The organism is Pseudomonas sp. EMN2, from assembly GCF_009650555.1.
GTDB lineage: Bacteria > Pseudomonadota > Gammaproteobacteria > Pseudomonadales > Pseudomonadaceae > Aquipseudomonas > Aquipseudomonas sichuanensis.
In genome coordinates, this window is record NZ_VZZR01000010.1 from 56,494 (window position 1) to 112,435 (window position 55,942).

Below are 55,942 nucleotides of genomic sequence, written 5' to 3' on the forward strand. Positions count from 1 at the left end.
GGCAGCCTTGAGGGTATCCACCGCATTCTGGTGGACGCCTTCAAGAAGAAGGAACCTGATCTTGCTCTTGTCGAGAGAAGTCTTGCTCATCTGCGTAAACCTGTATCCCGGAGAAAAATGGCGAGGGGGGGTGAAGCGGCGCGGTGTCGGCCTTAGCACGAACAACGGGAGGGCTATGCTAGCATACGCGACTCAATCTGAGCTTATCCCGACAGGTGAAGAGTACTCAGGGTGACTATGAATAAGTCGAGGGTTCCAGCGATGACCCAGCCTGCATTGATTGAAGAGCTGATGACCCTGGTCGACCCAGGCAAGGTGCTTACCGACCCGGCCTCGCTCGACGCCTATGGCAAGGACTGGACCAAGCATTACCCGCCCGCGCCGAGCGCCATCGTTTTTCCCAAGACCATCGAGCAAGTGCAGGCCATCGTCGCCTGGGCCAACCGGCACAAGGTTGCCCTGGTGCCGTCCGGCGGCCGCACTGGCCTGTCGGGTGCCGCGGTCGCTGCCAACGGCGAAGTGGTGGTGGCCTTCGACAACATGAACCAGATCCTCGCCTTCAATGAGTTCGACCGCACCGTGGTCTGCCAGCCAGGCGTTATTACCCGCCAGCTGCAGCAGTTCGCCGAGGACCAGGGCCTGTATTACCCGGTGGACTTCGCTTCCAGTGGCTCCAGCCAGATCGGCGGCAATATCGGCACCAACGCCGGCGGCATCAAGGTCATTCGCTACGGCATGACCCGCAACTGGGTCGCCGGGCTGAAGGTGGTCACGGGCAAGGGCGAACTGCTCGAGCTCAATAAGGACCTGATCAAGAACGCTACCGGCTACGACCTGCGCCAACTGTTCATCGGCGCCGAAGGCACGCTGGGCTTTGTGGTCGAGGCAACCATGCGCCTGGACCGCGCGCCGCGCAATCTGACGGCGATGGTGCTGGGCACGCCGGATTTCGACGCGATCATGCCGGTACTGCACGCCTTCCAGGGCAAGCTGGACCTCACCGCGTTCGAGTTTTTCTCCGATAAGGGCCTGGCCAAGATCATGGCCCGTGGTGACGTGCCCGCGCCCTTCGCGACGGACTGCCCGTTCTATGCCTTGCTGGAGTTCGAAGCCAGCACCGAGCAGGTAGCCAACGAAGCGCTCGCCACCTTCGAGCACTGCGTCGAGCAGGGCTGGGTACTGGACGGGGTGATGAGCCAGAGCGAGACGCAGCTGAAGAACTTGTGGAAGCTGCGCGAATACCTGTCCGAGACCATCTCCCACTGGACCCCGTACAAGAACGACATCTCGGTCACCGTGTCGAAGGTGCCGGCGTTCCTGCGCGATATCGATGCCATCGTCGCCGAGCACTACCCGGATTACGAGGTGGTCTGGTATGGCCACATCGGCGACGGCAACCTGCACCTGAACATCCTCAAGCCTGACCACATGAGCAAGGACGACTTCTTCGCCTCGTGCACCAAGGTCAACAAGTGGGTGTTCGAGATCGTCCAGCGCTACCACGGCTCGATCTCCGCCGAGCACGGCGTGGGCATGACCAAGCGCGATTACCTGGGCTACAGCCGCTCACCGGATGAAATTGCCTGCATGAAGGCAATCAAGGCGGTGTTCGACCCTAACGGCATCATGAATCCGGGTAAGATCTTCGCTCCCGAATAAAAAGCAGTGTTCACAGGAGTCGGCCATGAGTTACCAGCACCAGTACGTAGACGGCACGCGCATCCACTTCCCGCTGGGCAAGGTGGTGTGCATCGGCCGCAACTACGCCGAGCATGCCAAGGAACTGGACAACCCAATCCCCAGCGAGCCGCTACTGTTCATCAAGCCGGGCAGTTGCGTGGTGCCGCTCGAGGGTGGTTTCAAGATCCCGACCGAGCGCGGCTCGGTGCACTACGAGGCGGAAATCGCCGTGTTGCTGGGCAAGTCGCTGTCGCCCCATCCAACCGAAGAAGAAGTGCTCGACGCCATTTCCGGCTTTGCCCCGGCGCTGGACCTGACCCTGCGCGACCTGCAGGCCAAGTTGAAGGAAAAGGGCCTGCCGTGGGAGCTGTGCAAGAGTTTTGACGGCGCTTGCGTACTGCCGCCGTTCGTGTCGGCGGGTACCTTCGAGGACCTCACCGACATCGGCATCCGTCTGACCATCAATGGCGAAGTGCGCCAGGACGGCAACAGCGCGATGATGCTCAACCCGATCGTGCCGATGATCCAGCACATGGCGGCGAACTTCTCGCTGCAGGCGGGCGACGTGATTCTCACCGGCACCCCGGCGGGCGTGGGGCCGTTCAATGTCGGTGACGAACTGGTGCTGGAACTTCCGGGCGTCAGCCGGTTCGAAGGCCGCGTGCTCTGACTCCGTAGAAGCGACGGCAGCCCTGCTGCCGTCGTGTGGCCATCACCTGATGGCATTTGTCGTTTTTTTCACAAACGATCCGGATAATGCGCAGTTTCATGTTCATTTGCCGACGTTAAGGAAGACATTACGGCCAACCATCAGGACCTCGCCAATGGCTATCCCGTCCACCGCTCCTGTTCCGCCCACCCGTAAACGTCATGCGCTGCTGCGTTGGCCGGCCTGGCTCGCTGCACTGGCACTGATCGGCTATGGCCTGGCCGTGGCCATGCACTGGGATGACCGAGGGCTGCTGTGGATAAAGGAGCGCTTCGAGACCCAGGCCGAACGCCAGGAAAGCATCTGGCTGCCGGACTATGTGGTGGACATCGATGCCAAACCGCTACCGGGCATGGAGCGGGACGAGGCCTCTGACCTGGCCTACAGCCCGCACACTCGCACCCTGTTCGCGGTGATGGGCAAGCACCCCTTCCTGGTCGAGCTGACGCTTGATGGTGATGTGCTGCGCAAGATGCCGCTGGTAGGTTGGTCGAACCCGGAGGGCGTAGCGGTGCTGGAGGATGGCCAGATCGCCATCGTCGACGAGCGCAACCATGACCTGACCCTGGTCAAGGTGGACGCCGGCACCACGACGCTGAACCGCGCCGACTTCCACAGCTACAACCTGGGTGATGAAAGCAATGGCAACAAGGGCTTCGAAGCGGTGGTCTGGGACCCGATGCGCCAGCGCCTGGTGATTGGCGAAGAACGGCCGCCGCAGCTTTACGTCTGGAGCACCGATGGGCGCAGCCCGCTGAAGGGCGAGAAGCAGCCGCTGGCCAGTGACGAACTCGACCTGCGCAACCTCTCTGCGCTGGGCGTTGACCCCCGCACCGGCCACCTGCTGGTGCTGTCGGCGGACTCCAACATGCTGCTCGAGCTCGATGAAAAGGGTGAGCAGGTCAGCTTCATGACCCTGCTCGGCGGTTTCAATGGCCTCAAGGAGCGCATCCCTCGGGCAGAGGGCGTGGCCATGGACGAGCAGGGCAACCTCTATTTTGTCAGCGAGCCCAACCTGTTCTATCGCTTCAAGAAGCACTGACGGGCGCTCAGAAAAGTCCTACGCTGGCATTAAGCTTTGCTTCAGTTGGTAGTGGTTAGATTCGTGCTCATTTTGCCGAGTTTGCCCCCATGCGCCCTAGTCGCCGTCTGATTTGTGCTGTCATCGCCCTTGCTCTGCTGCTTTTCGCCGGCGTGGCAGGGCACCACTTCCGCCTGTTCGAGCGCGGCTGGTTCAACCTCAAGACCTGGTGGCAGCCCGCGCAACAGAGCATGGGCCTGGACCGTTACCAGGTGGTGCTCGAGGCCCAGCCTGTCGTCGGCCTGGACGACGACGTCTCGGCGCTGACCTACGATCCCGACCGCAAGAGCCTGTTCACCGTCACCAATGCCAAGTCCGAGCTGATCGAGTTGTCGCTGGACGGGCGCATCCTGCGGCGGATTCCCCTGACCGGCTTCGGTGACCCCGAAGCGGTGGAGTATGTGGGCCCCAGCACCTATGTGATCACCGATGAGCGCCAGCAGCGCCTGATTCGTGTGCGCCTGGACGACGACACCCTGTTCCTCGACGCCAACGATGCCGAGCAGCTCAGTCTGGGTATCGGCCTCAATGGCAACAAGGGGTTCGAGGGGCTGGCCTATGACTCGGCAGGCAAGCGCCTGTTCGTGGCCAAGGAGCGCGACCCGATGGTGATCTACGAGGTGCATGGCTTTCCCCATGACAACCCCGACAAACCCTACGCCGTGCATGTGGTACAGGACCGCAAGCGTGACCGGCGGTTGTTCGTGAGGGACCTGTCGAGCCTGCAGTACGACGAGCGCAGCGGGCATCTGCTGGCGCTGTCGGACGAGTCGCGGCTGGTGCTGGAGCTGGACGTGAAGGGCAGGCCGCTGAGCACGATGTCATTGCGCAAAGGGTTCCAGGGCTTGCAGCAGACCGTGCCGCAGGCAGAGGGGATTGCGATGGACGACGCCGGGACCCTTTATATGGTCAGTGAGCCGAACCTGTTCTATGTGTTCAAGCAGCCGGCTGGCTGAATGGGCTGAACAGATCGCGGGGCAAGCCCGCTCCCACGTTTCATCTGTGGGAGCGGGCTTGCCCCGCGATGGCGGCTGACCTGCTTACTCGGCCTTCAGGGTTTTCACGCCTTCAGCGGTCCCCAGCAACAGCACATCCGCCGGGCGCGCCGCGAACAGACCGTTGGTGACCACACCGACAATGGCGTTGATCTGGCTTTCCAGTGCCACCGGGTCGGTGATCTGCAGGTTGTGCACATCGAGGATGACGTTGCCGTTGTCGGTCACCACGCCCTCGCGGTACACCGGGTCGCCGCCCAGTTTGACCAGTTGGCGCGCCACATGGCTGCGGGCCATGGGGATGACTTCGACCGGCAGCGGGAAGGCGCCCAGCACCGGTACCAGCTTGCTGGCGTCAGCGATGCAGATGAAGGTCTTGGCCACGGCCGCAACGATCTTCTCGCGGGTCAGGGCCGCGCCGCCGCCCTTGATCAGGTTGAGGTGGGCGTCGCTTTCGTCGGCGCCATCCACGTAGAACTCCAGCTCGCTCACGCTGTTCAGCTCATAGACCGGGATGCCATGGCCCTTCAGGCGCTGCGCGGTGGCCTCGGAGCTGGCGACGGCGCCGTCGAAGGCGGTCTTGTGCTGGGCCAGGGCATCGATGAAGAAGTTGGCGGTAGAGCCGGTGCCGACACCGACGACGCTCTTTTCATCCAGTTTCGGCAGGATGAGGTCGACGGCGGCCTGGGCAACGGCCTGTTTGAGTTGGTCCTGGGTCATGCGGGCTCCGGGAGGGGCTGGGCGGAATTCGAAAGGGGCCTAGTATAACGGCTCGCGCGGCTTTGCTGTGGTCGCCCGACGTAGCGCTGCGGTAGACTCCCAGGCCTTGTCCCGCGGCCCAGTGATGCTTTCCCGATGCTCGAACAGTACGTCAAGAAGATCCTCACCTCGCGCGTCTACGACGTTGCCGTCGAAACCCCGTTGCACAGCGCCGGCCAGCTGAGCAAGCGCCTGGGCAACACGGTGCTGCTCAAGCGCGAAGACCTGCAGCCGGTGTTCTCGTTCAAGATCCGCGGGGCGTACAACAAACTGGCGCAGCTGAGCGCAGAGGAACTGGCCCGCGGCGTGGTCACCGCGTCGGCCGGCAACCACGCCCAGGGCGTGGCCCTGGCCGCCCGCGAGCTGGGCATCAAGGCCACCATCGTGATGCCCAAGACCACTCCGGAGATCAAGATCGAGGGCGTGCGCTCGCGTGGCGGCAAAGTGGTGCTGCATGGCGACTCCTTCCCCGAGGCACTGGCCTATTCGCTGAAGCTGGTCGACGAGAAGGGCTTCGTCTATATCCACCCCTATGACGACCCGCACACCATCGCCGGCCAGGGCACGGTGGCCATGGAAATCCTGCGCCAGCATCCGGGCCAGCTTGACGCGATCTTCGTGCCGGTCGGCGGCGGCGGCCTGATCGCCGGCATCGCCGCCTACGTGAAGTACCTGCGCCCGGACATCAAGGTGATCGGCGTCGAGCCGGACGATTCCAACTGCCTGCAGGCCGCCATGGCTGCCGGCGAGCGCGTGGTGCTGCCGCAGGTCGGGCTGTTCGCCGACGGTGTGGCGGTGGCGCAGATCGGTCAGCACACCTTCGACATCTGCCGGCACCATGTGGATGAAGTGATTACCGTCAGCACCGACGAGATCTGTGCGGCGATCAAGGATATCTACGACGATACCCGCTCGATCACCGAACCTGCCGGCGCACTGGGTGTGGCCGGGATCAAGAAGTACGTCGAGCTCAAGGGCGTGACCGGGCAGACCCTGGTGGCCATCGACTCCGGCGCCAACGTCAATTTCGACCGCCTGCGCCATGTCGCCGAGCGCGCCGAGCTGGGCGAGAAGCGCGAGGCGATCATTGCCGTGACCATCCCCGAGCGCCCGGGCAGCTTCAAGGCCTTCTGCGAGGCCATCGGCAAACGCCAGATCACAGAGTTCAACTACCGCAAGCACACCTCGGACGAGGCGCACATCTTCGTTGGCGTGCAGACCCACCCGGACACCGACCCGCGTGCGGCTTTGGTGCAGCAGTTGACCGAGCAAGGCTTCCCGGTCACCGACCTGACCGACAACGAACTGGCCAAGCTGCACATTCGCCACATGGTCGGCGGCCACTCGGCCGGGGCCAGCGACGAGATCGTGCTGCGTTTCGAATTCCCCGAGCGGCCGGGTGCACTGTTCAACTTCCTCAACAAGCTGGGCGGGCGCTGGAACATCTCGATGTTTCACTACCGTAACCACGGCGCCGCCGATGGCCGCGTGGTGGCGGGGCTGCAGGTGCCGGAAGACGAGCGTCACCTGGTGCCGGCGGCGCTGGCCAAGATCGGCTACCCCTACTGGGACGAGACCGAGAACCCGGCTTACCGGCTATTCTTGGGCTGAATACGTCATCGCGGGGCAAGCCCGCTCCCACAGATCATCGTGGGAGCGGGCTTGCCCCGCGATGAGGCCGCCAGCAAGAAGGACGATCACGAAATGGAACACCTGACCACCCTCAAGACCCTGCACATCCTCGCCACCGCGCTGCTGTTGCTCGGTGCCCTGGGCCTGGCGATCTGGACCGGCTACGCCCGTCGCAAAGGTGATGCCGAGGCCTACGCCAAATTGCTGCGCCGGCCGCTGGTGTTCGTCTGGTTGTTGATGGGCCTTTGCCTGGTGAGCATGCCGTTCACCGGCTGGTGGCTGGTGCACCTGGTGGGTTGGCCGCTGGGACAGACCTGGGTGCTGGCGTCCAGCGTCATCTATACCGTTGGCGCGTTTGCCGTGTGGTGGCTGCTGGTGCGCCTGAACCGGCTGCGCAAGGCCGAGGTGGCGGGGTTGAAGTTCACCCTGGCGCTGGCAGTGTTCAGCGGTGTCTGTTTCCTGTCCATCGCCGGGCTGATGGGCGCCAAGCCGGTCTAGAGCTTTGGGAGGGCTTTGCCCTCCATCGCGGCACAAGGCCGCTCCTACAAGGGAGCGCATCCCCCTGTAGGAGCGGCCTTGTGCCGCGAAAGGGCCGCAAAGCGGCCCCGGCATTCTCAATCCCTCAACGAAATCACCGGCCACCCGCGCCGCTCTGCCTCCACACGCAGCTTCGCATCCGGGTCCACCGCCACTGCATGGGTTACCTGTTCCAACAGCGGCAAATCGTTCATCGAATCGCTATAGAAACAGCTGTCCTCCAGGTTGAAACCGTTCTCCAGCATCCAGCGCTTCAGCCGCGTCACCTTGCCTTCACGGAAACAGGGTATATCGGTACTGCGCCCGGTATAGCGCCCGTCCTGCGTTTCGCATTCGGTCGCCAGCAGCACGCGCACGCCCAGGCGGCGGGCGATGGGCGCGGTGACGAAGCGGTTGGTGGCGGTGATGATCACCAGCTGGTCGCCGGCCTCGCGGTGCTGCTGCAGCAAAGCCAGGGCCTTGGGCAGGATCATCGGTTCGATGCAGTCGCGCATGAACTCGCGGTGCCACTGCTCGAGCTGTGCAGGTTCGCTGGCGGCAAGGATCTCCATGGAGAAGGCCAGGTAGGCCTGCAAGTCCAGGCTGCCGCTGAGGTAGTCCTGGTAGAAGGCATCGTTGCGCGCCTTGTACGCGACCGGGTCGAGGATGCCTCGTTCGCACAGGTAGTCACCCCAGGCGTGGTCGCTGTCGCCACCGAGGAGGGTATTGTCCAGATCGAATAAAGCCAGGCGCATGGGAATGTCTCGCAGAAGCCCTCGGGAAGCCCCGCACAATACGGAGTTTTCACCTCGCTGCACATAAGCTTGGCGGGCGCGTTGCTGCGCTCGCAAGCTTTGTGGAACAATGCCGCGACATGCGTTTGCGAGGTTGCTGCCGTGATCGACCCCGATGGTTTTCGCCCCAATGTCGGGATCATTCTTACGAATGATGCCGGGCAGGTGCTATGGGCTCGGCGGATCAACCAGGATGCCTGGCAGTTTCCCCAGGGCGGAATCAACCCTGACGAGACGCCGGAAGACGCCCTGTACCGCGAGCTGAATGAAGAAGTCGGCCTTGAGCGCGACGATGTGGAAATTCTTGCCTGCACCCGTGGCTGGTTGCGTTATCGTTTACCCCAGCGCCTGGTGCGCACCCACAGCCAGCCGCTGTGCATCGGCCAGAAGCAAAAGTGGTTCCTGCTGCGCCTTGTGAGCAATGAGCAACGGGTGCGCATGGACCTGACTGGCAAACCGGAATTCGACGGCTGGCGTTGGGTCAGCTACTGGTATCCGCTGGGCCAGGTGGTGACATTCAAGCGCGAGGTCTACCGACGCGCCCTGAAAGAGCTAGCCCCGCGCCTGCTGACGCGCGACTGACGACGGAGTCCGACCCCGAGCCATGCTCAATACGCTGCGCAAGATCGTCCAGGAAGTGAACTCCGCCAAAGATCTCAAGACGGCGTTGGGTATCATTGTCTTGCGCGTCAAGGAAGCCATGGGCAGCCAGGTCTGCTCGGTCTACCTGCTCGATCCCGAGACCAACCGCTTCGTGCTGATGGCCAGCGAAGGCCTCAACAAGCGCTCCATCGGCAAGGTCAGCATGGCCCCCAACGAGGGCCTGGTCGGTCTGGTCGGCACCCGGGAAGAGCCGCTGAACCTGGAAAACGCCGCCGACCACCCCCGCTACCGCTACTTCGCCGAGACCGGCGAAGAAAAATTCGCCTCCTTCCTCGGTGCACCGATCATCCACCACCGCCGCGTGGTCGGGGTGTTGGTCATCCAGCAGAAAGAGCGCCGCCAGTTCGATGAAGGCGAGGAAGCCTTCCTGGTCACCATGAGCGCCCAGCTCGCCGGGGTTATCGCCCATGCCGAGGCCACCGGCTCGATCCGCGGCCTGGGCCGCCAGGGCAAAGGCATCCAGGAGGCGCGCTTCGTCGGTGTGCCGGGCTCGCCAGGGGCTGCGGTCGGCCGTGCCGTGGTGATGCTGCCGCCGGCTGATCTGGAAGTGGTGCCGGACAAGACCGTCGAAGACATCGACAACGAACTCAAGCTGTTCAACAACGCCCTCGAAGGCGTGCGCGAAGACATGCGCAAGCTGTCGGCCAAACTGGCCACCCAGCTGCGCCCGGAAGAGCGCGCGTTGTTCGACGTTTACCTGATGATGCTCGAGGACGCCGCCCTCGGTGGCGAGGTGACCGAGGTCATCAAGACCGGCCAGTGGGCACAGGGTGCCCTGCGCCAGGTGGTTGGCGAGCACGTCAACCGCTTCGAACTGATGGACGACGACTACCTGCGCGAGCGCGCCTCCGACGTCAAGGACCTCGGCCGCCGCTTGCTCGCCTACCTGCAGGAAGCCCGTTCGCAGTCGCTGGTGTACCAGGACAACACCATCCTGGTCAGCGAAGAGCTGACCCCTGCCATGCTCGGCGAGGTGCCGGAAGGCAAGCTGGTCGGCCTGGTCTCGGTACTCGGTTCGGGTAACTCCCACGTGGCGATTCTCGCCCGGGCCATGGGCATCCCCACGGTCATGGGCCTGGTCGACCTGCCGTATTCGAAAGTCGATGGCATCGAGCTGATCGTCGACGGCTACAAGGGCGAGGTCTACACCAACCCCGGCGAAGTGCTGCGCAAGCAGTACCGCGACGTGGTCGAGGAGGAGCGCCAGCTGGCCCAGGGGCTCGATGCCCTGCGCGAGCTGCCGTGCATCACCCCGGACGGCCACCGCATGCCGCTGTGGGTCAACACCGGGCTGCTCGCCGACGTGGCGCGCGCCCAGCAGCGTGGCGCCGAGGGTGTCGGCCTGTACCGCACCGAAGTGCCGTTCATGATCAACCAGCGCTTCCCCAGCGAGAAAGAGCAGCTGGCGATCTACCGTGAGCAGCTGCAGGCGTTCCACCCGCTGCCGGTGACCATGCGCACCCTCGACATCGGTGGCGACAAGGCACTGTCGTACTTCCCGATCAAGGAAGAGAACCCGTTCCTCGGCTGGCGCGGCATCCGCGTCACCCTCGACCACCCGGAAATCTTCCTGGTCCAGACCCGCGCCATGCTCAAGGCCAGCGAGGGCCTGAACAACCTGCGCATCCTGTTGCCGATGATTTCCGGCATCCACGAGCTGGAAGAGGCGTTGCACCTCATTCACCGTGCCTGGGGCGAAGTCCGCGACGAGGGCACCGACGTGCCGATGCCGCCGGTGGGCGTGATGGTGGAAATCCCCGCAGCGGTGTACCAGACCAAGGAGCTGGCGCGGCAGGTGGACTTCCTGTCGGTCGGTTCCAACGACCTTACCCAGTACCTGCTGGCGGTCGACCGCAACAACCCGCGGGTCGCCGACCTCTATGACTACCTGCACCCGGCCGTACTGCAAGCGCTTAACACCGTGGTGCGCGACGCCCATGGCGAAGGCAAGCCGGTGAGCATCTGTGGCGAGATGGCGGGCGACCCGGCAGCGGCGATCCTGTTGATGGCCATGGGCTTCGATAGCCTGTCGATGAACGCCACCAACTTGCCGAAAGTGAAATGGATGCTGCGCCAGATCAACATGAGCAAGGCCAAGGAGCTGCTGGTCGATGCCATGAGCCATGACAACCCGCAGGTTATCCACAGTTCGCTGCAGCTGGCGCTGAAGAATCTGGGGCTGGCGCGGATGATCGGGCCTGGGGCCAACAAGACCCTCTGAGCATGAGGCTTCCTGTACCGGCCTCTTCGCGGGTAAACCCGCTCCCACAGGGCTTGCACATAACCTGTGGGAGCGGGTTTACCCGCGAAGAGGCCCGCACAGGCGATCAGAAACATCAAACCAGCACTTCAACCTCCCCCAGATGCCCCCCAAACGGCCCGAAACTGCGCTCCACCATGCGCCGCCGCCCCCGCTCATCCACGATCAGCACCGTACTCGCCCGCGTCCCGTAGTTCTGGCTGGCGATGAACACGCTCGACAGCAGCCGCTCGGTGGCCAGCCCCACGCCGGTCTCGGGCAGTTCGCTGTCCGCGGCCGGCTCACCGTCGGCCAGCAAACTCAGCAGTTGTTCGGGCTCAGCTGATTCGAGCAGCTTCTCAAGCCCGCTGCGCGCCTTGACCAGCTTGGGCCACGGCGTGTCCAGCCCGGCATTCGACAACCCGTAGACCCCCGGCTCCAGCAGGCGCGGCGCCGCGTCCCGGGCATGCAGATAGCCCAGCTGCCCGGCATCCCCGACCAGCAGGTTGAACCCGGAGTACTGCCCACTGCGGCTGGCGACCGAATCCAGATACGCCTCAACCCCCAGTTCACCCTGCAGAAACGCCGCCACCAACTCGCCCCGCGAGCGTGGCCCCAACGCCTGGCGCGGGTCGCGGATATTGGTCAGCGCGGCGAAGCGCCCTTGCGGCCCTACGCCAAGCCAGGTGCCGCCGGCCTCCAGGTCACGCCCGGCGTACACCCCCGGAGCATCCTCCCAGGCCCCCAGGGCCTGGGTCGGGCGGGCATGGAACTCGTCGCGGTTGGCCGCGACGATCAGTGGCCGGGCGGTACCCGGCCGCCAGGCGAATACGATCAGGCACATAGGTTGTCCCCTGTGTTTTCGGCCACTCTACCCGCGCCGGAGGAGCCGATCCATCACCTGACACAGACTTCACTAGAGCGCCGGGCTTGGCTTCCGTTACCATGCCGGATTGTTTTCCACAGGGGCCACGAATGGAATTCGTACTCTATCTGCTGTTGGGTGCCTGCGCCGGCGTGCTGGCCGGGCTGTTCGGCGTGGGGGGCGGCATCATCATCGTGCCGGTGCTGGTGTTCAGCTTCACCTTGCAAGGCTTCGACCCTGCGGTCCTCACCCACCTGGCGGTCGGTACCTCGCTGGCCACCATCGTGTTCACCTCGATCAACGCCGTGCTCGAGCACCAGCGCAAAGGCGCGGTGCAGTGGCCGATCTTCACCTGGATGGCCGTGGGCATCCTGCTCGGCGCGCTGGTGGGGGCCAAGACGGCCTCGCTGATCCAGGGCCCGATGCTGCAGAAGATCATCGGCGTGTTCGCCCTGGTGATCGCCGTGCAGATGGCCCTGGACCTCAAGCCCAAGGCCAGCCGTGGCATTCCTGGCAAGCCTGGCCTGATCGGCGCCGGCGGCGTGATCGGCTGGGCCTCGGCGATCTTCGGCATCGGCGGTGGCTCGCTGACCGTGCCGTTTCTGACCTGGCGCAGCCTGCCCATGCAGAAGGCCGTGGCCACCTCGTCGGCCTGCGGCCTGCCGATCGCCCTGGCCAGTGCGCTGAGTTTCATGTGGCTCGGCTGGCACGAAGAACACCTGCCGGCCCACAGCGTGGGTTACGTCTACCTGCCCGCGCTGGTCGGTATCGCCGTGACCAGCATGTTCTTTGCCCGCTATGGCGCGCGCCTGGCGCACAAGCTGTCGCCGCGCCTGCTCAAACGTCTGTTCGCCGCGCTGCTGTTCTGCGTCGGCTTAAGTTTTCTGATTTGAACCAAGAGGAAAATCCATGCTGCCTTACCCGCAGATAGATCCCGTGGCCGTGGCCCTCGGGCCGCTGAAAATCCACTGGTACGGCCTGATGTACCTGATCGGCATCGGCGGCGCCTGGCTGCTGGCCTCGCGCCGGCTCAACCGTTTCGACCCCACCTGGTCCCGCGAGAAGCTGTCCGACCTGGTGTTCTGGCTGTCGATGGGTGTGATCGTTGGCGGACGCCTGGGCTACGTGCTGTTCTACGACCTGCACCAGTACCTGGCCAACCCGACGCTGATCTTCGAAGTGTGGAAGGGCGGCATGTCGTTCCACGGCGGCTTCATCGGCGTGATGCTGGCGGCGCTGTGGTTCGGCAAGCGCAACAACAAGTCGTTCTTCGAGCTGATGGACTTCGTCGCACCGCTGGTGCCGATCGGCCTGGGCGCCGGGCGCATCGGCAACTTCATCAACGCCGAACTGTGGGGCAAGGCCACCGACGTGCCGTGGGCCATGGTCTTCCCTCCGTTCAGCGACCCGGCGCAACTGCCGCGTCACCCGTCGCAGCTGTACCAGTTCGCCCTGGAAGGTGTGGCATTATTCGTCATCCTCTGGCTCTACTCGCGCAAGCCGCGCCCGACCATGGCCGTTTCCGGCATGTTCGCGCTGTTCTACGGCATCTTCCGCTTCATCGTGGAATTCGTGCGGGTGCCGGACGCCCAGCTGGGCTACATTGCCTTTGGCTGGCTGACCATGGGTCAGTTGCTCTGCGTGCCGATGATCGTCGGCGGCATCTTCCTGATCTGGTGGGCCTACAACCGTAAACCTACGGCCAAGGCCGCCGTCTGATTCCCACGGCAGGGGCGATCCCCCTGCCGTTCTTGTTACAGGTATGCGATGAAACAGTATCTAGATCTGGTCCGTGACGTCATCGACAACGGCACGCTGCAGGAAAACCGCACCGGCACCCGCACCATCAGCCTGCCGGGCGCCATGCTGCGTTTCGACCTGCAAAAAGGCTTCCCGGCCATCACCACGCGCAAGCTGGCCTTCAAGTCGGCGATCGGCGAGATGGTGGGCTTTCTGCGTGGCGTGAAGAACGCCGGCGAGTTCCGCGAACTGGGCTGCAAGGTCTGGGACCAGAACGCCAACGAAAACGCCCAGTGGCTGGCCAACCCGTTCCGCCTGGGGCATGACGACCTTGGCGAAATCTACGGTGTGCAATGGCGCCAGTGGCCGGGCTACAAGCGCATCGCGCTGAGCAACCCGGCCGCCATCGAAATGGCCGAAAAGGCCGGTTTCCGCCAGATCGCCCAGGACGAGGAAGACGGCCAGGCGTTCGTCATCCTGTACAAGGCCATCGACCAGGTGCGCCAGTGCCTGGACACCATCGCCAACGACCCGGGCAGCCGCCGCATCCTGTTCCACGGCTGGAACTGCGCCCAGCTCGACGAGATGGCCCTGCCGCCGTGCCACCTGCTGTACCAGTTCCACCCGAATGTCGAGACCAGGGAAATCTCTCTGACCCTCTACATCCGCTCCAACGACCTGGGCCTGGGCACGCCGTTCAACCTCACCGAAGGCGCCGCGCTGCTGTCGCTGTTCGGCCGCCTGACCGGCTACACCCCGCGCTGGTTCACCTACTTCATTGGCGATGCCCATGTGTACGAGAACCACCTGGACATGCTCAACGAACAGATGAAGCGTGAGCCGCTGGCGGCGCCGAAGCTGGTGATCAGTGACCGGGTGCCGGCGTTTGCCGAGACCGGCAAGTACGAGCCGGAGTGGCTGGAGAAGATCGAACCGAGTGATTTCTGGCTGGAAGGCTATGAGCACCATGCACCGATGACGGCGCCGATGGCGGTCTGACAGATCCTCATCGCCTGAGCAGACGCTATCGCGGGGCAAGCCCGCTCCCACGCATACTCAGTCTGCGTGGGAGCGGGCTTGCCCCGCGATGCTTTTGGCCTCAATGCCCATGGCTACGCCCCACATGGGAATGCTCGGTCTCCGGTACAGACACCGCCCCATTGGTCTCCAGCTGCTGCAGAATCGCGCACTCCGCCCCCTGCGCATTGCACTGCTGCCTCAGCTCCACCAGCTGCGTCTGCAGCGCCAGCAACCCATCGATCCTCGCCTGCACATGCTCGATATGCTCGTCGATCAGCGCATTGACGCTGCCGCACGAGCCTTCCGGGCTGTCGCGCAGGCGTAGCAGGCTGCGGATCTCGTCGAGGGTCATGTCCAGGGTGCGGCAGTTGCGGATGAACGTCAGCCGCTCCACGTGGGCCTGGGTATACAGCCGGTAGTTGCCATCGGTGCGGGCGGGCTCGGGCAGCAACTGCTCACGCTCGTAGTAGCGAATGGTCTCCACGGCGCAATCAGTGGCCTTGGCCAGTTCTCCGATTTTCATGGCAATTCTCCTGCAGAGGGCTTGACCCTATAGTGGCTACAGGGTGTTCACTTGGCAACAGGCTCCCTTTAAGGACAAACCCATGAACCAGCCTGTCAGCCCCGAACACAAGCATGACCACGCCCATGACCACGCGCATGGCGACCAAGGCCATCGCCATGAAGCCCACGCCCACAGCTGCTGCGGGGCCAGTGCCGCGCCGGCCCTGGTGCAACTGACCGAAAAGGCCAGCGCCGGGGCGCAGCTCAGCCGCTTCCGCATCCAGGCCATGGACTGCCCGACCGAGCAGACCCTGATCCAGGACAAGCTGGGCAAGATGGCCGGCATCGAACAGCTGGAATTCAACCTGATCAACCGCGTGCTGGGCGTGCGCCACACCCTCGACGGCACTGCCGAGATCGAGCGCGCCATCGACAGCCTGGGCATGCAGGCCGAGCCGCTGAGCGGTGATGACGAGGCCAGCGCCGCGCCTGCCGCCAAGACCCGTTGGTGGCCGCTGGCATTGTCCGGTGTGGCCGCGATCGCCGCCGAGCTCGTGCACTTCTCTGGCAAGGCGCCGGAATGGGTGGTCGCAGCATTGGCCCTGGTCGCCATCCTCGGCTGCGGCCTGGGCACCTACAAGAAGGGCTGGATCGCCCTGAAGAACCGCAACCTCAACATCAACGCGCTGATGAGCATCGCCGTGACTGGCGCGGTGCTGATCGGCCAGTGGCCGGAAGCGGCCATGGTGATGGTGCTGTTCACCGTGGCTGAACTGATCGAGGCCCGCTCGCTGGACCGTGCGCGCAACGCGATCGGAGGCCTGATGCAACTGGCGCCGGACATGGCGACCGTGCAGCAGGCTGACGGGCAGTGGCGCGAAGTCGAGGTGCGCCAGGTGACGCTAGGCGCCCTGGTGCGGGTACGCCCGGGTGAGCGAATCGGCCTGGACGGCGAGGTGGTCAGTGGGCAATCCAGCGTCGATCAGGCACCGATCACCGGCGAAAGCCTGCCGGTCGAGAAGGGCGTGGGCGACAAGCTGTTCGCCGGCACCATCAACCAGGCCGGTTCGCTGGAGTACCGCGTCACTGCGGGAGCCGGCCAGTCGACCCTGGCACGCATCATCAAGGCGGTCGAGGAGGCCCAGGGCGCCCGTGCGCCGACCCAGCGCTTCGTTGACCAGTTCTCGCGCATCTACACCCCGGTGGTGTTCGCCGTGGCCCTGGCCGTGGCGATCATCCCACCGCTGTTCATGGCCGGCGCCTGGTTCGACTGGATCTACCGCGCCCTGGTGCTGTTGGTGGTGGCCTGCCCCTGCGCCTTGGTGATCTCCACCCCGGTGACCATTGTCAGCGGCCTGGCCGCCGCGGCGCGCAAGGGCATCCTGATCAAGGGCGGAGTGTACCTGGAAGGTGGGCGCAAGCTCGACTTCCTGGCCCTGGACAAGACCGGCACCATCACCCACGGCAAACCGGTACAGACCGACAGCAAGGTGCTCGACCCGTTGTTCGAAGGCCGCGCCCAGGCGCTGGCGGCAAGCCTCGCCGACCGCTCCGACCACCCGGTGTCCGGCGCCATCGCGCTCTTCGCCAAGGGGCAAGGCCTGGCACTGAGCGAAGTCACCGAGTTCGCCGCCCTGGCCGGCCGTGGCGTGCGCGGCGACATCGACGGTGAAACCTACCACTTGGGCAACCATCGCCTGGTCGAGGAACTGGGCCTGTGCTCGGCGCAGCTCGAGGCCGAGCTCGACCAGCTGGAGCGCCAGGGCAAGACCGTGGTGCTGCTGCTCGACCGCAGCGGCCCGCTGGCGCTGTTCGCCGTGGCCGACACGGTCAAGGACAGCAGCCGCCAGGCCATCGCCGAACTGCATGAGCTGGGTATCAAGACGGTCATGCTCACCGGCGACAATCCCCATACTGCCCAGGCCATCGCCGCCCAGGTGGGGATCGACCGCGCCGAGGGCAACCTGCTGCCGGCGGACAAGCTCGCCACCATCGAGCGCCTGTATGCCGAGGGCCACCGGGTCGGCATGGTCGGTGACGGCATCAACGACGCGCCGGCCCTGGCCCGCGCCGAGATCGGCTTCGCCATGGCTGCCGCCGGTACCGACACCGCCATCGAGACCGCCGACGTGGCGCTGATGGACGACGACTTGCGCAAAATCCCGGCGTTCGTCAGGCTGTCGCGCCAAAGTGCGGCGATCCTCACCCAGAACATCGTGCTGGCCCTGGGGATCAAGGCGATATTCCTGGCAATCACCTTCGCCGGCATGGCCACCATGTGGATGGCAGTGTTCGCCGACATGGGCGTGAGCCTGCTGGTGGTGTTCAACGGCCTGCGCCTGCTGCGCAAGTAGCACAGCGCTCAGCTCTGCTAAACGTGGCAACGTGGCAACGTGGCAACGTGGGAGCGGGCTTGCCCCGCGATGGAATGGCGCGGCAGCGCCGGTATCGCGGGGCAAGCCCGCTCCCACAGTTCATGCAACTGTTCCACAAGAGGTTATCCACAATGCTCAGCGCCGAGCTCAAAGCCTTCTACATGGTGGCCCGCCAAGGCAGCATCACCCTGGCGGCCAAGAAGCTCGGGCTCAGCCAGCCCACCGTAACCACGCAGATCCGCAACCTCGAAAGCCAGTACAACGTCGAGCTGTTCTACCGCGGCGGCCGGCGCCTGGTGCTGAGCGAGGAGGGCGTGCGCCTGCTGCCGATGGTCAAGGCACTGCTGCAGCAGGAAGCCGACATCGAGTTCGAACTGCGCAACAGCGGCCAGGCCCAGGGCAGCCTGCGCATCGCCGCCACCGCACCGTACTACATCCTGGACCTTGTGAAGATCTTCCGCGAGCGCCTGCCCCAGGTCGAGGTGGCGGTGGAGATCGGCAACTCGCAGCAGGTGCTGGAAATGCTCGAGGACTACCGGGTGGACATCGCCGCCTCGTCGCAACTGCTGGAAGACGCACGCCTGGTACGCCGGGTGCTGGGCACCGACCCGCTGGTGCTGGCGGTGCACCGCAACCATCCCCTGGCACAGCGCCAGGCAGTGTCGATCGACGTGGTGGCCGGGCATTGCCTGTTGATGCGCGAGAAGGGTTCGACCACCCGCAAGCTCACCGAGCAGATGATGCAGGACGCCGGGGTGAAGGCCGGGGCGCTGCTGGAGATCGGCAGCCGTGAGTCGATCCGCGAGGCGGTGCTGCGCAATATCGGCATCAGCATCATTGCCCGCCATGAGGTGCCGCATAACCCCGAGTTGCGGGTGCTGGCGCTGGAGGATGCGCCGGTGATGCATGAATACCTGTATTGCCTGAAGGAGCGCCGCCAGGCGCGGTTGCCGGCGGCGTTCCTGGGGGTGGCGCAGGAGGTCGTTGGTTCGCAATTCTGACAGGGCCCTATCGCGGGGCAAGCCCGCTCCCACGCAGCCAATACGCAGACTGCGTGGGAGCGGGCTTGCCCCGCGATAGGGCCGGTATGGCCACTACCAAATCTGCCTATACCACTATCACCGGCTTTTGCCCCAACGCCACAGAACCTTCGCACAGCCTGCCTAGCATGGCCCCCATCGCTTCGATGAGGACCTGCCATGAACCACGTCACCCCGGGCGCACAGATGAAAGTGCGCGGCATCCACAAACGCTTCGGTGCCTTCACCGCGCTCAACGACGTGTCCCTGGACATCGCCGCTGGCGAGCTGGTGTGCCTGCTCGGCCCCTCGGGCTGCGGCAAGACCACCCTGCTGCGCTGCATCGCCGGCCTGGAACGCCAGGACCGCGGCAGCCTGTACATCGGCGACCGCGATATCTCCGAGCTGCCGCCCCAGGCCCGTGACTACGGCATCCTGTTCCAGTCCTACGCGCTGTTCCCCAACCTCACCGTCGAAGCCAACATCGCCTACGGCCTGACCGCCAGCAGCCGTGACCAGGTGCGCGAGCGTGTCAGCGAGATGCTCGAACTGGTCGGCCTGTCGGGCAGCGAAAAGAAATACCCCGGCCAACTCTCCGGCGGCCAGCAGCAACGCGTGGCCCTGGCCCGCGCCCTGGCACCCAAGCCATCGCTGCTGTTGCTCGACGAGCCGATGTCGGCACTCGACGCCCGGGTGCGCGAGCACCTGTGCACCGAACTGCGCCAGCTGCAGCGCCAACTGGGCATCACCACGCTGATGGTCACCCACAACCAGGACGAGGCCATGCTGATGGCCGACCGCATCGCCGTGATGAACAACGGCCAGGTCGAGCAGTACGCCACCCCGCAGGAAATCTACGACCAGCCGGCCACGCCGTTCGTCGCCGAGTTCGTCGGCCAGGGCAACTGGCTGCCGTTCCAGCGCAGCAGCGACAGCCATGCCCAGGTCGGCAGCATGAACATGCGCCTGGCGGCCAACGCCGGCCGTGCCAGCAGCGGCCGCTTGTTCTGTCGCCCCGAGGCGATCACCGTCAACCCGGTGGTGCACGAGGAAAACCTGTTCCCGGCCAAGGTCCGCGAGATCACCTTCCTCGGCAACCGCTGCCGCATGAGCTTCGAGCTCAAGGCCCTGCCGGGCCATGCTCTGCTCGCCGAGCTGGCCCCAGAAGCCATGCCGCGTCTGGGCTCGCAAGACATCTGGGTGGCCCTGCCACCGCAGAGCCTGCAGGTGTTTGCCTGAGATGGCCGCGCCCATGACCCTGCCCCTGAACACCGCCAAGGCCGCGCCGCGCAGTGGCGTCGCCTTCGGTGACCGCCTGTTCGTCGTAGGTGGCAAAAGCCTGCTGCTGACCCTGCTGGTGCTGGCGGTGCTGATGCCGTTGCTGGCGATCTTCTGGAAAGGCTTCAGTGCCGATGCCGGCCAGGGCGGTGGCCTGGTGGCAGCCCGCGAGTTGTTCGCCAGCGCCAACTTCCACTGGCTGCTCGGCAACAGCCTGTCGGTGGCCTTTACCGTCGCGGCCATCGTCGTGCCGCTGGCCTACCTGTTCGCCTATGCCCTGCAACGCACGCTGATCCCGGCCAAGGGCCTGTGGCGCGGCATTTCCTTGCTGCCGCTGCTGGCGCCGTCGATGCTGCCGGCCATCGCGTTGGTGTACCTGTTCGGCAACCAGGGCCTGCTGCGCGGGCTGCTCAGCGACAACATCTACGGCTTCTGGGGCATCGTCCTCGGCGAGGCCATCTACACCTTCCCCCATGCCCTGATGATCCTGCTGTCGGCGCTGTCGCTGGCCGATGCCCGGCTGTTCGACGCCGCCTCGAGCATGGGCGCCGGGCCAGCCCGGGCCTTCTTCAGCATCACCTGGCCGGCCACGCGCCAAGCCGTGTTCGCCGCGTTCTGCCTGGTGTTCACCCTGACCATCACCGACTTCGGCGTGCCCGTGGTGGTCGGTGGCGACTATCAGGTGCTGGCGCTGGAGGCCTACAAGGCCGTCGTTGGCCAGCAACAGTTCGGCCGTGGCGCGCTGATCGGCATGGTGCTGCTGGTGCCGGCCTTGCTCAGCTTTGCGGTCGATGCCTGGCTGCGTCGCCGCCAGGGCGATGCCATGAGCGGCCGGGCCCAGGTGTTCGAGCCCAAGCCTTGCAGGCTGCGCGATGCCTGCTTCCTGGCCCTGGTGCTGCTGGTGTGCGCGGCGTTGCTGGCGGTGATCGGCATGGCGGTGTATTCGTCGCTGGTCAAGTTCTGGCCCTACAACCTGTCGCTGTCGCTGAACCACTACCAGTTCGATGACACAGCCGGTGGCGGCTGGCTGGCCTACCGCAACAGCGTGACCATGGCCCTGTGCACCGCGCTGATCGGCAGCGTGGTGATCTTCAGCGGCGCCTACCTGATGGAGAAGACCCAGGGCCAACGCCTGCTCAACCAGGCCCTGCGCCTGCTCAGCTTCATCCCCATGGCCGTGCCCGGCCTGGTACTCGGCCTGGGCTACGTGTTCTTCTTCAACCTCAACGGCAACCCGCTGCATGTGTTCTACGGCAGCATGGCGCTGCTGGTGGTGTGCACCATCGCCCACTACCTGACTACCGCGCAGATGACCGCCACCACTGCCCTGCGCCAGCTCGACGGCGAGTTCGAAGCCGCCGCGCTGTCGCTCAAGGCGCCGCTGTACAAGCATTTCATGCGCGTCACCGTACCGATCTGCCTGCCGGCGCTGCTGGACATCATCCGCTACCTGTTCGTCTCGGGCATGACCACGGTGTCGGCGGCGATCTTCCTCTACAGCCCCGACACCATCCTCGCCGCCGTCGCCGTGCTGAACATGGATGACGCTGGCAACGTCGGCGGCGCCGCCGCCATGTCCACCCTGATCCTGCTCACCAGCGCCGCCGCCTCTTTGCTGCTGGCCGCTACTTCACGCGGCCTGCTGCGCCGCTCCCAGGCCTGGCGCCAACGCGCCCCCGGCCATTGACCGACTGCCCACAACGATAGGAACCGCACCATGTTCAAGCCCCTCGCACTTGCCGCTGCCGTATCCGCTGTGTTCAGCCTGCAGGCCTCGGCTGCCGCCACCCAGCTGACCGTCTACACCGCCCTTGAGGCCGAGCAGCTCAAGAGCTACAAGCAGGCCTTCGAGAAGGCCAACCCGGACATCGAGATCAAGTGGGTGCGTGACTCCACCGGCATCATCACCGCCAAGCTGCTGGCCGAAAAAGACCGCCCGCAGGCCGACGCGGTGTGGGGCCTGGCGGCCTCCAGCCTGGCCATTCTCGACCAGAACGGCATGCTCGACGCCTATGCGCCGAAAGACCTGGGCAAGATCTCGCCCAACTACCGCGACGCCGCCAACCCGCCGGCTTGGGTGGGCATGGACGTGTGGGCTGCGACCATCTGCTTCAACACCGTCGAGGCTGAAAAGCAGGGCCTGACCAAGCCAGTGAGCTGGCAGGACCTGACCAAACCTGAGTACAAGGGCAAGATCGTCATGCCCAACCCGGCCTCGTCCGGCACCGGCTTCCTGGATGTCAGCGCCTGGCTGCAGACCTTCGGCGAGCCCCAGGGCTGGGCCTACATGGACGCCCTGCACCAGAACATCGGCCAGTACGTTCATTCCGGCTCCAAGCCGTGCAAGCTGGCCGCCGCCGGCGAGTTCCCGATCGGCATCTCGTTCGAGTACCCGGCCGTGCAGCTCAAGCGCCAGGGCGCGCCGCTGGACATCGTGCTGCCGAAGGAAGGCCTGGGCTGGGAGATCGAGGCCACTGCCGTGATCAAGGGCTCGCCGAAAGCCGATGCGGCCAGGCGCCTGGCAGATTTTTCCGCCAGCCCCGCCGCGATGGAGCTATACAAAGAGAACTTCGCCGTGCTCGCCGCGCCGGGCATCGCCAAGCCCCAGACCGAGTTGCCGGCGGACTACGAGCAGCGTCTGATCAAGAACGACTTCGCCTGGGCCTCGAAGAACCGCGACGAGATCCTCAGCGAATGGCGCAAGCGCTATGACGGCAAGTCGGAGAAAGTCGCCCAGCAGTAAGGGCCCCATCGCGGGGCAAGCCCGCTCCCACGACGCCCGTAGGAGCGGGCTTGCCCCGCGATGACGTCTTCAAAGGAAAACACGATGCCCAATTCGCACCAGACCATCGACAACACCTTCGCCCTCTATGAACACCACGGCAGCGCAGACTACATCGGCGAAGCCATCACCCAGCTCGAACATATGTCCCAGGCCGCGCAACTGGCTATGGCTGAGGGCCATGACGACGAAGTGGTGCTGGCGGCGTTCTTCCACGACATCGGTCACTTGCTGGGTGAAGGCGAAGCCAGCATGGGCGGCTATGGCGTGGTCAGCCACGAACGCCTCGGCGCCGACTACCTGCGCCGTTGCGGCTTCGGCGAGCGTATGGCGCGCCTGGTGGAGTACCACGTCGAGGCCAAGCGCTACCTGACTTTGCGTCAGCCGGGGTACTACGACCGGCTGAGCGAGGCCAGCCGGCGCACGCTGGGGTATCAGGGTGGGGTGATGAGCGATGCTGAAGCGGATGCGTTCGAGGGGGATCCGTTGTTTGCGGTGAGCCTGCGGATGCGGGAGTGGGATGAGCTGGCTAAGGAGGTCGGGGTGCCGGTGATGGACCTGATGGTGCTGAAGCAGAAGGCCTTGGCATTGCTCTGAGACTTTGATGGCCTGCACCGGCCTCTTCGCGGGTAAACCCGCTCCCACAGGTCATGTGCAGGTCCTGTGGGAGCGGGTTTACCCGCGAAGGGGCCGGACCTGTTCTCAAAGCTGTGTGACCAACGCCTCCAACTGCTCCTGGCGCTCCGCCTGATTCACCTTTGCCCCCGGATTGAGCGCCGACCACTGCGGATGTGCCCGCGCCTTGCTCAGCGCCTCGGGCAGCTTGCCTTCGCGCCAGGCCTTCTCGTCCAGCGCGCCCAGGCGAATGCTGTCCTGCGCCGCATGCCCGCGGCTATCCAACGCCACCATCAACTGCTGCTGACGCAGCGCCAGCAGGCGCAGCACGGTGTCATCCACGGTCAATTCCCGTTGGCCCTTGAGCTTGCCCATCAACCGCGCGCCATAGTTGCGCGCCGTTTGCAGCGCGCCACCGGCAATGGCCCCGGCCAGCGCGGCGGCGCCCAGGGTCAGGCCGCCGACCAGCAGATCGACGCCAGCACCGGCCGCTGCACCTGCCGCCACCCCACTGCCTAGGCGCACGCCCAGCAACTTCAAGGTTTCCGGGTTGAACAGGTCATCGCCCCAGCGGCCATCCAGCAATGGCAGGTCACCGGCATCGGCATCTTCGCGGCGGAAGGCATACAGCTTGAGCAGCGCCTCGACACAGCGCTGCTCGCGCTGGCGCACGTCCCGGCGCAGGGCCTCGATGGCCTTGGCTTCGTCGGCGGGCTCGACACTGCGCCGGCAGGCGGCGCAATCGAGCAGCAATTCGGCGATCAGGCGTTTGCCGCTGTGCTGGCGGGCCAGGCGCTGCGCCTGCTGGTCATCGATCAGCCGCTGCAGGGCCGGGCGGGCTTCTTCCAGCAACAGGGCGAGGCTTTCGTACAGGCGTCGTTCGCCGTCCTCCGGCGGGGCCACGCTGTCAAACCGCACCAGCGCGTGCAGGCCCAGCCGTGCCAGGGCTTCGCGCCATTCCGGCTCGCGGTGCTGGTGGCTGGCGACGAAGTTGAGCACCGGCAGCAGTGGCTTGCCGCAACCGGCCAGTACCTCCAGCTCGTCGCGGTACTTGGCCAGCACCGGTTCGCGGGCGTCGATCACATACAGCCCGGCGTTGCTTGCCAGCAACTGGCGCAGCACCTTGGCTTCCTGTTCGAAGCGTTGGCGCGCCTCGCTGCCCTGGAGGAAACGCTCCAGCCGGGCCGGGCCATCGAGCCGCTCGCCCGGTCGCTCCAGGCGTTCGAGGTAGTCGAGCAGGGCGATGGCGTCTTCCAGGCCGGGGGTGTCGTACAGCTCCAGCAGCGGTTCGCCGTCCACCGACAGGCGCGCGCCTTCGACATGGCGGGTGGTGCTGGGGCGGTGCGAGACCTCGCCGAACCCGACATCGCGGGTCAGGGTGCGCAGCAGCGAGGTCTTGCCGACGTTGGTGTGGCCGACCACGGCCAGTTTCAGCGGCTCAGTCATGGCCATGCTCCAGCCAGGTCAGCGGCGAGGTGTCGGCGTGGGGCAGGCCCAGGCGGTCGAGGGCGTCGTGCCAGTCGCCCAGACGCGCGGCGTCCAGCGCCTGGCCGGGTTGCGGCTGGAGCAGCCAGATGCGCGTGGCGCCGGCATTGCGCGCCAGCTCCGCGAGCAGCGCCAGGCTGCCGCGGTCCGGTGAGCGACGTGGATCACAGGCGATGGCCAGGCGCGCCGGGGGGAAGCGGCCAAGCTGTTCGAGCAGTTTGTGGCGCGATTCGCGGCTGTCGAGTACGCCGGCGTTGGTCACGTTTTTCGGCAGGGCCGGTGGCCAGGGATGCTGGTCGTCCAGCTCCAGGCCCACCAGCAGCGCGCCGCTGCTGCCGCTGTCCAGTTGCCCGGCCTCGAACTGCGGGAGCGCCTCCGGGGCCGCGTCCTGCACGCCGATCCGCTCGCTGCGTGGCATCAACGCTTCTCGCAACTGCGCATAGCCGGGCAGGTTGAGGTCCAGGGCCAGCCGCCCGCGGCCCTGGCGCCAGCGCCACAGGCACAGCGCGGCCAGCACCAGGCGCGGCAACAGGCCGTAGACCAGCACCACGCCGAGCAGCCAGCTGGCCCAGGCCTGGCGCGCCAGGTCGAGGGCCGGCAGGGTGTCGCCGCTGGCGCGGATCATGGCCTCGTCCGGCACGGCGAAGCCCAGCAGCGAGGGCAGGGCGCCGAGGGCGTGGGTGAGGGCGATGAAGGGTTCGGCGGCGAGCAGCGTGGTTTCCCAGACGAAGCCGTAGCGCCGGGTCGCCAGCAACGCCAGCAACATGCCCAGCGCCGCCAGCATCGCCAACAGCCACAGGCCATGCACCAGGGCACCGAGCAGCCAGCGATTCAGGCGTTGGCGCTGCAACAGCACCAGCAGCGCCGGGGCCAGCTGCGCGGCCTTGGCATCACGGGCCAGGCGTTCGCTCAGCCACAGCCACAGGCGGCCCAGCGTTGCGCCCTGTTCGCCGGCGTAGAAAAAGCCGATGGCCCAACCGGCCAAGAGCAAAACGTTGAGCCCGAGCAGGCTGCCCAGGGCCCAGAATACGTTCACCGGGCGCTGGCCATCGCCCAGCGCGGCAAGGCCCAGGCCGGCGCCGCTGAACACGGCCAGCACCATCAACGCCATCAACGCCAGGCGGGCGCCTTGCTTCCAGTGGCGCAGCGCCTCGGCCATGCCGTCGCGTTCGGCTAGCCACAGGGCCCGGGCCTCGATGCGGGTAGCCAGGTCGCCACCCTGCTGGCGGGCGCGGCGGTTGGCTTCCTGGTCCTCCAGGGGGCCGGCGTGTTCTTCGCGCAGGCGCACCGCTTCGGTGAGCCAGCGCTTGTCCAGTTCAGTCAGTGCAGTCACAAGCTCGTCCATTGCACAGGTCAGGGCGCAAGCATAACCCACGTGCCCGGTGCTATCCTCGCCGCCATGACTACCTCACTCCCCCTCAGCCTGATCGCGGCCCTCGCCGAGAACCGTGTGATCGGCATCGACAACACCATGCCCTGGCATCTGCCGGGGGACTTCAAGTACTTCAAGGCCACCACCCTGGGCAAGCCGATCATCATGGGGCGCAAGACCTGGGATTCGCTGGGCCGGCCGTTGCCGGGGCGCTTGAACATCGTCGTCAGCCGCCAGCCTGGCTTGCAACTGGCCGGCGCCGAGGTGTTCGCGTCGCTGGAAGCCGCGCTGGTACGCGCCGAGCAATGGGCCCGGGAGCAGGGCGTCGAGGAGCTGATGCTGATCGGCGGCGCGCAGCTTTACGGCCAGGCGCTGGAAAAAGGGCTAGTGAGCCGCATGTATCTGACCCGGGTCGAGCTGTCGCCCCAGGGCGATGCCTGGTTCCCCGAGTACGACCTGGGGCGGTGGCAGTTGGCCTCGAGCCAGGCCCAGGCCGCCGAGGGCGATGGCCCGGCCTACCATTTCGAGGTCTGGGATAAACGCTGATCAGCAGCAATTGCGAATTCATCTCATCTTCTGCTAGCGTGCGCACCTCTTGAGACCTAGAGCCAGGACGTGCCGTGTCTTCATGGAACAAGCAGATCGCCCGGCTGTTCACCGAGCACAAGAAGGCCCTTGAGGCCTTCGTGGCACGGCGCACCGGCAATGCGCAGGTGGCCGCCGACCTGACCCAGGAGTCCTTCCTGCGGCTGGCGCGGCTGCCTGCCGACAAGCAGATCGATAACCTGTCGGCTTTTCTGTTCACCATCGCCAGCAACCTGGTGCGCGACCACCAGCGCCAGGCCATTCGCCGTGAGCGCCTGGACGCCGGCGAGCCGAGCGAGGAGCTGGCCAGCGAAGCTCCCGCTGCCGAAGACCAGTTGGCCGCACAGCAGGAGCAAGCCCTGATGCAGGCCGCCATCCAGGCCTTGCCCGAGGCGACCCGGCACATCTTCCTGCTCTATCATGTCGACGGTTGCACCTACCGCGAAATCGGCGAGCGCATGAACACCACGCCACGCAGCGTCGAATACCAGCTGCGCAAGGCGCTGCTCGACTGCCGTGCCTTCATCAAGGCGCAGCTGGCCGGCGACGGTGGGAGGCAACGCCCATGAGCCAGGATCCCGAGAGCACCATTGACCCCATGAGCGACATGCCCGACAGCGAGCAGCTGTTCGCCGAAGCCACCGCCTGGTACTACCGCCTGCAAGCCGACGATGTCACCGCGGCCGAACGGCAGGCGTTTGCCGACTGGCACCTGCAGGGGCCGGAGCAGGCTCAGGCCTGGGCCGAGGTGATCACCTTGCTGGGCGCCCTGCAGGCCCCGGCCAGGCGCGTGCGCGAGCAGCAGCGCGGGCAATGGCGCACAGCGCCACGGCGGGCCTGGCCCAGGGTTGCAAGTGCTGCCGCCGCGGTGCTGACGCTGGGGCTGCTGCTCAGCCAGACGCCCTGGCTGGACCGCTGGCGTGCCGACTACGCCACTGGCACCGGCGAGTCGCGCAGCGTGCAGCTGGCCGATGGCTCGCGTATCCAGTTGAACACTGACAGCGCGCTGCAGGTGGAGCTGGCCCATGGCGAGCGGCGCGTGCACCTGTTGCGTGGCGAGGCCTGGTTCGAGGTGACCCGTGACCCCGACCGGCCCTTCGTGGTGCGCGCCGGCGACGGTTGGGTGCGGGTGGTCGGCACGCAATTCAGTGTCGCCCTCGAAGGCGAACAGGCCCGTGTGCAATTGGCCCAGGGCAAGGTGCAGGTGCGTGCGGGGGAAAGCCCCGGGGTGTTCCTGGTACCGGGGCAGGCAGTGGAATACGCGGCCAACGGGCCGGGGGCTATTCACCCGTTCGAACCGGGCCGGGCGTTCGCCTGGCGGCAACGGCAACTGGTGTTCAGCCAGCAGCCCCTGGCTGAAGTGGTGGCCGAGCTGAACCGCTATTGGCCGGGCCAGACCCTGGTGCTGGGTGATGCCCTGCGCCAGCGCAAGGTGTCCGGGGTGTTCGAAATCGACAAGCCGGACGCCGTGCTCCGGGCCCTGACCCACACCCTGGGTGTCCACGCCGAGCAATACACCCCTTACTTGCGCATTCTGCGCGAGGGATGAAAAAAGTTTCGGGGATTCCCGCGGGTCCGTCGTCCTTGAATGAGCAGGCGTAAATAATAAGCACTCTCAGATGGTGCAGCGCCACTCAATGACTTGGACGATTTCGGGGAGCTCCACTGATGAAGATTACCGCCACTCGGACCGTGCTCGGCCTGGCCATCGCGCTGGGCAGCGCAGCACTGGCCGCGCCGCTGCAGGCGCAGGCCGCAGCGCAGGCACAGGTTTACCGTTTCGAGATCCCGGCGCAGTCGCTGGACTCGGCGCTGGCGGCCTTCAGTGCAGTCACCCGGGTGCAGGTGCTGGTGCCGGGCGAGTTCACCCAGGGCCTGCGTTCGTCGGGCCTCAATGGCAGTTATCCACAGGACCAGGCACTGGCCAGGCTGCTGCAAGGCACCGGGCTGAGCGCCAGCGTGATCGACGCCGACAGCGTCACCCTGGAGCGCCAGCGCGCGGCAGGCGACACCTCGATGCAGCTGGGCGCAACCAAGATCGACAGCAGCGCGCTGGGGGCCACCACCGAGGGCAGCGGCTCCTACACCACGGGCGCGCTGACCATCGGCAAGGGTGAACAGAAACTCAAGGACATCCCCCAGTCGGTCTCGGTGGTTACCCGCCAACGCTTGAACGACCAGAACATGAACAGCCTGCAGGACGCCATGCGCCAGGTGACCGGGGCGACGATCAAGAGCTACAACAGCGGCTCCAACCTCAACGATGTGTACATGCGCGGCTTCCTGGTCGACCAGGTGCAGGTGGACGGCGTTTCGCAGCTGACCGGGCAGGGCGACATGGCCACCAGCTTCGACCTGGCGATGTTCGACCGGGTCGAGGTACTGCGCGGCCCCTCCGGCCTGTACCAGGGCGCAGGGGAGCCGGGCGGTACCATCAACCTGGTGCGCAAGCGTGCGCTGGGCACCTTCGGCCTGAGCGGCGAGCTGTCGGCCGGCAGTTGGGACCGCTACCACTCCACTGTCGATGTCACCGGCCCGCTGAACAGCGACGGCACCCTGCGCGGGCGTTTCGTGACCGCCTACGAGAACAACCAGTCGTTCGTCGACCATGCGCAGAACGAGCGGCCCATGGTCTATGGCCGCCTGGAATACGACGTGAGCCCGGCCACCACGCTGTCCCTGGGTGGTGCCTATCAGCGCAACAACTCGACGCCGGCGTTCGGCCTGCCGGCCTATGCGGACGGCAAGCTGCTGGATGTGAGCCGCTCGAGCTTCGTCGACGCCAAGTGGAACGAGTTGGACGAGCGCGTGTGGGAGGGCTTCTTCGAGGTGGACCACGCCCTGGACAATGGCGGCCAGTTCAAGACCTCGCTGACCTACCGCGATGCCGAGACCCCGACCCGCAACTTCACCTGGACCGATGGCGCGGTGGACAGGGCGACCGGCGCCAGCTCCGCAGTGGCCTACGCCTACTACACCCATATCAAGACCCTCGGCCTGGACAGCTTCGTGACCTTGCCGGTGGAGGCGTTCGGGCGCAGCCACGAACTGACCGTGGGCGCCGAATACCAGCACCTGGACAAGGACTTCACCTACGGCGGAGGGGAGTACTTCGACATCAATGTGTACGACCCGGGCAGCATCAATATCCCCAAGCGCGACTACGAGATGGTCAACGGCAACTGGGTCAAGTCGCAGCAGTACGGTGTGTATGCGCGCACCAAGATCAGCGCCACCGACTGGCTGGACGTGATCCTCGGCAGCCGGGTGACCTGGTTCGAGAGCGAAGGGCGTAACGCCAATGCCTTCTTCGACAACTTCAGCAACACCGAGACCAACATCGACCGCAAGGTGATCCCTTACGCGGCGCTGGTGGCCAAGCTCACCCCGGAGCTTTCGGCCTACGCCAGCTACACCAGCGTGTTCAAGCCGCAGACCGACGTGGACGCCAGCGGCAAGCCGATCGACCCGCGCGAGGGCGAACAGTACGAGCTGGGGCTCAAGCGCGAGTTTCTCGATGGCCGCCTGAACGGCAGCGTGGCGTTGTTCCGCATCTATGACGAGAACCGTGCGCAGTCGGTGCAGCGCACCGCCTACTTCGAGGCTCAGGGCAGGGTCCGTAGCCAGGGTTGGGAAACCGAGCTGTCCGGCAACCTGACCGACAACTGGAGCATCAGCACCGGTTACGCCTTCACCATGCTCAAGTCGATGAACGAGGAGAACTACCAGGGCATCAGCATCACCCCCAAGCACAACTTCAACCTGTGGACGCGTTACGAGTTCAAGGATGGGCCGTTGGACGGTTTCAGCGTGGGTGGCGGTGTGCGGGCGGTCAGTCAGACCTATTACAAGCGTGACGTGGACTTCGTCCAGGGTGGTTACAGCGTGGCCACCGCGCAGGTGGGGTATCGCTTCAACAAGCACCTGTCGTCCACGCTCACGGCCAACAACCTGTTCGACCGCAAGTATTACGAGCGGGTGGACAGTGCCTGGGGGTCGAACTTCTATGGCGAGCCGCGCAACCTGACGTTGACGTTGCGGGCCAGTTACTGACTTGCAGCCCTATCGCCGGCAAGCCGGCTCCCACAGGAAAATGCATGACCCCGTGGGAGCCGGCTTGCCGGCGAAAGGGGCGCAAAGCGCCCCCAGCAATTTCTCAGGAGTGACTCAGCTCGGCATGCTCATCCCCGCCCAGCACCTGCTGGTCGGTCTGCTTGAGCAACTGGCTGGTCACCACGCCCGCAGTCATCGAGCCATTCACGTTCAACGCCGTGCGCCCCATGTCGATCAGCGGCTCCACCGAGATCAGCAGCGCTACCAACTCCACCGGCAGGCCCATGGCCGGCAGCACGATCAGTGCGGCGAAGGTCGCACCACCGCCCACGCCGGCCACACCGGCCGAGCTCAGGGTGACGATGGCCACCAGGGTAGCGATCCACAGCGGGTCGAAGGTGTCGATGCCCACCGCCGGGGCGACCATCACCGCGAGCATCGCCGGGTACAGGCCGGCGCAGCCGTTCTGGCCGATGGTGGCGCCGAACGAGGCGCTGAAGCTGGCGATCGACTGCGGCACGCCCAGGCGCTGGGTTTGCGCCTCGATGTTCAGCGGGATGCTGGCGGCGCTGGAGCGGCTGGTGAAGGCGAAGGTCAGTACCGGCCACACTTTACGGAAGAAGCGCAGCGGGCTGACGCCGGTCAGCGCCAGGATCACCCCGTGCACCACGAACATCAGGCCCAGGCCGATGTACGACACCACCACGAAGCTGCCCAGCTTGAGGATGTCGTCGAGGTTGGAGCTGGCCACCACCTTGGTCATCAGCGCCAGCACGCCATAGGGGGTGAGTTTCATCACCAGGCGCACCAGGCGCATCACCCAGGCTTGCAGCACGTCGATGGCCGACAGCGCGCGTTGGCCTTTGTCCTTGTCGTCCTTGATCAGTTGCAAGGCGGCCAGGCCCAGGAACACAGCGAAGATCACCACGCTGATGATCGAGGTCGGCTTGGCCCGCGCCAAGTCGGCCACCGGGTTGGTGGGGACGAACGACAGCAGCAGTTGCGGGATGTTGAGGTCGGCGACCTTGCCTGCGTAGTCGCTGTGGATCGCCTGCAGCCGCGCGCTTTCCTGCACGCCAGCTACCAGGCCCTCGGCGCTGAGGCCGAACAGGTTGGTCAGGGCGATGCCGAGCAGCGCGGCGATGGCGGTGGTCAGCAGCAGGGTGCCGATGCTCAGCACGCTGATGCGGCCCAGGCTCGATGCATTGTGCAGGCGGGCCACGGCGCTGAGGATCGAGGCGAAGATCAGCGGCATGACGATCATCTGCAGCAGGCCGACATAGCCGTTGCCGACCAGGTCGAGCCAGGCAATGGTGGCTTTGAGTACCGGGTGGCCGGCGCCGTAGACCGTGTGCAGGACCAGGCCGAAGACCACGCCCAGGGCCAGGCCCAGCAGTACTTTTTTGGCCAGGCTCCAGTCGGTGCGGCGGGTTTGCGCCAGGCCCAGCAGCAGGGCCAGGAACGCCAGCAGGTTGAGAGACAGCGGCAGGTTCATTGAAGCTCCAGAAAAAGCAGAAGAGGCATCGCCTCTGATGAGCGATTGCGAACCGAAATGCTAACAGCCTGAAAACAAACGAATTTATACCTAAAAGGAATTTGCATAGTCGTTTATGGAATAACGCCTTGTCGTTATTGGCAATCCACATGGCGTTTGCGGCTGCGTCGGGGTCGGTCGCGAGCGCCTGGGTGTCATAAAACGGGTCTAGGGTTGAGCGGCCACGTCTTTGGGAGAACTGCACATGATGTCTGCGCCGAAACTGCTTGCCGGCGGGTTGGCCCTGTTGCTCAGCGCCAGCAGCTGGGCGGCCACCGAGCTCAAGCACTGGCCCGCCGAGGCGGCCAGCAAGCTGGACGCGATGATCGCCGCCAATGCCAACAAGGGTAACTACGCGGTGTTCGACATGGACAACACCAGTTACCGCTTCGACCTCGAAGAGTCGCTGTTGCCGTTTATGGAGAACAAGGGCCTGCTGACCCGCGACAAGCTCGACCCCTCGCTCAAGCTGATCCCGTTCAAGGACACCGCCGAGCACAAGGAGAGCCTGTTCAGCTACTACTACCGCCTGTGTGAAATCGACGACATGGTCTGCTACCCGTGGGTGGCCCAGGTGTTCTCGGGCTTCACCCTCAAGGAGCTGAAGCAGCAGGTCGACGAGTTGATGGCCTCGGGCAAGCCGATCCCAAGCACCTATTACGAAGGGGATCAGGTCAAGAACATCGAGGTACAGCCGCCCAAGGTCTTCACCGGCCAAGCCGAGCTGTACAACAAGCTGATGGAGAACGGCATCGAGGTATACGTGATCTCGGCGGCGTCGGAAGAGCTGGTGCGCATGGTCGCCGCCGACCCCAAGTACGGCTACAACGTCAAACCCGAGAACGTGATTGGCGTGAGCCTGCTGCTCAAGGACCGCGCCACGGGCCAGTTGACCACCGCACGCAAGCAGATCAGCGCCGGTCACTATGACCCCAAGGCCAACGAAGGCCTGGAGCTGACCCCGTACCTGTGGACCCCGGCGACCTGGATGGCCGGCAAGCAGGCGGCGATCCTGACCTATATCGACGAATGGAAGAAACCGGTGCTGGTGGGCGGCGACACGCCGACCAGCGATGGCTACATGCAGTTCCACAGCGTCGATGTGGGTAAGGGCGGCATCCACCTGTGGATCAACCGCAAGGCCAAGTACATGGACCAGTTGAACGGCATGATCGCCAAGCATGCGGCGGCCCAGGCCAAGGAAGGGTTGCCGGTGACGGCGGACAAGAACTGGGTGATCGTGACGCCGGAGCAGATTCAGTAATACGTCATGGCCATCGCGGGGCAAGCCCGCTCCCACGCAAAGCCGCGCTTACTTCGTGGGAGCGGGCTTGCCCCGCGATAAGGGACGAGCGGATAAAAAAACCGGCGCACCAGGCGCCGGTTTTTTCATGCCATCAAAGCCTCACAGCCCTTCAAGCATCGCCTTGTTACGCACCGCACCCTTGTCGGCGCTGGTGGCCAGCAGGGCATAGGCCTTCAGCGCGGTGGTCACCTTGCGTGGGCGCACTTCGGCCGGCTTCCAGCCTTTCTTGTCCTGCTCGACGCGGCGCGCGGCCAGCTCTTCGTCGCTGACCAGCAGGTTGATCGAACGGTTGGGGATGTCGATCAGCACCTTGTCGCCGTCGCGCACCAGGCCGATGGCACCGCCAGCGGCGGCTTCCGGCGAGGCGTGGCCGATCGACAGGCCCGAAGTACCGCCCGAGAAGCGGCCGTCGGTGAGCAGGGCGCAGGCTTTGCCCAGGCCTTTGGATTTCAGGTACGAGGTCGGGTACAGCATCTCCTGCATGCCCGGGCCGCCTTTCGGGCCTTCGTAGCGGATGATGACGATGTCGCCGGCCTTCACTTCGTCGGCAAGGATGCCGCGCACGGCGCTGTCCTGGCTTTCGAAGATCTTCGCGTTGCCTTCGAACACATGGATCGACTCATCCACGCCGGCGGTCTTCACCACGCAGCCGTCCAGGGCGATGTTGCCGTACAGCACGGCCAGGCCGCCTTCTTGCGAGTAGGCGTGCTCGAAGCTGCGGATGCAGCCGTTTTCGCGGTCGTCGTCCAGGGTTTCCCAGCGGGTCGACTGGCTGAACGCGGTCTGCGTCGGGATGCCGGCCGGGCCTGCCTTGAAGAAGGTGTGCACGGCTTCGTCATCGGTCTGGGTGATGTCCCACTTGGCGATGGCTTCTTCCATGCTGGCGCTGTGCACGGTCGGCAGGTCGGTGTGCAGCAGGCCGCCACGGGCCAGCGAACCGAGGATGCTGAAGATGCCGCCGGCGCGGTGCACGTCTTCCATGTGGTACTTCTGGATGTTCGGCGCCACCTTGCACAGCTGCGGCACCTTGCGTGACAGGCGATCGATGTCGCGCAGGTCGAAGTCCACCTCGCCTTCCTGGGCCGCGGCCAGCAGGTGCAGGATGGTGTTGGTCGAACCGCCCATGGCGATGTCGAGCATCATGGCGTTCTCGAACGCCTTGAAGTTGGCGATGCTGCGCGGCAGGACCGAGGTGTCGTTGTCGCCGTAGTAGCGTTTGCACAGTTCGACGATGGTGCGGCCAGCGGTGAGGAACAGCTGCTCGCGGTCCGAGTGGGTGGCCAGGGTCGAGCCGTTGCCCGGCAGGGCCAGGCCCAGGGCCTCGGTCAGGCAGTTCATCGAGTTGGCAGTGAACATGCCGGAGCACGAACCGCAGGTCGGGCAGGCGCTGCGCTCGTACTCGGCGACTTTCTCGTCGGAGGCGCTGGAGTCGGCGGCGATGACCATGGCGTCGACCAGGTCCAGGCCATGGCTGGCCAGCTTGGTCTTGCCGGCTTCCATCGGGCCGCCGGAGACGAAGATCACCGGGATGTTCAGGCGCAGGGCGGCCATCAGCATGCCGGGGGTGATCTTGTCGCAGTTGGAGATGCAGACGATGGCGTCGGCGCAGTGGGCGTTGACCATGTACTCGACGGCGTCGGCGATGATTTCGCGGCTGGGCAGCGAATAGAGCATGCCGTCGTGGCCCATGGCGATGCCGTCATCGACTGCGATGGTGTTGAACTCTTTGGCCACGCCACCGGCGCGTTCGATCTCGCGGGCGACCAGCTGGCCCAGGTCCTTCAGGTGCACGTGCCCCGGGACGAACTGGGTGAACGAGTTGGCGATGGCGATGATCGGTTTCTTGAAATCGTCGTCCTTCATCCCGGTGGCGCGCCACAGGGCGCGGGCGCCGGCCATGTTGCGGCCGTGGGTGGAGGTCTTGGAACGGTAATCAGGCATGGAGCGCTCCTGGCGGCTAAATCACGTCACGTAAATAGGGAGTGAGCTTCTCTTTTCCTGAAACGCCGAAGGCCGGTTGCCGCTGGCAAGGATGGGGGCCGAAGACCACGCGGGATCGCCGCAGGCTCGACCAGAGCTCATAAACCCGCCGGGGATGTCTGGCGATGAATAGGCCCGATTCTACACCGCCGCGCCTGCGAGGGAATGCCGTTGTGATAATTGGCAGTCGGCCCAGGCCGCACGGTAAAGCCCTTGGCATCGGTTGCGCAGGGTTCGGTAGACTGGCGCGCTTCGTCCCCCACTGGCCAAAAGGATTTGCCATGCCGGCGCCTGCTCGCTCGTTGTTGTATTACGTTGTCATCGGCCTGCTCCAGGGCCTGGTATTGCTCGCCACCGTGCTGGGGCGCGGTGAAGTGCTCGGCTTCGGTATGTCGGTGGCCGTCTGTGTCGCGATGGTGGTGGCGGGCCTTAACCTGCAGTTGCTCGGCAGCGCTGTGCGCCAGCGCGGCACGGGCTGGCTGGTACTGGGCCTGACCTTGTTGATCAGCGGGATCAGCGGCTGGGTGTTCAGCGCCGAGCCCAATGGCTGGCTACAGATGACCTGGTGCCTGGCGGCGGTGGTGCTGGGCTATATCGGCACCGCGTTCATCCTGGCCTGGCCGACCGGCGAAGGGCTGCGGCTGCGCTACGAAGACCTGTTCCGGCATGCCTGGAACAATGTGTTCATCCTGTTCCTGGCGCAGATGCTGACCGGCCTGTTCTGGCAGCTGCTGTGGCTGTGTGCGCTGCTGTTCAGCATGCTGGGCATCCCGCAGGTGAAGGACGTGGTGGAGTCGCCGGTGTTCCTCTGGCTGGTGCTGCCGGTGGTGTTCTCCCTGGGGATGCGCATGGGCCGGGAGAACGAGAAGGTCATCGGCCTGCTGCGTGGCATCCTGCTGACGCTGTGCCGCTTCCTGCTGCCGCTCGGCGCGCTGATTACCCTGCTGTTCACCCTGACGCTGCCGTTCACCGGGCTGCAGCCGGTGTGGGACACGGGTTACTCGACGACTCTGTTGCTGGCGCTGGCGATCATCACCCTGTTCCTGGTCAACGGTGTGTTCCAGGAGGGGCATCAGGGCAGCGTCTATCCCGTTGCACTCAAGCGCCTGGTAAACGCCAGCCTGCTGTGCCTGCCGGTGCTGGTGGGCCTGGCGGCCTACGCCAGCTGGATGCGCATCGACCAGTACGGGCTGACACCGTCGCGAATCCTGGCGCTGTTGCTGGTGGGGGTGATGCTGGTCCACGGCCTGGCGGCGGCCTGGGCGGTGCTGGCGTCGCGCCAGGGCTGGCTTAACAGCCTGCGGGTGAGCAACCCGTGGATCGCCCTGCTCAGCGCGGTGCTGGTAGTGCTGTTCTATACGCCGTTGCTCGCGCCACAGCAGCTGAGTGCGAAAAACCAGGTCGAGCGCCTGGTCAGTGGGCGTACGTCGGTCAGCGACTTCGATGCGCGAAACCTGTACCACGACCTGGGCCAGCCGGGGCGCGAGGCCTTCGAGCAGCTTGAAAAACGGCTGCAAACGGATGAGTTGTTCGATGCGCCAGAGCGTGCGCAACTGCTGGCGACGCTGGAGCAAGTGCGACGGCCGGCAGCGGCCGAGGAACGCGGGCCAAAATTGGAGTGGCTGGGGCCGGTACAGTCCAGCACTGAAGCTTTGGCTGACTCGACCCTGGCCGAAAGCCAGTGCGGCGGCAAGGGCTGCTATCTGTGGGCGGTCGACCTGGATGACGATGGGCACAACGAAGTGCTGATGATTCCGCGGCACACTTACGCATCGCGCCTGTTCGTGCTCACCTGGGACAACCGCGAATGGCGGGAAGTGGGGAGTTTGAGCGGCAACATGGACAACCTGGATGGGTTGGTCAACGGCATTCGCGAAGGGGCGGTGAAGCTGGTCACGCCGCGCTACAGGACCTTGAGCATCGGCGGGCAGGAGCTGATGCAGGACTTCAGGCGGTAACAGGGGCTGTCCTGCAGCCCTTCGCCGGCTTGTCGGCGATGAAGCCGCAACGCGGCCTCATGCTGTCAGGCCAACGGGTAACTATCTAACGCCTGGTCGTTTGCCTGCTTGCTAGCGTGGCCGCACTTCTCACAGTCCAAGGAGGACACCCCATGGGACCTTTGCGTTGCCTTGCCGGTCTGCTCTGCTGCCTGGCCAGCTCAGCCTTCGCTCACCTCGACGATGCCTACTCCCACGATGCCCATGATCCATTCACCGACAAGCACGCGTGGATGGGCATGATCCGTGACAATGTGCGGCTAAGCGAAATGGCACTTCCGGGCACCCACGATTCGGCGACCTTTGATGTCAGACTGTTTCCGATCGTCACAGACATCGTCAGCACCCAGACTCTCGATTTCGACGAGCAGTTGCGCTACGGCATTCGTGTGCTCGATCTACGTATCCGGCAAACGGGTGATGCATTCGCCTTGCACCATGGCTCGGTCTATCTCGACAAGATGTTCGGCAGCGCGCTTGAGTCGATTCGACGCTTTCTCAAGGCCAACCCCAGCGAAACCGTATTGTTTCGCATCAAGCAGGAGCATACCCCCGAGAGCAATGTAACCCTGAGCCTGGCGCAGGTCTTCGAGCAGTACATGGCGCAGTTCTCGGACATCTACCTGAAGGCGCCGGGTGGCGGTGTCACGCTGGGCGAGGCGCGAGGGAAATTCGTCGTGCTGTCCAACATCGCCGAGCTCAACAACCAAGGGCTCGACTACGCCAGTTTCGACGTCCAGGATGATTCAACCCTGAAAACCAACTGGGACCTGCACGAGAAGTACCTCAAGGTACGGCGCCACCTGCACCGAGCTGCCGCGGGCAGCCCGGATACGTTCTATGTGAACTACCTGTCGGGCAGTGTCGGTTCGTTTCCCTACTTCGTTGCCAGCGGCCACGTCAGCCCGGGGACGGATGCCGCGCGGTTGTCCACCGGGCTCATCGCGCTGGGGGAAGTCGACTGGTACCCGTTCTTTCCCCGGACAACCTGTGCCATGCGGGTCTGCTCGATATCCTTCGAAGGCACCAACACCCTCGCGCGTGACGACATCAAGGATCTGAACGGCCCTGGGCCGACGCAAAGGACGGTTGGCATCATCATGGCCGATTTCCCGGGCGAGTCGTTGATTGCCAACATCATCGCCAACAACCACAACTCGACCCATGACTTGGGACGATGAGTCGGTCTGTGTTTCTGCCGCTGCCTGGGCCATGCAGTGGCCCAGGCAGGGATTTGATCAGCTGTTCGGCAGCAAGCGGCAGGTAATGCTCTTGATGTAACGGGTCTCGCTGATCGCCGGGTGCACCGGGTGGTCAGGGCCCTGGCCGCCACGTTCGAGCAGCTGCAGGTTGCGGTCCAGGTGGCGGGCGCTGGTCAGCAGGATGTTGTTCAGGTCGTCCTCGGGCAGGTGCATCGAGCACGAGGCGCTGACCAGGATGCCGTCCTTGTTGAGCATGCGCATGGCCTGTTCGTTGAGGCGGCGGTAGGCGGCCTCGCCGTTTTTCAGGTCTTTCTTGCGTTTGATGAAGGCGGGCGGGTCGGCAACGATCACGTCGAAACGCTCTTCGGCGGCTTTGAGCTCGCGCAGGGCTTCGAACACATCGCCTTCGATGCAGGTCACTTTCTCGCTGATGCCGTTCAGCGCGGCATTGCGCTCCACGCCGTCCAGAGCGAAGCCCGAGGCGTCCACGCAGAACACTTCGCTGGCGCCGAATGCGCCGGCCTGCACACCCCAGCCACCGATGTAGCTGAACAGGTCGAGTACGCGCTTGCCTTTGACGTAGGGCGCCAGGCGCGCGCGGTTCATGCGGTGGTCGTAGAACCAGCCGGTCTTCTGCCCTTCACGTACCGGGGCTTCGAACTTGACGCCGTTCTCTTCCAGGGCGACCCAGTCCGGCACTTCGCCGTAGACGGTGTCGACGTAGCGCTCGAGGCCTTCGGCGTCACGGGCGGCGGAGTCGTTCTTGAACAGGATGCCGCTGGGCTTGAGCACCTGGACCAGGGCGGCGATCACTTCGTCCTTGTGCGCTTCCATGGTGGCCGAGGCCAGTTGCACCACGAGGATGTCGAAGAAACGGTCGACCACCAGGCCGGGCAGCAGGTCGGAGTCGCCGTAGACCAGGCGGTAGCACGGTTTGTCGAACAACCGCTCGCGCAGCGACAGGGCCACGTTCAGGCGGTGCACCAGCAGCGACTTGTCCAGCGGCAGCTTGGCGTCACGCGACAGCAGGCGGGCGCAGATCAGGTTGTTCGGGCTCATGGCCACCACGCCCAGCGGCTTGCCGTTGGCGGCTTCGAGGATGGCTTGCTGGCCGGCCTTCAGGCCCTGCAGCGGGGTGGCGGCAACGTCGACTTCATTGCTGTAGACCCACAGGTGGCCGGCGCGCAGGCGGCGGTCGGCATTGGCTTTGAGACGAAGGCTGGGCAGGGACATGACGTCGCTCCGGGAAAAAAGAGCGGGAGTATACCGTGTTGGCTCAGGGTTCGGCGCGCGGGCACGACCAAGTGTGGGATGGATAAGATCAGGCGTGGGAGCGGGCTTGCCCCGCGATGGCGTCAGTATGGCCAGCGATGTTCGCCGGGTAGGACCTATCGCGGGGCAAGCCCGCTCCCACGCAGGCCAACCACGCAGGCCAACCACGCAGGCCAACCACGCAGGCCAACCACGCAGGCCAACCATGCCCACGGGTCTAAAGAAAAACCTGGAACGAACGATCCACTCATTGGGTGCCCTGGCGGACTACAGGGTTTAGAATCCCCCGTCCCCAAGGAGCCCGAACCATGTCCCAGGAACTTACCGCCGAACAGATCCAGCAAGCCTTGCAAGGCATCACCATTCCGCCGCAGCCGCAGATCATGGTCGACCTGCAGTTCGAGCAGTACATGCCCGACCCGGACCTGGAGACCATCGCCAAGCTGATTTCCCAGGACCCCGGCCTGGCCGGCGCCCTGCTCAAGCTGGTCAATTCGGCGCAGTTCGGCCTGTCGAACAAGATCGGTTCGATCCAGCGCGCGGTGAACCTGCTGGGCAGCCGCTCGATCATCAACCTGATCAACGCCCAGTCGATCAAGGGCGAGATGAGCGACGAGACCATCGTCACCCTCAACCCGTTCTGGGACACCGCCCAGGACGTGGCCATGACCTGCCTCACCCTGGCCAAACGCACCGGCATCCAGGCGGCGGACGAGGCCTACACCCTGGGCCTGTTCCACGATTGCGGCGTGCCGCTGATGCACAAGCGCTTCCCCAACTACATGGAAGTGCTGGAAGAGTCCTACGCCAAGGCCAATGACGAAGTCCGCGTGGTGGACACCGAGAACCGCGTGTTCAACACCAACCACTCGGTGGTCGGCTATTTCACCGCCAAGTCGTGGCGCCTGCCGGAGCACATCAGCGCCGCCATCGCCAATCACCACAACGCCCTGGCGGTGTTCCGCGACGAGTCCTCGCGCAACGCCCAGACCCAGCTGAAGAACCTGTTGGCGGTGTTGAAGATGTCCGAGCACATCTGCGCCTCGTACCGCGTGCTGGGCAATCAGAGCGTCGACCACGAGTGGAACATGGTTGGTCCGCTGGTGCTGGAATACATCGGGCTGTCGGAGTACGACTTCGAGCAGCTCAAGCAGGACATCCGCGAACTGGGCGGGCGCTGAACCATGCCGGAATTGCCAGAGGTCGAAACCACCCGGCGCGGTATTGCGCCGCATCTGGTGGGCCAGCGGGTCAGCCGTGTGGTGGTGCGTGACCGGCGCCTGCGCTGGCCGATCCCGGAAGACCTCGACGTGCGCCTGTCGGGGCAGCGCATCGTCAGCGTCGAGCGCCGCGCCAAGTACCTGTTGATCAACGCCGAGGTGGGCACGCTGATCAGCCACCTGGGCATGTCGGGCAACCTGCGCCTGGTCGAACTGGGCTTGCCGGCAGCCAAGCATGAGCATGTGGACATCGAGCTGGAGTCGGGGCTGATGCTGCGCTACACCGACCCACGGCGCTTCGGCGCCATGCTCTGGAGCCTCGACCCGCTCAACCATGAACTGCTGCTGCGCCTGGGGCCGGAGCCTTTGACCGACCTGTTCGACGGCGAGCGGCTGTTCCAGCTGTCCCGTGGCCGCTCGATGGCGGTCAAGCCGTTCATCATGGACAACGCGGTGGTGGTCGGGGTGGGCAACATCTATGCGACCGAAGCGTTGTTCGCCGCCGGCATCGACCCGCGCCGCGAGGCGGGCGGGATTTCCCGGGCGCGCTATCTGCGGCTGGCGATCGAGATCAAGCGGGTGCTGGCGGCGGCCATCGAGCAAGGCGGCACGACCTTGCGCGATTTCATTGGTGGCGATGGGCAGCCGGGGTATTTCCAGCAGGAGTTGTTCGTTTACGGGCGCGGTGGGCAGCCGTGCAAGGTGTGCGGCACCGAGTTGCGCACGGTGACGCTGGGGCAGCGGGCGAGCGTGTTCTGCCCGAAATGCCAGCGTTGACCGGCTGATCGCTATCGCGGGGCAAGCCCGCTCCCACAGGATCCACTCCGGGCTCGTGGGAGCGGGCTTGCCCCGCGATAGGGCCGGATCAGTCGATTACCGTCGCTTGCCCTACACCCCTGGGATCACTGGCCGCCTCGACAGTCCCGCCAACCTTGTCCCAATACAGCACCTGCTGGTTGCCGTAGTTACGCCCCACATCCTTCAACCGATACCCGCGCGCCTGCAGCTCGGCCTTTTGTGCATCGCTGAACGTCCCCGGCTCATGCTCCACCACATCCGGCAAGTACTGGTGGTGGTAGCGCGGCGTCGCTGGCCATTCGGCCACGGGGCGGCCTTCGAGCAAGCCCATTACCGACAGCAGCACCATGCTCGGGATCCGGCTGCCGCCGGGTGTGCCGAAGCTGGCGAACTGGCTTGGGCTTTCGATGAAAGTCGGGCTCATGCTCGACAGCGGCCGCTTGCCCGCCGCCACGGCATTGGCCTGGCTGCCGGCCAGGCCGTAGCTGTTGCTGCCGTTGGGGTCGGCGGCGAAATCGTCCATCTCGTTGTTCAGCACCACGCCGGTGCCGGGCACGCTGAACGCCGCGCCGAACGGCAGGTTGACCGACAGGGTGGCGGACACCGCGTTGCCGTCGGCGTCGATCACCGTGAAGTGGGTGGTGTGGTCGCCTTCACGCCAGGCCGGTGACGGCGGCAGGGCGCTGCTGGGGGTGGCCTGGTGCACGTCGATGCTGTCGGCCAGGCCAGTGAGGTAGTGGCGCGCCAGCAGGCGGTTGACGGGGTTGGCGACGTAGTCCGGGTCACCCAGCAGACCACGGTCGCGGTACGCCCGGCGCAATACCTCAATCACGTAGTGGTTGCGCTGTACCGGCTCGGCGCTTTGCCAGGGCAGGCGCTGGAGCATGGCCAGGCTCTGGGCCAGGGCAATGCCCCCGGCCGAAGGCGGTGGGCTGCTGATCAGTTCACGCTGTTCGGCCAGCTGATAGCGCAGTGGCTCGCGCCAGGCGGTGTGGTAACCGGCGAGGTCGTCGAGGCTCCACAGGCCGCCGGCCCGGCGTACGCCATCGACCAGGCGCTGGGCGGTGGGGCCACGGTAGAAGCCGTCGCGGCCATGCTCGGCGAGGGTTTGCAGGGTGCTGGCCAGCTCAGGCTGGCGGATCACCGTGCCCAGGGCCGGTACGTCATTGGCGCTGAGGAACAGCCGGGCGCTTTCGGGGTCATCACGCAGCGCCGCCAGGCGCATGGTCGCGCGGTCGCGGTAGATGCGGTCGACGGCAAAGCCCTGATTGGCCAGGCGGATTGCTGGTGCCAGGCTGTCCTTGAGCGGCAGTTTGCCGTGGCTGGCAGCGAGGTCGGCCAGGGCCTGGGGCAGGCCGGGGATGGCCGCCGCCAGCGGGCCGTTGATCGACAGGCCGGGCTGGACCTTGCCGTCCTTGAAGTACATGTCTGCCCGCGCGGCGGCAGGTGCGCGCTCGCGGGCGTCAAGGAAGGCGTAGCGCGGGGTGGCCGCTTGTTCGCGCAGCAGGAAGAAACCACCGCCGCCAAGGCCCGAGCCGTAGGGCTCGACCACTGCCAGCGCGGCGCCGATGGCCACGGCGGCATCGAAGGCGTTGCCGCCTTGTTCGAGCACCTGCCGGGCGGCGGCGGTGGCTTCGGTGTGCGGGCTGGCGATGGCGGCGCGGCCCGGGCCGTCGGCCTGGGCTGCCGTGGCCAGCAGCGCCAGGGCGGCGCCCAGCGCGGCGCGGCGTATCGCGGCGACGAACGGCATCAGGCCTTGCCGGTGATCCGGCGGTACTTGGCCATCAGCTCGTCTTCGGTTTCCGGGTGGGCTTCATCCAGTGGGATGCAGTCGACCGGGCAGACTTGCTGGCATTGCGGCTCGTCGTAGTGGCCCACGCACTGGGTGCACAGGTTCGGGTCGATCACGTAGATCTCTTCGCCTTGCGAGATGGCAGCGTTCGGGCACTCGGGTTCGCAGACGTCGCAGTTGATGCAATCGTCGGTGATGATCAGGGACATGGGGACTCCGGCCGGGGCGTCGGGCCCGGGCATGTTTCAATGCGATAGGCGCAATTGTGCCGGATTCGCGCCCGCAGTGCACGCGGGCGCGTCAGCGGGACGCGCCCCGGGCACTCAGGTTACTTGCGAAAGCGCTCGGTCAGCGCGTCGGCCACCGCCGGGTGGACGAACTTGGTGATATCGCCGCCCAACGCGGCAATTTCCCGGACCAGCGTCGAGGAAATGAACGAATAACGCTCGGAAGGCGTGAGGAACAGGCTCTCGACGTCCGGCGCCAGCTGGCGGTTCATGTTGGCCAGCTGAAACTCGTATTCGAAGTCCGAGACCGCGCGCAGGCCACGCAGGAACACATTGGCGTTCTGCTCCTTGGCGAAATGCGCCAGCAGCGAGGAGAAGCCGATGACTTCGACATTGGGCAGGTGCTTGGTGACCTCGCGGGCCAGCGCCACCCGTTGCTCCAGCGGGAACAGTGGGTTTTTCTTCGGGCTGGCGGCCACGGCAATGATCACGTGGTCGAACAGCCGCGAGGCGCGCTCGACCAGGTCGCCATGGCCTTTGGTAATGGGGTCGAAAGTACCCGGGTACAACACTCGGTTCATCGCGTCATCCTGGCTGGAGTGCGTTGGGGAGTCGGATGGTAGCGCAGCGACCGCGCCCGGCCAAGCCGCGTGGCTGGCTGATGGCACTATAGACATTGTGTGTATCGGCTGTCATGCAGTCTGTGTCAGGCGGCCAACCAGTGCCTCGCTGAGCCGCGCCGCCAGGGCGTACACCGACAGCTGCGGGTTGGCGCCGATGCTGGTGGGGAACAGCGAGCCGTCGTGGATCGACAGGTTTTCCAGCTGATGATGCCGGCCCAGGCTGTCGCATACCGCCTGGCGCGGGTCTTCGCCCAGGGCGCAGCCGCCCATGACGTGGGCGCTGCCCAGGCGCATGCGGAACAGTTCCATGGGCAGGCCGTCGATCATCGCGGCCGCTTGCGCGGGGGTGTCGACGTAGCGGGCATCGCCATGCACGGGCATCACCTGGCGGGCCCCGGCGGCGAACTGGATCTGCGCCATGCTGTGCCAGGCCCGGCGCAGGCCGTCGCGCAGGTAGTCGGTGACGGGGTAGTCGAGCACCGGCGAGCCATCGCTGCGCAGTTCTACCTGGCCGCCCGGGCTGTCCGGGTGGAAACCATCGCGCAGCAGCGCCAGCATCACATGGGTGTGCGGCAGCTCGGCCATGCGCAGGGCGTTGTCCTGGCCGTGGCCCCCGAGCAGGGTGCTGGCCAGGGCCGGGTGCAGCGGCGGCACCTCGAGTTTGTAGCCGACCGGCCCGTCGACGCCGCCCTGCCATTGGAACTGGTCGCTGTAGATCGACTGCGGCGCGCCGTAGTACGGGTCGATCCTGTCGGCAAACTGCGCGGCGCTGAAGTTGACCAGGTGCAGGAAGGTGCGTTTGCCCAGGCGCTGGTGCGGGTCGGGGGCTTCGGAGCGCAGTAGCAGGGCCGGGCTGTTGATGCCGCCACCGGCCAGCACGTAATGGCGGGCGCGCACCTGGATCTGCCGGCCGGTCGGGTGAACGCCTCGGGTATCCAGGGCCTGGCATTGCAGGTGGTCGATGCGCTGGTCGTCATGGCTGAAACGCTCGGCCCGGGCCAGGTAGAGCAGCGTGCCGCCCTTTTCCAGCAGGGCCGGAATGCTGGTGACCAGCATCGACTGCTTGGCATTGACCGGGCAGCCCATGCCGCAGTAACCCAGGTTCCAGCAGCCGCGCACGTTGCGCGGGATCACCGCCCAGCGGTGGCCGAGCGCCTCGCAGCCACGGCGCAGCACGTCGTTGTTGGCGTTGGGCGGCAGCGCCCAAGGGGTGATGCCCAGGCGCTGTTCCATGCGTTCGAACCAGGGGGCCAGGGTGGCGCTGTCCAGGCCTTTGACGGCGTGCTCCCGGGCCCAGTGCTCCAAGGTTTGCGGCGGGGTGCGAAAGCTCGAGGTCCAGTTGACCAGGGTGGTGCCGCCCACTGCGCGGCCTTGGAGGATGGTGATGGCGCCTTCTTTGCTCAGCCGGCCCAGGCCTTCCTGGTAGAGCTCGGCGTAGGCTTGGTGCTCCAGCAGGTGGAAGTCGCTGCTGGTCTTCAGCGGGCCTTCCTCGATCAGCAGCACGTTCAGGCCGGCGGCACTCAGCGCCTCGGCCGTGGTGGCGCCGCCTGCGCCGCTGCCGATCACGGCGACATCGGCTTCGAAGGTCAGGTCTTGCTCCAGGCGCGAGGCATCGTGGGTGATCCAGCCTCGTTCGAGGCCTTGGCGAAACGGGTCGGGGACGGGCATGGCGTGGCCTTTGTTGTTGGGTTTGGTAGTGCTGGGGCCGCTTCGCAGCCCCCGGCAGCCTGAAGTTCAAATCTTCGGTGGCCCTGGATAGCCACACGCAGCCCAGGCTTCCGGCCGCTCATACCAAGCCATCGACAACAGTTGCAGCAACGATGCATGCCCCTGGCGCAGCAGGTTCAGCGAACTGCTGCCCCAGCGTACGAGAAAGGCCTCCACATCAGTCTTGCTGGCCTCGCTCCAACTGCCCCAGACGCCGGTCAGCGGCCCCCGGGTCAGCGGCAGGCTGAGCACGTCGAACAACTGCCGGGTGAGCTTGAGCATGGCCGGCGACAGCGCCGCCAGCTTGCCGTCGAGGCTGTGCAGCACCAGCGCTTCAGTGGCCTGCGTGCCGGCCAGTACCACGGGGATCAGGGCTCGCAACAGCGGCAGGTCGTCATCACGCAGCACCTGGTAACCCGCCGAGGGCGCCTGCTTCGAGCAGCCAATCAGGCTGGCGGTGCCAAGGAACACGCTGGCGCCCAGGCTGAACCTGAGCAGGTCGCGACGGTGCATGCGCAGCCTTCCTCGCTCAACGGATGAACAGTTTGTAGACCAAGCGCTGCAAGGCCTTGCCATAGGGCGGGTAAATCAGCCGGGCAGCGTTCAGGCGCTGCTTGGCCAGCACCCCTTTGGCTTTGCTGAAGGTCTGGAAGCCTTCATGGCCGTGGTAGTGCCCCATGCCGGAGGGGCCGACACCGCCGAATGGCAGGTCATCCTGGGCCACGTGCAGCAGGGTGTCGTTGAGGCACACGCCGCCGGAGTGGGTGTCGCGCAGCACTCGGGCCTGCTGGCCACGGTCGTAACCGAAGTAGTACAGCGCCAGCGGGCGCGGGCGCTGGTTGATGTAGGCCAGCGCCTGGTCCAGGTGGTCGTAGGGCACCAGCGGCAGCAAGGGCCCGAAGATCTCGTCCTGCATCACCTGCATGCTGTCGTTCACCTCCAGCAACAGGTGCGGCGGCAGGCGGCGGCCCTGGCGCGGTTCGTCGGGGTAGAGGTCGCGCACTTGCGCGCCCTGCGCGCGGGCATCGGCCAGCAGGCGCTCCAGGCGGTCGAGCTGGCGCGGGTTGATGATCGCGCTGTAGTCGGGGTTGTCGGCGATACGCGGGTAGAGCCTGTGTACCGCGCGCTGGTAGGCATCGGCAAAGGCATCCAGGCGTTCGCGTGGCACCAGCACGTAGTCGGGTGCCACGCAGGTTTGCCCGGCGTTGAGGGTCTTGCCGAAGGCGATGCGTTCGGCGGCGGTGTCCAGCGGCACATCCGCCGAGACGATGGCGGGGGATTTGCCGCCCAGTTCGAGGGTGACCGGGGTGAGGTTGGGCGCCGCCGCCAGCATCACCTGGCGGCCGATGCTGGTGGCGCCGGTGAACAGCAGGTGGTCGAAGGGCAGGCGGGCGAAGGCCTGGCCGACTTCCACCTCGCCCAGCGCCACGCTGACCAGGTCGCTGGGGAACACCCGCTCCAGCAGTGCCTTGAGCACCAACCCTGTGGCCGGCGTGGCTTCGCTGAGCTTGAGCATTACCCGGTTGCCGGCCGCCAGGGCGCAGGTCAGGGGCCCGATGGCAAGGAACAGCGGGTAGTTCCACGGCACGATGATCCCCACCACGCCCAGCGGCTGGTACAGCACTTTGGCGCTGGCGGGCTGGAAGGCCAGGCCGACGCGCCGGCGCGACGGCCGCATCCAGCGTTGCAGGTGGCGTTCGGCATGGCGCAGGCCTTGCACCGAGGGCAGCAGCTCGGCGAGCAGGGTCTCGTCGCGGCTGCGCCCGGCAAAGTCGCTGTCGATGGCCGCGATCAGGGCCTCCTGCTCACGCAGCAGTGTTTCGCGCAGGCTTTTCAGCCACTGCCGGCGTTGTGCCGCCGGTGGCATGGGGTTGCCGGCGAATGCCTGGCGCTGGGCGGCGAACATCGCCTCGAGCGTGCTGTCGCAAGTAACAGGGGGTGAGGTGATGATCGAGGTCATGGCGCAGGCACCCGTGGGAAAGAGTGAGTAGAGCCTATACTCTAATTCTTGTCGGGGTGAGTGATTTATCGGCCAGATCAGCGGACATTTGCGCTGCCGTGCCCTGACGTCGCGGGGCGATAGCCCGTAAGATGCCCCATCACTTGAACGCACGGAGACTGGAGCTGAGCATGGCCCCGCGCATGAAGACCCGAGAACGCATCGTGCAGAACAGCCTGGAGCTGTTCAACCAGCAGGGCGAGCGCAGCGTCAGCACCAACCACATTGCCGCGCACATGGAAATATCGCCCGGCAACCTGTACTACCACTTCCCCAACAAGCAGGCGATCATCGCCGTGCTGTTCAGCCAGTACGAAGAACTGGTCGACAGCTTCCTGCGTCCGCCCCAGGGCCGCGTCGCCACGGTTGAAGACAAACGCTTCTACCTCAAGGCACTGCTGGCAGCGATGTGGAACTATCGCTTCCTGCACCGCGACCTTGAACACCTGCTGGAAAGCGATCCGGAGCTGGCCGCCCGCTACCGGCGCTTTTCGCAACGCTGTCTGCAGCAAGGCCAGGCGATATATCGTGGCTTTGTCGAGGCCGGCATCCTGGCCATGGATGCCGCGCAGATCGAATCACTGACCATCAATGCCTGGATCGTGTTGACTTCGTGGGTGCGTTTTCTCAGCACCACCCGCGAACATTCCGCGCATTTGGGTGAAGAAGCCTTCAAGCGCGGCGTCTATCAGGTGCTGGTGCTGGAACTGGGCTTCGTCACGCCTGGCTCGCGCGCCGTCGTGGACACCTTGTGCGACGAATTCCATGTACCGTTCAACCAGGCCCTGGAGCACTGAACCAGCGCCTTCGAGCCCTTCATCAGGAGACTGTCATGCCCCTTGCGCAACTGATCACCCCGCAGCAACTGGCCGAGCAACTGGACGCGCCCGGCCTGGTGATCCTCGACTGCCGCTTTGCCCTGGAAGATGTCGATTACGGCCAACGCAGCTATGCCCAGGGGCATATCGCCGGGGCGCATTTCGCCGATCTGGAACGTGACCTGAGCGGGCCGGTGGTCAAGGGCCGCACCGGCCGCCACCCGTTGCCGGACCCGCAGCGGCTGGTCGAGCGCCTGCGTGAGTGGGGTGTGGACGATGACAGCCGAGTGGTGTTGTACGACGACGGCCCTGGTGCCTTCGCCGCTCGGGCCTGGTGGTTGCTGGTCTGGCTCGGCAAGCGCGAATCGGTGTACCTGCTCGATGGTGGGCTCAAGGCGTGGCACGCGGCAGGCCTTCCATTGAGCCTGGATCCGCCGGTCAAGCGTGAAGGCAATTTCAGCGGCGAGCCGGACATGAAACTGCTGATCGATGCCGGGCATCTGGTCAAACGCCTGGGTGAGCCTGAACTGACCCTGATCGATGCCCGGGGTTTGCCGCGGTTTCGCGGTGAAGTCGAGCCGATCGACCCGGTGGCCGGGCATATCCCGGGCGCTCAGTGCGCGGCGTTCACCGACAACATCGGCGCTGATGGGCGATTCCTGCCGGCCGAGCAGCTCAAGCAGCGGTATGCCGAGAAGCTTGGCGGCCGCTCGCCGGAGCAGTTGGTGGCGTATTGCGGGTCGGGGGTGACGGCTTGCCATAACCTGTTTGCGCTGGCGCTGGCCGGGTACCCGCTGGGGCGCTTGTATGCCGGGTCGTGGAGTGAGTGGATCAATGATCCGCAGCGCGGGGTCGCGACCGGTGATTGACTGACGCAACCATCGCGGGGCAAGTCGCAGCGGCGCACCGCCGCTCCCACGCCCAACTGCAAAGCAGTCGTGGGAGCGGGCTTGCCCCGCGATGAGGTCTTACCTGCCGTCCACCAGCCACTGCGGAATCCGCCGCTCCAGGTAATACCCCGGGTTGCGCAGGCTGCCGTCGACAAACCCCACATGCCCACCGCGGCTGTGCAGCTCGAACTGCGTTTGCGGCGCCAGCTCATCGGCGCTTGGCAGGCTGTGGCTGAACACGAACGGATCGTCGCTGGCGTGGATGATCAGCGTCGGCGTGCGGTTTTCTCTCAGGTAATAGCGGCTGGAGGCGCGCCGGTAATAATCGTGTACGTCGCTGAAACCATTGAGCGGCGCGGTCACCTTGCCGTCGAAATCCCAGAAGGTTCGCAGCTTGCGCAGCGAGCCCAGGCGTTCGATCTCGGCCAGCCCTTCATGGTGCCCTTTGTCGCGAAAGTGCCGCTGCTTGTCTTGCACATAGGCCAGCATCTCGCGCATGAAATGCGCCTGGTAGATCTTCGAGAAGCCCAGGCCGATGCGGTCGGCGCACTGGTCCAGGCGAAACGGCACCGATACAGCCACCGCCGCCTCCAGCTCGCTGGCAGAGCCACTTTCCCCCAGGTACTTGAGCAACACATTGCCGCCCAGTGAATAACCCACCGCATACAGGGGGGCGAGCGGGCGCTGGGCGCGCAGGTGGCGGATGGTTTCGGCGAGGTCTTCGCTGGCGCCGGAATGGTAGCTGCGCGCCAACAGGTTGGGCTCGCCCGAGCAGCCGCGCCAGTTGATCGCGACGCTGGCCCAGCCACGCAGTTGCAGCGCCTGCTGCAGGCCTTTGACATAGGGCGAGTTGGACGACCCGGTCAGCCCGTGCAGCACCAGCACCAAGGGCGTATCGGGCTGGTGCGGGCCGTGCCAGTCGAGATCGAGGAAGTCGCCATCGGCCAGCCATAGGCGCTCACGGTTGCGCTGCAGGTCCGGCAGCTTGCGCCACAGCGGCCCCCAGAGCGTCTGCAGGTGCGGGTTGGTCAGGCCGGTGGCCGGGCGGAACGTGGCGGTGAGGCTGGGCATGCTGGGCGACTCGTGATGTGCCTGCCTAGAGTGCCATGAAACACCGCCACTGTACCTGCGCTATTGGTCGTTATCGTCTCGTTGCGCAAGGGGCTGTTGGTCAGCGCTCGGGCCTACGCTGACCAGTAGCTTGCGAGCCAGGTCGAAGTGATACTGGACAACCGCACGGACGTGTTCCGTATCGATGCCGGCAAGAGTCTGCAGATAGGTACCGAGGCGGTCATCCGGCAGCCCCAGGTGGCTGTCACGGGCCAGTAGCTCAGCCAGGCCTTGGTTGCGCGCGACATCTTGCATCAGGCGCCCTGCCAGTTTCTGTCGCGCCAGTTGCAGCTCTTCGTGCGTAGGGCCCTGCTCGATGAAGTGCTCCAGCAATTCGCAAACCAGGGCCTGCGAGGCCTGGACCTTCGTTGCCGCGATGTTCCAGTGGATGACGAACATGCCGCCGCCCTTCAGGCAGGTCAATTTACTGCGAATGTCATAAGTCAGACCCTGTTGCTGGCGCAAGGCGGTCATCAAGCGGGAGTCCAGGCCTGAGCCAAGTACTTCGCTGGCGAGTGCCAATGCATGGTAGTCCGGGCTGGCGGGATGCAGCCATAGAGGCAGGGTGAGCTGCACCGAGCTGACTGCGGCGGCTTGGTCGAAGTGCAGCGTCGCGCTTGCTGCTTGCGGCAGCGGAGCAGGTTCCTGGACCGCCCAGCCCTGCGGCAGTGCCTGGCTGATGCGTTGCGCGAGCGCCTCGGCCTCGTGCCGGGACACATCGCCGACCAGAATCAGGTCCAGGTTGTTGGCGCTGTACCCGCGCCGATGAAAGGCCCTCAGCGCGTCGACGTCGAGTGCTTCGATACTTTCAGGCGTACTGCTGATCGAGTTGGCGTAGGGGTGCTCGCGATACAGGTGCTTGCAAGTCTCGAAATGGGCGCGGACTTGCGGTTGGTTGCGCAGTGCCGCGTCATGCTGCAGCAGCTGTCGCTTGATCTTGTCCAGGGCACCAGCTGGAAAGTCGGGGCGAGCCACGAGGTCGGTGAACAGCGCCATGACCGGTTCGAGCACCGCCTTATCGGTCAGCGTGCGCACACTCACAATGGCCCTTTCCAGCTTGATCTTCTTGTCGACGATCGCTCCCAGGCCTTCGAGGCGTTCGGCAAACTGGCTGACGTCCAGGCCGTTGACCCCTTCATCCAGCATGTGCAGCGTCAATGCCGCGCGCCCGGCGTGCTGGTCGTCCAGGGCGCTGCCGGCATCGAACGACAGGATCAGGTCGAGCATTGGCAGCCCTGGCGCATGGACGAATTTCACCCGGGTTCCCTCGCCGGTTTGCCACGACTGTACCTGGGTCGTGATGTCGTCGAACCGATCGAGGTCCAGATCCTGGGCGCTGACCAGGCCAGAAGGGGAAGCCGATTCGATTGGCTGTAGGGTGTCATTCATGGTTGCTCTCCTTGCCGAGCATGTAGGTGACCGTCAAGCGGTCGTGCGTGAGGCAGTCATGCGCAGCCTGGCGAATCTGCTCCGCTGTCACGTTCTCGATGGCCTGGCGCTCGCGGTCCAGCAGGGCAGGGTCGAGCCCGGCGCTGGCGTACTGGCCGATCTGCTCGGCCCGCGTGGCGATGTTGTCCTGCTCGAAGACCCGTTGGGACAAGACCTTGGCCTTGGCCCTGGCCAGCTCCGCCGCGTCCACAGGCGTGTGCCGACAGCGCTCCACCTCGGCCAGCAGGCGATCCTTGAGCTGCTCGGGTGTCGCCTTCTCTGGGTTGGAATAGGCAAGGAAGGAAAGCAAGCGGTCACCCCGTCGGACCATGCTGTAGTCAGAGCCCATGGCCATGGCCATCTGTGTCTCATCGAGCATCTGGCGGCGCATCCTCGAGCTGTTGCCGACGGCCAACAGGTAGCGCAACAGATTCAGGGCGTGGGCTTGCACCGGCGAATCCGCGGTGGCGAGGCTGGGCACCTCGTAGCTCATCAGCAATCCGTCGCGCTGGCCTTGCTGCTGCAGTGCTTGGCTGCGTTGCAGGGGGGCCACGTCCATCCTGGGGCGCTTCACGTCTGGCAGACGGTTTGGCGGTATCGCGTCGAAATGACGTTCCACCAGCAGGTGCAGTTGCTGTAAGTCGATCGCGCCGGCCACGGCGAGGGTCGCATTGTTGGGGTGATACCAGGTGCGATACCACGTACGAACTGCAGCATTGGTCATTTGCAGCAGGTCAGCGTGGTGCCCGATCTCCGGCGTGGCATACGTGCTTTTGCCATAGGCCAGTTGCGTATGCTTTTCCCATGCAAACGCCAGGGGGTTGTTGTCGATTCGCTCGCTGCGCTCGGCCATGATCACTGCCAACTCGCGAGCGAAAGGCGCTTGATCGAGCGTGGCCGAGGCCATGCAGTCGGCCATGGCCTCCAAGGCAATTTCCAGGCGCTTGGCAGGCAGCGTCAGGGGGAACACCGTGGCGTCTTTCTGTGTGAAGGCATTGGGCTGGCCGCCCAGGCGCGTCATGAGTCTGGCGTACTCGCCAGGTGCCAGTTTTCTGCTGCCTTCGAACATCAGGTGTTCGAGAGCATGGGACAGGCCGCTGTGGCCTTCGGGCTCGTAGCTGGAGCCGACGTGGTACCAGAGCTGCGCGTTGACCAGCGGGGCACGATGATCTTCACGCAGGTATACACGAAGGCCATTGGCAAGGGTGAAATGCTGCAGGGGATTGAATGAGGCGTGTTGTGCATCGGGCATGGCCGAGGCGCTCCATTGAGACGTTTGGAGCTTCAGCTTCGGTCATGCCAGAGCCCCGCCTGCGGTACTTAGCTATGCAGGCGGGGCCGAGAGGTCAAGTGCGCTGCCAGAGCGCGTAGTGCACTTGGCCGGTCTTTTTCTCGCGGTGCAGGCGCCAGTTGCCCGGCATCGGCAGGGTCGAGGGTGCGGCCTCGCTCTCGGTGTAGATCCACGCCTGCTCGCGCAGCCATTGGCCTTGTTCCAGCAGGTTGCAGGTGTTGGCCAGCAGGTCCTGATGGAATGGCGGGTCGAGGAACACCAGGTCGAACTGCTGCTTGGCCGGGCCTTGCAGGTAGCGCAGGGCGTCGGTTTGCAGGATCTGCCCGCGCGGGCAGCGCAGCAGTTCGAGGTTGTGCTTGAGGTTGGCGATGGCGGCCGGGTTGCTGTCCAGCGCCACGGCGTTTTCCGCGCCGCGGGACAGGGCTTCGAGCACCAGCGCGCCGCTGCCGGTGAAGGCATCCAGCACGCGGGCGCCCTCGATGTACGGCGCCAGCCAGTTGAACAGGGTTTCGCGCACGCGATCGGGGGTGGGGCGCAGGCCGTCGCCTTCGGGTACGTCGAGACGGCGGCTGCGCCACTCGCCAGCGATGATGCGCAGCTGGCCGGGGCCTTTGCTGGCGCCTGGGGCGCTGCGCGCGGGGGTATTGGGGCGTGCCATTAATGCTCCGGTACGCCGAGCGGCCGCTCGGCGGGTTTGTCAGTGGGGGCCGGCAGCGGCTGCTGCGCCACCTTCGGGCCGACGGTGACGATCACCAGCTTGTCCGCCGCCAGGTGCTTGTTCATGGCGGCCTTGACCTGCTCGACGGTCAGCGCCTGGGACTGCTGCATGAAGTCCTCCAGCCAGCTCAGCGGCAGGTTGTAGAAGCCGATCGCGCCCAACTGGCCGACGATACTGGCGTTGCTGGCATTGGACAGCGGGAAGCTGCCGGCCAGTTCGCGTTTGGCGTCGTCCAGCTCTTGTTGCGTCGGGCCGTTCTTGAGGTAGTCGGCCAGCAGGTCCTGGACCAGCTTGAGCGTGCCTTCGCTGAGCTCGGCACGGGTTTGCAGGTTGATCATGAACGGGCCGCGTACCTGCATCGGGCTGAACACCGAGTACACCCCGTAGGTGAGGCCGCGCTTTTCGCGCACTTCGCTCATCAGCCGGGTGCCGAAGGCGCCGCCGCCGAGGATCTGGTTGCCCAGCGACAGGGCCGGCCAGTCCGGGTCGTTACGGTCGATGCCAAGCTCGGCCAGCATCAGGTGGGTCTGTTTGGAGGCAAAGTCGATGTGGGTCATGCCTGGCTTGGGTTCAACCGGCTGCTCGGGCTTGGCCAGGGCCGGGCCCTTGGGCAGGCCTGCGGAAACCTGGGCGGCAATGGCTTCGGCTTCGCTGCGGCTGAGGTCGCCGACCAGCGCGATCACCGCATTGCCGGCGGCATAGGCTTTGCCATGGAAAGCGCGCAGCTGGTCGAGGGTGATGGCGGTGACCGACTGGGCCGTGCCGTCGCTGGGGTGAGCGTAGGGGTGGTTGCCGTACAGATTGGCGAACAGCGTCTTGCCGGCGATCTTGCCGGGGTTCTGCTTCTCATACTCGAAGCCGGCCAGCATCTGGTTCTTGATGCGCTTGAGGGCGTCCTCCGGGAAGGTCGGCTTGCCCACCACTTCGGTGAACAGCTTGAGCGCCGGTTCGCGCTTGTCGGCGGCGCTGAGGCTGCGCAGCGAAGCCACGGCCATGTCGCGGTAGGAGCCATTGCCAAAGTCTGCGCCCAGGCCCTCGAAGCCTTCGGCGATGGCGGTGACGTCCTTGCCGGCCACACCCTCGTTGAGCATGGCGTTGGTCAGTGTGGCCACACCTGGCGTGGCGCCGTCCTGGCTGCTGCCGGCGGCGAAGGTCAGGCGCAGGTCGAACATCGGCAGCTCGCGGGCTTCGACGAACAATACGCGGGTGCCTTCGGCGGTGGTCCAGTGCTGGATGTTCAGTTGACGGCGGCTGGGGGGCTTGCCGTCC

The 55,942-nt window shown here is 65.4% G+C and carries 49 protein-coding genes (2 of these 49 running past the window's edge); 28 read left to right on the top strand and 21 right to left on the bottom strand.

Annotated elements, in window-relative coordinates; translation table 11 throughout:
• Positions 1 to 90: the 5' portion of a phosphoglycerate dehydrogenase gene (serA, locus tag F6X61_RS03855; protein WP_110992105.1), read on the bottom strand. It extends 1,140 nt beyond the left edge of the window; 90 of the gene's 1,230 nt are visible here — the first part of the coding sequence; it begins with the start codon at positions 88 to 90; its stop codon lies off the left edge, out of view.
• 171 nt (positions 91 to 261) lie between these two features.
• Between serA and F6X61_RS03860 the strand changes: the two genes are divergently transcribed.
• The 4 genes from F6X61_RS03860 (at position 262) to F6X61_RS03875 (ending at position 4,426) form a co-directional block, all read left to right on the top strand.
• Positions 262 to 1,659: an FAD-binding oxidoreductase gene (locus F6X61_RS03860; RefSeq protein WP_153785484.1), complete on the top strand. Its 1,398-nt coding sequence runs from the start codon at positions 262 to 264 to the stop codon at positions 1,657 to 1,659.
• A 25-nt stretch (positions 1,660 to 1,684) separates the two neighbouring features.
• On the top strand, positions 1,685 to 2,350 hold the full coding sequence (locus F6X61_RS03865; protein WP_125860970.1) for a fumarylacetoacetate hydrolase family protein: 666 nt from the start codon (positions 1,685 to 1,687) through the stop codon (positions 2,348 to 2,350).
• Positions 2,351 to 2,504: 154 nt separating this feature from the next.
• Positions 2,505 to 3,431 (top strand): SdiA-regulated domain-containing protein, encoded by a 927-nt coding sequence (locus tag F6X61_RS03870; protein ID WP_371923651.1) that lies wholly within the window; start codon positions 2,505 to 2,507, stop codon positions 3,429 to 3,431.
• 89 nt (positions 3,432 to 3,520) lie between these two features.
• Positions 3,521 to 4,426 (top strand): SdiA-regulated domain-containing protein, encoded by a 906-nt coding sequence (locus tag F6X61_RS03875; protein WP_153785485.1) that lies wholly within the window; start codon positions 3,521 to 3,523, stop codon positions 4,424 to 4,426.
• Positions 4,427 to 4,510: 84 nt separating this feature from the next.
• Here the strand turns inward: F6X61_RS03875 and rpiA are convergent, their stop codons facing one another.
• On the bottom strand, positions 4,511 to 5,185 hold the full coding sequence (rpiA, locus tag F6X61_RS03880; protein ID WP_153785486.1) for a ribose-5-phosphate isomerase RpiA: 675 nt from the start codon (positions 5,183 to 5,185) through the stop codon (positions 4,511 to 4,513).
• A 135-nt stretch (positions 5,186 to 5,320) separates the two neighbouring features.
• Between rpiA and ilvA the strand changes: the two genes are divergently transcribed.
• Together ilvA and F6X61_RS03890 are read left to right on the top strand one after the other, a co-directional pair.
• Positions 5,321 to 6,835, top strand: a complete 1,515-nt coding sequence (gene ilvA, locus F6X61_RS03885) for a threonine ammonia-lyase, biosynthetic (protein WP_153785487.1) — start codon at positions 5,321 to 5,323, stop codon at positions 6,833 to 6,835.
• A gap of 93 nt (positions 6,836 to 6,928) precedes the next feature.
• On the top strand, positions 6,929 to 7,354 hold the full coding sequence (locus F6X61_RS03890) for a DUF2269 family protein (RefSeq protein WP_153785537.1): 426 nt from the start codon (positions 6,929 to 6,931) through the stop codon (positions 7,352 to 7,354).
• Between the two features lie 116 nt (positions 7,355 to 7,470).
• On the opposite strand, the gene F6X61_RS03895 is transcribed toward F6X61_RS03890, so the two are convergent.
• On the bottom strand, positions 7,471 to 8,127 hold the full coding sequence (locus F6X61_RS03895) for an HAD family phosphatase (RefSeq protein ID WP_153785488.1): 657 nt from the start codon (positions 8,125 to 8,127) through the stop codon (positions 7,471 to 7,473).
• A gap of 141 nt (positions 8,128 to 8,268) precedes the next feature.
• Here F6X61_RS03895 and F6X61_RS03900 point away from each other — a divergent pair, with 141 nt between their 5' ends.
• On the top strand, positions 8,269 to 8,748 hold the full coding sequence (locus tag F6X61_RS03900; RefSeq protein ID WP_003249017.1) for an RNA pyrophosphohydrolase: 480 nt from the start codon (positions 8,269 to 8,271) through the stop codon (positions 8,746 to 8,748).
• Between the two features lie 22 nt (positions 8,749 to 8,770).
• Positions 8,771 to 11,050 carry a phosphoenolpyruvate--protein phosphotransferase gene (gene ptsP, locus F6X61_RS03905; protein WP_110992113.1) on the top strand — a complete coding sequence of 760 codons (2,280 nt, stop codon included), beginning with the start codon at positions 8,771 to 8,773 and terminating at the stop codon, positions 11,048 to 11,050.
• Between the two features lie 115 nt (positions 11,051 to 11,165).
• On the opposite strand, the gene F6X61_RS03910 is transcribed toward ptsP, so the two are convergent.
• On the bottom strand, positions 11,166 to 11,912 hold the full coding sequence (locus tag F6X61_RS03910; protein ID WP_153785489.1) for an NRDE family protein: 747 nt from the start codon (positions 11,910 to 11,912) through the stop codon (positions 11,166 to 11,168).
• 131 nt (positions 11,913 to 12,043) lie between these two features.
• Here F6X61_RS03910 and F6X61_RS03915 point away from each other — a divergent pair, with 131 nt between their 5' ends.
• Genes F6X61_RS03915 through F6X61_RS03925 form a run of 3 tightly spaced genes read left to right on the top strand, consistent with a single transcriptional unit; the run spans position 12,044 to position 14,672 of the window.
• Positions 12,044 to 12,826, top strand: a complete 783-nt coding sequence (locus tag F6X61_RS03915; protein ID WP_153785490.1) for a sulfite exporter TauE/SafE family protein — start codon at positions 12,044 to 12,046, stop codon at positions 12,824 to 12,826.
• A gap of 16 nt (positions 12,827 to 12,842) precedes the next feature.
• Positions 12,843 to 13,652 (top strand): prolipoprotein diacylglyceryl transferase, encoded by an 810-nt coding sequence (gene lgt / locus F6X61_RS03920; protein WP_110992116.1) that lies wholly within the window; start codon positions 12,843 to 12,845, stop codon positions 13,650 to 13,652.
• A 48-nt stretch (positions 13,653 to 13,700) separates the two neighbouring features.
• Positions 13,701 to 14,672: a thymidylate synthase gene (locus F6X61_RS03925; protein WP_153785491.1), complete on the top strand. Its 972-nt coding sequence runs from the start codon at positions 13,701 to 13,703 to the stop codon at positions 14,670 to 14,672.
• Between the two features lie 100 nt (positions 14,673 to 14,772).
• Here the strand turns inward: F6X61_RS03925 and cadR are convergent, their stop codons facing one another.
• Positions 14,773 to 15,216, bottom strand: a complete 444-nt coding sequence (gene cadR, locus F6X61_RS03930; protein WP_153785492.1) for a cadmium resistance transcriptional regulator CadR — start codon at positions 15,214 to 15,216, stop codon at positions 14,773 to 14,775.
• 82 nt (positions 15,217 to 15,298) lie between these two features.
• Here cadR and F6X61_RS03935 point away from each other — a divergent pair, with 82 nt between their 5' ends.
• The 6 genes from F6X61_RS03935 to F6X61_RS03960 all read left to right on the top strand — a co-directional run bounded on the left by F6X61_RS03935 (position 15,299) and on the right by F6X61_RS03960 (position 23,248).
• Positions 15,299 to 17,551 carry a heavy metal translocating P-type ATPase gene (locus F6X61_RS03935; RefSeq protein WP_153785493.1) on the top strand — a complete coding sequence of 751 codons (2,253 nt, stop codon included), beginning with the start codon at positions 15,299 to 15,301 and terminating at the stop codon, positions 17,549 to 17,551.
• Between the two features lie 152 nt (positions 17,552 to 17,703).
• Positions 17,704 to 18,573: a LysR family transcriptional regulator gene (locus F6X61_RS03940; protein ID WP_153785494.1), complete on the top strand. Its 870-nt coding sequence runs from the start codon at positions 17,704 to 17,706 to the stop codon at positions 18,571 to 18,573.
• 198 nt (positions 18,574 to 18,771) lie between these two features.
• Complete coding sequence (locus F6X61_RS03945) at positions 18,772 to 19,830, top strand: putative 2-aminoethylphosphonate ABC transporter ATP-binding protein (protein ID WP_153785495.1); 1,059 nt, start codon at positions 18,772 to 18,774, stop codon at positions 19,828 to 19,830.
• A gap of 1 nt (position 19,831) precedes the next feature.
• The gene (locus F6X61_RS03950) at positions 19,832 to 21,556 is read left to right on the top strand and encodes a putative 2-aminoethylphosphonate ABC transporter permease subunit (protein ID WP_153785496.1); all 1,725 of its coding nucleotides are present in this window, start codon (positions 19,832 to 19,834) and stop codon (positions 21,554 to 21,556) included.
• Between the two features lie 30 nt (positions 21,557 to 21,586).
• Positions 21,587 to 22,612 (top strand): putative 2-aminoethylphosphonate ABC transporter substrate-binding protein, encoded by a 1,026-nt coding sequence (locus tag F6X61_RS03955; RefSeq protein WP_153785497.1) that lies wholly within the window; start codon positions 21,587 to 21,589, stop codon positions 22,610 to 22,612.
• 84 nt (positions 22,613 to 22,696) lie between these two features.
• Positions 22,697 to 23,248 carry a phosphonate degradation HD-domain oxygenase gene (locus F6X61_RS03960; RefSeq protein WP_153785498.1) on the top strand — a complete coding sequence of 184 codons (552 nt, stop codon included), beginning with the start codon at positions 22,697 to 22,699 and terminating at the stop codon, positions 23,246 to 23,248.
• 105 nt (positions 23,249 to 23,353) lie between these two features.
• On the opposite strand, the gene F6X61_RS03965 is transcribed toward F6X61_RS03960, so the two are convergent.
• Positions 23,354 to 24,712 (bottom strand): GTPase/DUF3482 domain-containing protein, encoded by a 1,359-nt coding sequence (locus F6X61_RS03965; protein WP_153785499.1) that lies wholly within the window; start codon positions 24,710 to 24,712, stop codon positions 23,354 to 23,356.
• Complete coding sequence (locus tag F6X61_RS03970) at positions 24,705 to 26,096, bottom strand: DUF2868 domain-containing protein (RefSeq protein WP_153785500.1); 1,392 nt, start codon at positions 26,094 to 26,096, stop codon at positions 24,705 to 24,707. Before F6X61_RS03970 ends, F6X61_RS03965 begins: the two co-directional genes overlap by 8 nt.
• Positions 26,097 to 26,150: 54 nt before the next feature.
• Between F6X61_RS03970 and F6X61_RS03975 the strand changes: the two genes are divergently transcribed.
• From F6X61_RS03975 to F6X61_RS03990, 4 genes are all read left to right on the top strand, one after another.
• Positions 26,151 to 26,669, top strand: coding sequence for a dihydrofolate reductase (locus tag F6X61_RS03975; protein WP_153785501.1), 519 nt, complete (start codon positions 26,151 to 26,153; stop codon positions 26,667 to 26,669).
• A 74-nt stretch (positions 26,670 to 26,743) separates the two neighbouring features.
• On the top strand, positions 26,744 to 27,277 hold the full coding sequence (locus F6X61_RS03980) for an RNA polymerase sigma factor (protein WP_110992128.1): 534 nt from the start codon (positions 26,744 to 26,746) through the stop codon (positions 27,275 to 27,277).
• Entirely contained in the window at positions 27,274 to 28,257 is a 984-nt protein-coding gene (locus F6X61_RS03985; protein WP_256671281.1) for a FecR family protein, read from the top strand. Before F6X61_RS03980 ends, F6X61_RS03985 begins: the two co-directional genes overlap by 4 nt.
• 119 nt (positions 28,258 to 28,376) lie before the next feature.
• Positions 28,377 to 30,761 carry a TonB-dependent receptor gene (locus tag F6X61_RS03990; RefSeq protein WP_153785502.1) on the top strand — a complete coding sequence of 795 codons (2,385 nt, stop codon included), beginning with the start codon at positions 28,377 to 28,379 and terminating at the stop codon, positions 30,759 to 30,761.
• 103 nt (positions 30,762 to 30,864) lie between these two features.
• Here the strand turns inward: F6X61_RS03990 and F6X61_RS03995 are convergent, their stop codons facing one another.
• The gene (locus F6X61_RS03995) at positions 30,865 to 32,256 is read right to left on the bottom strand and encodes an L-cystine transporter (protein WP_153785503.1); all 1,392 of its coding nucleotides are present in this window, start codon (positions 32,254 to 32,256) and stop codon (positions 30,865 to 30,867) included.
• A 247-nt stretch (positions 32,257 to 32,503) separates the two neighbouring features.
• Between F6X61_RS03995 and F6X61_RS04000 the strand changes: the two genes are divergently transcribed.
• Positions 32,504 to 33,559: a haloacid dehalogenase-like hydrolase gene (locus F6X61_RS04000; protein ID WP_178125762.1), complete on the top strand. Its 1,056-nt coding sequence runs from the start codon at positions 32,504 to 32,506 to the stop codon at positions 33,557 to 33,559.
• Positions 33,560 to 33,700: 141 nt separating this feature from the next.
• Here the strand turns inward: F6X61_RS04000 and ilvD are convergent, their stop codons facing one another.
• Positions 33,701 to 35,542, bottom strand: coding sequence for a dihydroxy-acid dehydratase (ilvD, locus tag F6X61_RS04005; RefSeq protein ID WP_110992132.1), 1,842 nt, complete (start codon positions 35,540 to 35,542; stop codon positions 33,701 to 33,703).
• Positions 35,543 to 35,862: 320 nt separating this feature from the next.
• On the opposite strand from ilvD, the gene F6X61_RS04010 reads away from it, so the two are divergent.
• Both F6X61_RS04010 and F6X61_RS04015 read left to right on the top strand, forming a co-directional pair.
• Positions 35,863 to 37,539: a DUF4153 domain-containing protein gene (locus F6X61_RS04010; protein WP_153785505.1), complete on the top strand. Its 1,677-nt coding sequence runs from the start codon at positions 35,863 to 35,865 to the stop codon at positions 37,537 to 37,539.
• Positions 37,540 to 37,691: 152 nt separating this feature from the next.
• The gene (locus F6X61_RS04015) at positions 37,692 to 38,759 is read left to right on the top strand and encodes a phosphatidylinositol-specific phospholipase C (RefSeq protein ID WP_153785506.1); all 1,068 of its coding nucleotides are present in this window, start codon (positions 37,692 to 37,694) and stop codon (positions 38,757 to 38,759) included.
• Positions 38,760 to 38,816: 57 nt separating this feature from the next.
• Here the strand turns inward: F6X61_RS04015 and F6X61_RS04020 are convergent, their stop codons facing one another.
• Complete coding sequence (locus F6X61_RS04020; protein ID WP_153785507.1) at positions 38,817 to 40,013, bottom strand: class I SAM-dependent rRNA methyltransferase; 1,197 nt, start codon at positions 40,011 to 40,013, stop codon at positions 38,817 to 38,819.
• A 401-nt stretch (positions 40,014 to 40,414) separates the two neighbouring features.
• Between F6X61_RS04020 and F6X61_RS04025 the strand changes: the two genes are divergently transcribed.
• Together F6X61_RS04025 and mutM are read left to right on the top strand one after the other, a co-directional pair.
• The gene (locus F6X61_RS04025) at positions 40,415 to 41,233 is read left to right on the top strand and encodes an HDOD domain-containing protein (protein ID WP_178125763.1); all 819 of its coding nucleotides are present in this window, start codon (positions 40,415 to 40,417) and stop codon (positions 41,231 to 41,233) included.
• 3 nt (positions 41,234 to 41,236) lie between these two features.
• Complete coding sequence (gene mutM / locus F6X61_RS04030; protein WP_153785508.1) at positions 41,237 to 42,049, top strand: bifunctional DNA-formamidopyrimidine glycosylase/DNA-(apurinic or apyrimidinic site) lyase; 813 nt, start codon at positions 41,237 to 41,239, stop codon at positions 42,047 to 42,049.
• An 88-nt stretch (positions 42,050 to 42,137) separates the two neighbouring features.
• Here the strand turns inward: mutM and ggt are convergent, their stop codons facing one another.
• The 6 genes from ggt to F6X61_RS04060 form a co-directional block, all read right to left on the bottom strand.
• Positions 42,138 to 43,820, bottom strand: a complete 1,683-nt coding sequence (ggt, locus tag F6X61_RS04035) for a gamma-glutamyltransferase (RefSeq protein ID WP_178125760.1) — start codon at positions 43,818 to 43,820, stop codon at positions 42,138 to 42,140.
• Positions 43,820 to 44,071 carry a YfhL family 4Fe-4S dicluster ferredoxin gene (locus F6X61_RS04040; protein ID WP_011531711.1) on the bottom strand — a complete coding sequence of 84 codons (252 nt, stop codon included), beginning with the start codon at positions 44,069 to 44,071 and terminating at the stop codon, positions 43,820 to 43,822. The genes ggt and F6X61_RS04040 overlap by 1 nt, the downstream gene beginning before the upstream one ends.
• A 119-nt stretch (positions 44,072 to 44,190) precedes the next feature.
• On the bottom strand, positions 44,191 to 44,670 hold the full coding sequence (coaD, locus tag F6X61_RS04045; RefSeq protein WP_153785509.1) for a pantetheine-phosphate adenylyltransferase: 480 nt from the start codon (positions 44,668 to 44,670) through the stop codon (positions 44,191 to 44,193).
• Positions 44,671 to 44,781: 111 nt separating this feature from the next.
• Entirely contained in the window at positions 44,782 to 46,380 is a 1,599-nt protein-coding gene (locus tag F6X61_RS04050; RefSeq protein WP_153785510.1) for a GMC family oxidoreductase, read from the bottom strand.
• A 66-nt stretch (positions 46,381 to 46,446) separates the two neighbouring features.
• Positions 46,447 to 46,932, bottom strand: a complete 486-nt coding sequence (locus tag F6X61_RS04055) for a twin-arginine translocation pathway signal protein (RefSeq protein ID WP_153785511.1) — start codon at positions 46,930 to 46,932, stop codon at positions 46,447 to 46,449.
• A 16-nt stretch (positions 46,933 to 46,948) separates the two neighbouring features.
• Positions 46,949 to 48,379 (bottom strand): coniferyl aldehyde dehydrogenase, encoded by a 1,431-nt coding sequence (locus F6X61_RS04060; RefSeq protein WP_153785512.1) that lies wholly within the window; start codon positions 48,377 to 48,379, stop codon positions 46,949 to 46,951.
• Between the two features lie 170 nt (positions 48,380 to 48,549).
• Between F6X61_RS04060 and F6X61_RS04065 the strand changes: the two genes are divergently transcribed.
• Both F6X61_RS04065 and F6X61_RS04070 read left to right on the top strand, forming a co-directional pair.
• On the top strand, positions 48,550 to 49,215 hold the full coding sequence (locus tag F6X61_RS04065; RefSeq protein ID WP_110996027.1) for a TetR/AcrR family transcriptional regulator: 666 nt from the start codon (positions 48,550 to 48,552) through the stop codon (positions 49,213 to 49,215).
• A gap of 35 nt (positions 49,216 to 49,250) precedes the next feature.
• Entirely contained in the window at positions 49,251 to 50,105 is an 855-nt protein-coding gene (locus tag F6X61_RS04070; RefSeq protein WP_153785513.1) for a sulfurtransferase, read from the top strand.
• Between the two features lie 99 nt (positions 50,106 to 50,204).
• Here F6X61_RS04070 and F6X61_RS04075 read toward each other — a convergent pair whose 3' ends face one another.
• The 5 genes from F6X61_RS04075 to F6X61_RS04095 form a co-directional block, all read right to left on the bottom strand.
• Entirely contained in the window at positions 50,205 to 51,197 is a 993-nt protein-coding gene (locus tag F6X61_RS04075; protein WP_153785514.1) for a hydrolase, read from the bottom strand.
• A 60-nt stretch (positions 51,198 to 51,257) separates the two neighbouring features.
• Positions 51,258 to 52,625: a pitrilysin family protein gene (locus F6X61_RS04080; RefSeq protein ID WP_153785515.1), complete on the bottom strand. Its 1,368-nt coding sequence runs from the start codon at positions 52,623 to 52,625 to the stop codon at positions 51,258 to 51,260.
• Positions 52,618 to 53,916 carry a pitrilysin family protein gene (locus F6X61_RS04085; RefSeq protein ID WP_153785516.1) on the bottom strand — a complete coding sequence of 433 codons (1,299 nt, stop codon included), beginning with the start codon at positions 53,914 to 53,916 and terminating at the stop codon, positions 52,618 to 52,620. Before F6X61_RS04085 ends, F6X61_RS04080 begins: the two co-directional genes overlap by 8 nt.
• A 94-nt stretch (positions 53,917 to 54,010) precedes the next feature.
• Positions 54,011 to 54,613, bottom strand: coding sequence for a 16S rRNA (guanine(966)-N(2))-methyltransferase RsmD (gene rsmD, locus F6X61_RS04090; RefSeq protein WP_153785517.1), 603 nt, complete (start codon positions 54,611 to 54,613; stop codon positions 54,011 to 54,013).
• Positions 54,613 to 55,942: the 3' portion of a pitrilysin family protein gene (locus F6X61_RS04095; protein WP_153785518.1), read on the bottom strand. Its footprint extends 164 nt past the window's final position; 1,330 of the gene's 1,494 nt are visible here — the last part of the coding sequence; its start codon lies off the right edge, out of view — the gene reads right to left on this strand; the stop codon is at positions 54,613 to 54,615. Before F6X61_RS04095 ends, rsmD begins: the two co-directional genes overlap by 1 nt.

Coding starts and splice junctions, on each gene's coding strand:
- F6X61_RS04050 (WP_153785510.1), bottom strand. CDS start 46,380: ATGCCCGTCCCCGACCCGTTTCGCCAAGGCCTCGAACGAGGCTGGATC.
- F6X61_RS04020 (WP_153785507.1), bottom strand. CDS start 40,013: ATGTCCCTGCCCAGCCTTCGTCTCAAAGCCAATGCCGACCGCCGCCTG.
- F6X61_RS03865 (WP_125860970.1), top strand. CDS start 1,685: ATGAGTTACCAGCACCAGTACGTAGACGGCACGCGCATCCACTTCCCG.
- ptsP (WP_110992113.1), top strand. CDS start 8,771: ATGCTCAATACGCTGCGCAAGATCGTCCAGGAAGTGAACTCCGCCAAA.
- F6X61_RS03990 (WP_153785502.1), top strand. CDS start 28,377: ATGAAGATTACCGCCACTCGGACCGTGCTCGGCCTGGCCATCGCGCTG.
- lgt (WP_110992116.1), top strand. CDS start 12,843: ATGCTGCCTTACCCGCAGATAGATCCCGTGGCCGTGGCCCTCGGGCCG.
- F6X61_RS03955 (WP_153785497.1), top strand. CDS start 21,587: ATGTTCAAGCCCCTCGCACTTGCCGCTGCCGTATCCGCTGTGTTCAGC.
- F6X61_RS03910 (WP_153785489.1), bottom strand. CDS start 11,912: ATGTGCCTGATCGTATTCGCCTGGCGGCCGGGTACCGCCCGGCCACTG.
- F6X61_RS03895 (WP_153785488.1), bottom strand. CDS start 8,127: ATGCGCCTGGCTTTATTCGATCTGGACAATACCCTCCTCGGTGGCGAC.
- mutM (WP_153785508.1), top strand. CDS start 41,237: ATGCCGGAATTGCCAGAGGTCGAAACCACCCGGCGCGGTATTGCGCCG.
- F6X61_RS03960 (WP_153785498.1), top strand. CDS start 22,697: ATGCCCAATTCGCACCAGACCATCGACAACACCTTCGCCCTCTATGAA.
- F6X61_RS03985 (WP_256671281.1), top strand. CDS start 27,274: ATGAGCCAGGATCCCGAGAGCACCATTGACCCCATGAGCGACATGCCC.
- F6X61_RS04065 (WP_110996027.1), top strand. CDS start 48,550: ATGGCCCCGCGCATGAAGACCCGAGAACGCATCGTGCAGAACAGCCTG.
- F6X61_RS04010 (WP_153785505.1), top strand. CDS start 35,863: ATGCCGGCGCCTGCTCGCTCGTTGTTGTATTACGTTGTCATCGGCCTG.
- ilvD (WP_110992132.1), bottom strand. CDS start 35,542: ATGCCTGATTACCGTTCCAAGACCTCCACCCACGGCCGCAACATGGCC.
- F6X61_RS03940 (WP_153785494.1), top strand. CDS start 17,704: ATGCTCAGCGCCGAGCTCAAAGCCTTCTACATGGTGGCCCGCCAAGGC.
- F6X61_RS03860 (WP_153785484.1), top strand. CDS start 262: ATGACCCAGCCTGCATTGATTGAAGAGCTGATGACCCTGGTCGACCCA.
- F6X61_RS03870 (WP_371923651.1), top strand. CDS start 2,505: ATGGCTATCCCGTCCACCGCTCCTGTTCCGCCCACCCGTAAACGTCAT.
- F6X61_RS04015 (WP_153785506.1), top strand. CDS start 37,692: ATGGGACCTTTGCGTTGCCTTGCCGGTCTGCTCTGCTGCCTGGCCAGC.
- F6X61_RS03945 (WP_153785495.1), top strand. CDS start 18,772: ATGAACCACGTCACCCCGGGCGCACAGATGAAAGTGCGCGGCATCCAC.
- F6X61_RS03995 (WP_153785503.1), bottom strand. CDS start 32,256: ATGAACCTGCCGCTGTCTCTCAACCTGCTGGCGTTCCTGGCCCTGCTG.
- rsmD (WP_153785517.1), bottom strand. CDS start 54,613: ATGGCACGCCCCAATACCCCCGCGCGCAGCGCCCCAGGCGCCAGCAAA.
- F6X61_RS04060 (WP_153785512.1), bottom strand. CDS start 48,379: ATGACCTCGATCATCACCTCACCCCCTGTTACTTGCGACAGCACGCTC.
- ilvA (WP_153785487.1), top strand. CDS start 5,321: ATGCTCGAACAGTACGTCAAGAAGATCCTCACCTCGCGCGTCTACGAC.
- F6X61_RS04080 (WP_153785515.1), bottom strand. CDS start 52,625: ATGAATGACACCCTACAGCCAATCGAATCGGCTTCCCCTTCTGGCCTG.
- F6X61_RS04075 (WP_153785514.1), bottom strand. CDS start 51,197: ATGCCCAGCCTCACCGCCACGTTCCGCCCGGCCACCGGCCTGACCAAC.
- F6X61_RS03925 (WP_153785491.1), top strand. CDS start 13,701: ATGAAACAGTATCTAGATCTGGTCCGTGACGTCATCGACAACGGCACG.
- ggt (WP_178125760.1), bottom strand. CDS start 43,820: ATGCCGTTCGTCGCCGCGATACGCCGCGCCGCGCTGGGCGCCGCCCTG.
- F6X61_RS04040 (WP_011531711.1), bottom strand. CDS start 44,071: ATGTCCCTGATCATCACCGACGATTGCATCAACTGCGACGTCTGCGAA.
- F6X61_RS04070 (WP_153785513.1), top strand. CDS start 49,251: ATGCCCCTTGCGCAACTGATCACCCCGCAGCAACTGGCCGAGCAACTG.
- F6X61_RS03950 (WP_153785496.1), top strand. CDS start 19,832: ATGGCCGCGCCCATGACCCTGCCCCTGAACACCGCCAAGGCCGCGCCG.
- coaD (WP_153785509.1), bottom strand. CDS start 44,670: ATGAACCGAGTGTTGTACCCGGGTACTTTCGACCCCATTACCAAAGGC.
- F6X61_RS04085 (WP_153785516.1), bottom strand. CDS start 53,916: ATGCCCGATGCACAACACGCCTCATTCAATCCCCTGCAGCATTTCACC.
- cadR (WP_153785492.1), bottom strand. CDS start 15,216: ATGAAAATCGGAGAACTGGCCAAGGCCACTGATTGCGCCGTGGAGACC.
- F6X61_RS03970 (WP_153785500.1), bottom strand. CDS start 26,096: ATGGACGAGCTTGTGACTGCACTGACTGAACTGGACAAGCGCTGGCTC.
- F6X61_RS03915 (WP_153785490.1), top strand. CDS start 12,044: ATGGAATTCGTACTCTATCTGCTGTTGGGTGCCTGCGCCGGCGTGCTG.
- F6X61_RS04000 (WP_178125762.1), top strand. CDS start 32,504: ATGTCTGCGCCGAAACTGCTTGCCGGCGGGTTGGCCCTGTTGCTCAGC.
- F6X61_RS03935 (WP_153785493.1), top strand. CDS start 15,299: ATGAACCAGCCTGTCAGCCCCGAACACAAGCATGACCACGCCCATGAC.
- F6X61_RS04055 (WP_153785511.1), bottom strand. CDS start 46,932: ATGCACCGTCGCGACCTGCTCAGGTTCAGCCTGGGCGCCAGCGTGTTC.
- F6X61_RS03890 (WP_153785537.1), top strand. CDS start 6,929: ATGGAACACCTGACCACCCTCAAGACCCTGCACATCCTCGCCACCGCG.
- rpiA (WP_153785486.1), bottom strand. CDS start 5,185: ATGACCCAGGACCAACTCAAACAGGCCGTTGCCCAGGCCGCCGTCGAC.
- F6X61_RS03965 (WP_153785499.1), bottom strand. CDS start 24,712: ATGACTGAGCCGCTGAAACTGGCCGTGGTCGGCCACACCAACGTCGGC.
- F6X61_RS03875 (WP_153785485.1), top strand. CDS start 3,521: ATGCGCCCTAGTCGCCGTCTGATTTGTGCTGTCATCGCCCTTGCTCTG.
- F6X61_RS03975 (WP_153785501.1), top strand. CDS start 26,151: ATGACTACCTCACTCCCCCTCAGCCTGATCGCGGCCCTCGCCGAGAAC.